At 71.6% G+C, this 57,671-nt stretch carries 41 protein-coding genes and 9 pseudogenes (2 of these 50 running past the window's edge); 21 read left to right on the forward strand and 29 right to left on the reverse strand.

What is annotated here, in order from left to right; genetic code table 11:
• The 4 genes from OG435_RS00885 to OG435_RS00900 form a co-directional block, all read left to right on the forward strand.
• Window positions 1-3,301 carry the final stretch of an amino acid adenylation domain-containing protein gene (locus OG435_RS00885; RefSeq protein ID WP_266874789.1) on the forward strand. 7,289 nt of this gene lie to the left of the window's left edge, so 3,301 of the gene's 10,590 nt are visible here — the last part of the coding sequence; its start codon lies off the left edge, out of view; the stop codon is at window positions 3,299-3,301.
• 74 nt (window positions 3,302-3,375) lie between these two features.
• Entirely contained in the window at window positions 3,376-3,576 is a 201-nt protein-coding gene (locus OG435_RS00890; RefSeq protein ID WP_266874790.1) for an MbtH family protein, read from the forward strand.
• Between the two features lie 86 nt (window positions 3,577-3,662).
• Window positions 3,663-5,006: an MFS transporter gene (locus OG435_RS00895; RefSeq protein WP_266874791.1), complete on the forward strand. Its 1,344-nt coding sequence runs from the start codon at window positions 3,663-3,665 to the stop codon at window positions 5,004-5,006.
• Window positions 5,007-5,175: 169 nt separating this feature from the next.
• Window positions 5,176-5,427 (forward strand): hypothetical protein, encoded by a 252-nt coding sequence (locus OG435_RS00900; RefSeq protein WP_266874792.1) that lies wholly within the window; start codon window positions 5,176-5,178, stop codon window positions 5,425-5,427.
• A gap of 108 nt (window positions 5,428-5,535) precedes the next feature.
• Here OG435_RS00900 and OG435_RS00905 read toward each other — a convergent pair whose 3' ends face one another.
• Complete coding sequence (locus tag OG435_RS00905) at window positions 5,536-6,048, reverse strand: hypothetical protein (RefSeq protein WP_266874793.1); 513 nt, start codon at window positions 6,046-6,048, stop codon at window positions 5,536-5,538.
• 110 nt (window positions 6,049-6,158) lie between these two features.
• Complete coding sequence (locus tag OG435_RS00910; RefSeq protein WP_266874794.1) at window positions 6,159-7,205, reverse strand: helix-turn-helix transcriptional regulator; 1,047 nt, start codon at window positions 7,203-7,205, stop codon at window positions 6,159-6,161.
• Between the two features lie 249 nt (window positions 7,206-7,454).
• On the opposite strand from OG435_RS00910, the gene OG435_RS00915 reads away from it, so the two are divergent.
• Window positions 7,455-7,682, forward strand: a complete 228-nt coding sequence (locus tag OG435_RS00915; protein WP_266874795.1) for a response regulator transcription factor — start codon at window positions 7,455-7,457, stop codon at window positions 7,680-7,682.
• Here OG435_RS00915 and OG435_RS00920 read toward each other — a convergent pair.
• From OG435_RS00920 to OG435_RS00965, 10 genes are all read right to left on the reverse strand, one after another.
• A complete protein-coding gene (locus OG435_RS00920; protein ID WP_266874796.1) occupies window positions 7,676-8,983 on the reverse strand; it encodes an MFS transporter in 1,308 nt (435 codons plus the stop codon). The two genes, OG435_RS00915 and OG435_RS00920, sit on opposite strands and share 7 nt — an antisense overlap.
• A 47-nt stretch (window positions 8,984-9,030) precedes the next feature.
• Window positions 9,031-10,602 carry an amino acid adenylation domain-containing protein gene (locus OG435_RS00925; RefSeq protein ID WP_266874797.1) on the reverse strand — a complete coding sequence of 524 codons (1,572 nt, stop codon included), beginning with the start codon at window positions 10,600-10,602 and terminating at the stop codon, window positions 9,031-9,033.
• 126 nt (window positions 10,603-10,728) lie between these two features.
• Window positions 10,729-14,082 carry a non-ribosomal peptide synthetase gene (locus OG435_RS00930; protein ID WP_266874798.1) on the reverse strand — a complete coding sequence of 1,118 codons (3,354 nt, stop codon included), beginning with the start codon at window positions 14,080-14,082 and terminating at the stop codon, window positions 10,729-10,731.
• A 19-nt stretch (window positions 14,083-14,101) separates the two neighbouring features.
• Complete coding sequence (locus tag OG435_RS00935; RefSeq protein ID WP_266874799.1) at window positions 14,102-17,302, reverse strand: non-ribosomal peptide synthetase; 3,201 nt, start codon at window positions 17,300-17,302, stop codon at window positions 14,102-14,104.
• Complete coding sequence (locus tag OG435_RS00940; protein WP_266874800.1) at window positions 17,299-19,101, reverse strand: condensation domain-containing protein; 1,803 nt, start codon at window positions 19,099-19,101, stop codon at window positions 17,299-17,301. The genes OG435_RS00935 and OG435_RS00940 overlap by 4 nt, the downstream gene beginning before the upstream one ends.
• Window positions 19,094-19,318, reverse strand: coding sequence for an MbtH family protein (locus tag OG435_RS00945; protein ID WP_266874801.1), 225 nt, complete (start codon window positions 19,316-19,318; stop codon window positions 19,094-19,096). Before OG435_RS00945 ends, OG435_RS00940 begins: the two co-directional genes overlap by 8 nt.
• Before the next feature lie 74 nt (window positions 19,319-19,392).
• Window positions 19,393-21,660, reverse strand: a complete 2,268-nt coding sequence (locus tag OG435_RS00950; RefSeq protein ID WP_266874802.1) for a pyridoxal-phosphate dependent enzyme — start codon at window positions 21,658-21,660, stop codon at window positions 19,393-19,395.
• 2 nt (window positions 21,661-21,662) lie between these two features.
• The gene (locus OG435_RS00955; protein WP_266874803.1) at window positions 21,663-22,637 is read right to left on the reverse strand and encodes a kinase; all 975 of its coding nucleotides are present in this window, start codon (window positions 22,635-22,637) and stop codon (window positions 21,663-21,665) included.
• Entirely contained in the window at window positions 22,603-24,243 is a 1,641-nt protein-coding gene (locus tag OG435_RS00960; RefSeq protein ID WP_266874804.1) for an argininosuccinate lyase, read from the reverse strand. Before OG435_RS00960 ends, OG435_RS00955 begins: the two co-directional genes overlap by 35 nt.
• Window positions 24,244-24,371: 128 nt before the next feature.
• Window positions 24,372-31,781 carry an amino acid adenylation domain-containing protein gene (locus OG435_RS00965; RefSeq protein WP_266874805.1) on the reverse strand — a complete coding sequence of 2,470 codons (7,410 nt, stop codon included), beginning with the start codon at window positions 31,779-31,781 and terminating at the stop codon, window positions 24,372-24,374.
• Between the two features lie 275 nt (window positions 31,782-32,056).
• On the opposite strand from OG435_RS00965, the pseudogene OG435_RS00970 reads away from it, so the two are divergent.
• Window positions 32,057-32,873: pseudogene (locus OG435_RS00970) on the forward strand (IS5 family transposase).
• 101 nt (window positions 32,874-32,974) lie between these two features.
• On the opposite strand, the gene OG435_RS00975 reads toward OG435_RS00970, so the two are convergent.
• The 3 genes and pseudogenes from OG435_RS00975 to OG435_RS00980 form a co-directional block, all read right to left on the reverse strand.
• Window positions 32,975-33,169 carry an RHS repeat-associated core domain-containing protein gene (locus tag OG435_RS00975; protein ID WP_266874806.1) on the reverse strand — a complete coding sequence of 65 codons (195 nt, stop codon included), beginning with the start codon at window positions 33,167-33,169 and terminating at the stop codon, window positions 32,975-32,977.
• 71 nt (window positions 33,170-33,240) lie between these two features.
• Window positions 33,241-33,486 (reverse strand): annotated as a pseudogene (locus OG435_RS50315) (YidB family protein); the annotation flags it as partial.
• 888 nt (window positions 33,487-34,374) lie between these two features.
• Complete coding sequence (locus OG435_RS00980; protein ID WP_266874807.1) at window positions 34,375-35,211, reverse strand: sensor histidine kinase; 837 nt, start codon at window positions 35,209-35,211, stop codon at window positions 34,375-34,377.
• Between the two features lie 727 nt (window positions 35,212-35,938).
• Here OG435_RS00980 and OG435_RS00985 point away from each other — a divergent pair.
• Entirely contained in the window at window positions 35,939-36,331 is a 393-nt protein-coding gene (locus OG435_RS00985; protein WP_266874808.1) for an ATP-binding protein, read from the forward strand.
• Between the two features lie 60 nt (window positions 36,332-36,391).
• On the opposite strand, the gene OG435_RS00990 is transcribed toward OG435_RS00985, so the two are convergent.
• Window positions 36,392-36,640 (reverse strand): hypothetical protein, encoded by a 249-nt coding sequence (locus OG435_RS00990; protein ID WP_266874809.1) that lies wholly within the window; start codon window positions 36,638-36,640, stop codon window positions 36,392-36,394.
• Between the two features lie 814 nt (window positions 36,641-37,454).
• Window positions 37,455-37,610 carry a hypothetical protein gene (locus OG435_RS00995; protein ID WP_266874752.1) on the reverse strand — a complete coding sequence of 52 codons (156 nt, stop codon included), beginning with the start codon at window positions 37,608-37,610 and terminating at the stop codon, window positions 37,455-37,457.
• A 560-nt stretch (window positions 37,611-38,170) separates the two neighbouring features.
• On the opposite strand from OG435_RS00995, the pseudogene OG435_RS50040 reads away from it, so the two are divergent.
• Window positions 38,171-38,491 (forward strand): annotated as a pseudogene (locus OG435_RS50040) (STAS domain-containing protein); the annotation flags it as partial.
• A 440-nt stretch (window positions 38,492-38,931) separates the two neighbouring features.
• On the opposite strand, the gene OG435_RS01000 reads toward OG435_RS50040, so the two are convergent.
• Entirely contained in the window at window positions 38,932-39,102 is a 171-nt protein-coding gene (locus tag OG435_RS01000; protein WP_266874810.1) for a hypothetical protein, read from the reverse strand.
• A 90-nt stretch (window positions 39,103-39,192) separates the two neighbouring features.
• On the opposite strand from OG435_RS01000, the pseudogene OG435_RS01005 reads away from it, so the two are divergent.
• The 5 genes and pseudogenes from OG435_RS01005 to OG435_RS01020 all read left to right on the forward strand — a co-directional run.
• Window positions 39,193-39,758: pseudogene (locus tag OG435_RS01005) on the forward strand (IS5 family transposase); the annotation flags it as partial.
• Between the two features lie 74 nt (window positions 39,759-39,832).
• Window positions 39,833-40,132: a transposase gene (locus OG435_RS50620; RefSeq protein WP_430625550.1), complete on the forward strand. Its 300-nt coding sequence runs from the start codon at window positions 39,833-39,835 to the stop codon at window positions 40,130-40,132.
• Window positions 40,133-40,173: 41 nt separating this feature from the next.
• Window positions 40,174-40,674 (forward strand): annotated as a pseudogene (locus OG435_RS50625) (IS3 family transposase); the annotation flags it as partial.
• Window positions 40,675-40,783: 109 nt separating this feature from the next.
• Complete coding sequence (locus tag OG435_RS01015; RefSeq protein ID WP_430625551.1) at window positions 40,784-42,178, forward strand: IS30 family transposase; 1,395 nt, start codon at window positions 40,784-40,786, stop codon at window positions 42,176-42,178.
• Window positions 42,179-42,185: 7 nt separating this feature from the next.
• Window positions 42,186-42,485, forward strand: a pseudogene (locus tag OG435_RS01020) (transposase); the annotation flags it as partial.
• 619 nt (window positions 42,486-43,104) lie between these two features.
• Here the strand turns inward: OG435_RS01020 and OG435_RS01025 are convergent.
• From OG435_RS01025 to OG435_RS01035, 3 genes are all read right to left on the reverse strand, one after another.
• Entirely contained in the window at window positions 43,105-43,317 is a 213-nt protein-coding gene (locus tag OG435_RS01025; protein ID WP_266874812.1) for a hypothetical protein, read from the reverse strand.
• Window positions 43,318-44,294: 977 nt separating this feature from the next.
• Window positions 44,295-44,582 (reverse strand): ATP-binding protein, encoded by a 288-nt coding sequence (locus OG435_RS01030; protein WP_323187931.1) that lies wholly within the window; start codon window positions 44,580-44,582, stop codon window positions 44,295-44,297.
• Between the two features lie 182 nt (window positions 44,583-44,764).
• Window positions 44,765-45,103 (reverse strand): STAS domain-containing protein, encoded by a 339-nt coding sequence (locus OG435_RS01035; RefSeq protein ID WP_266874813.1) that lies wholly within the window; start codon window positions 45,101-45,103, stop codon window positions 44,765-44,767.
• A gap of 36 nt (window positions 45,104-45,139) precedes the next feature.
• Between OG435_RS01035 and OG435_RS01040 the strand changes: the two genes are divergently transcribed.
• The 3 genes and pseudogenes from OG435_RS01040 to OG435_RS01050 all read left to right on the forward strand — a co-directional run.
• Window positions 45,140-45,985, forward strand: a complete 846-nt coding sequence (locus OG435_RS01040) for a hypothetical protein (protein WP_266874814.1) — start codon at window positions 45,140-45,142, stop codon at window positions 45,983-45,985.
• Window positions 45,986-46,253: 268 nt separating this feature from the next.
• Complete coding sequence (locus OG435_RS01045) at window positions 46,254-46,517, forward strand: hypothetical protein (protein WP_266874815.1); 264 nt, start codon at window positions 46,254-46,256, stop codon at window positions 46,515-46,517.
• Between the two features lie 240 nt (window positions 46,518-46,757).
• A pseudogene (locus OG435_RS01050) lies at window positions 46,758-47,084 on the forward strand (HSP18 transcriptional regulator); the annotation flags it as partial.
• 109 nt (window positions 47,085-47,193) lie between these two features.
• Here OG435_RS01050 and OG435_RS01055 read toward each other — a convergent pair.
• Entirely contained in the window at window positions 47,194-47,547 is a 354-nt protein-coding gene (locus tag OG435_RS01055; protein ID WP_266874816.1) for a PRC-barrel domain-containing protein, read from the reverse strand.
• 378 nt (window positions 47,548-47,925) lie between these two features.
• Window positions 47,926-48,087 (reverse strand): hydrophobic protein, encoded by a 162-nt coding sequence (locus OG435_RS01060; protein ID WP_266874817.1) that lies wholly within the window; start codon window positions 48,085-48,087, stop codon window positions 47,926-47,928.
• Between the two features lie 174 nt (window positions 48,088-48,261).
• On the opposite strand from OG435_RS01060, the gene OG435_RS01065 reads away from it, so the two are divergent.
• Window positions 48,262-48,399 (forward strand): hypothetical protein, encoded by a 138-nt coding sequence (locus OG435_RS01065; RefSeq protein ID WP_266874818.1) that lies wholly within the window; start codon window positions 48,262-48,264, stop codon window positions 48,397-48,399.
• 340 nt (window positions 48,400-48,739) lie between these two features.
• On the opposite strand, the gene OG435_RS01070 is transcribed toward OG435_RS01065, so the two are convergent.
• Window positions 48,740-49,942: a PP2C family protein-serine/threonine phosphatase gene (locus tag OG435_RS01070; protein ID WP_266874819.1), complete on the reverse strand. Its 1,203-nt coding sequence runs from the start codon at window positions 49,940-49,942 to the stop codon at window positions 48,740-48,742.
• Window positions 49,943-50,353: 411 nt separating this feature from the next.
• On the opposite strand from OG435_RS01070, the gene OG435_RS01075 reads away from it, so the two are divergent.
• Window positions 50,354-50,752, forward strand: a complete 399-nt coding sequence (locus OG435_RS01075; protein WP_266881488.1) for an STAS domain-containing protein — start codon at window positions 50,354-50,356, stop codon at window positions 50,750-50,752.
• Between the two features lie 415 nt (window positions 50,753-51,167).
• Here OG435_RS01075 and OG435_RS01080 read toward each other — a convergent pair whose 3' ends face one another.
• From OG435_RS01080 to OG435_RS50050, 4 genes are all read right to left on the reverse strand, one after another.
• Window positions 51,168-51,773 carry a hypothetical protein gene (locus OG435_RS01080; RefSeq protein ID WP_266874820.1) on the reverse strand — a complete coding sequence of 202 codons (606 nt, stop codon included), beginning with the start codon at window positions 51,771-51,773 and terminating at the stop codon, window positions 51,168-51,170.
• A gap of 100 nt (window positions 51,774-51,873) precedes the next feature.
• Window positions 51,874-52,206: a hypothetical protein gene (locus tag OG435_RS01085; RefSeq protein WP_430625552.1), complete on the reverse strand. Its 333-nt coding sequence runs from the start codon at window positions 52,204-52,206 to the stop codon at window positions 51,874-51,876.
• Window positions 52,203-52,385, reverse strand: coding sequence for a hypothetical protein (locus tag OG435_RS50045; RefSeq protein ID WP_323187767.1), 183 nt, complete (start codon window positions 52,383-52,385; stop codon window positions 52,203-52,205). Before OG435_RS50045 ends, OG435_RS01085 begins: the two co-directional genes overlap by 4 nt.
• A gap of 20 nt (window positions 52,386-52,405) precedes the next feature.
• Complete coding sequence (locus OG435_RS50050) at window positions 52,406-52,681, reverse strand: hypothetical protein (RefSeq protein ID WP_323187768.1); 276 nt, start codon at window positions 52,679-52,681, stop codon at window positions 52,406-52,408.
• Between the two features lie 366 nt (window positions 52,682-53,047).
• On the opposite strand from OG435_RS50050, the pseudogene OG435_RS01095 reads away from it, so the two are divergent.
• Window positions 53,048-53,859, forward strand: a pseudogene (locus OG435_RS01095) (IS5 family transposase).
• A gap of 111 nt (window positions 53,860-53,970) precedes the next feature.
• Here the strand turns inward: OG435_RS01095 and OG435_RS01100 are convergent.
• Window positions 53,971-54,210, reverse strand: coding sequence for a hypothetical protein (locus tag OG435_RS01100; RefSeq protein WP_266874821.1), 240 nt, complete (start codon window positions 54,208-54,210; stop codon window positions 53,971-53,973).
• A gap of 600 nt (window positions 54,211-54,810) precedes the next feature.
• Between OG435_RS01100 and OG435_RS01105 the strand changes: the two are divergent.
• Window positions 54,811-55,563 (forward strand): annotated as a pseudogene (locus tag OG435_RS01105) (IS256 family transposase); the annotation flags it as partial.
• Window positions 55,564-56,746: 1,183 nt separating this feature from the next.
• Window positions 56,747-57,671, forward strand: partial view of a hypothetical protein gene (locus tag OG435_RS01110; protein ID WP_266874822.1) — the 5' portion only. 2,213 nt of this gene lie beyond the right edge of the window; the window shows 925 of its 3,138 coding nt (coding positions 1-925); the start codon lies at window positions 56,747-56,749; its stop codon lies beyond the right edge, outside the window.

Consider the following 57,671-nt stretch of genomic DNA (forward strand, 5'->3'; position numbering starts at 1 on the left):
CGGCGAACAGTTCTCCTTCGAACTGCCCGAGCCGCTGCTGCGGGACCTGCGCGAGCTGGGCCGGCGGCACGACGCGACCCTGTTCATGGTGCTGCTGGCAGGCTTCCAGGCGCTCCTGGCCCGCTGGTCGGGCGGCGAGGACGTGGCCGTGGGCTCCCCCATCGCCGGGCGCGACCGTACCGAACTGGAGCCGCTCATCGGCTTCTTCGTCAACAGCCTGGTGCTGCGCACCGACCTGTCCGGCGATCCCGGCTTCGGCGAGCTGCTGGACCGGGCCCGTGAGACGGCCCTGGGTGCGTACGCCCACCAGGAGGTGCCGTTCGAGCGCCTGGTGGAGGAGGTGCGGCCGGAGCGCGATCTGAGCCGCAACCCGCTGTTCCAGGTGATGCTGGTGCTCGACGAGGAGGCCTCGAAGCCGCCCGCCCTGCCCGGCCTGGACGTGGAACCGCTCTCGCTGGCCAGCGGCGCTTCGAAGTTCGACCTGTCGCTGTACTTCGTCGAGGAGCAGGGGGCACTGCGCGGCGAGGCCGTGTTCGCCACCGACCTCTTCGACCGGGCGAGCGTCGAGCGGATGACCTCGGCGCTGGCCGAGCTGCTCACGGCCGCGGTGGCCGATCCCGCCACCCCGTTGGGCGCCCTGCCCCTGATGGACGCGGCCGGGGAGGCCCGACTCCTGGAAGCGGGCGGCGGAGCCGCCGGGCCGGCCGCCGGCCGGGCCCTCCCCTCGCTCCCCCTGCTCGTCGGCGAGCAGGCCCTGCGTACGCCGGGGGCCGTCGCCGTGGACGACGGCGAACTGACCCTCACGTACGCCGGGTTGTGGGAGACGTCGGGCCTGCTGGCCCGGGAGCTGGCCCGCCTGGGTGTGGGTCCGGAGACGGCGGTGGCCGTATGCGCGGAGCGCTCCGTGCTGCTGCCGGCGGCGCTGCTGGGCGTGCTGCGTTCCGGCGGCATGTACGTGCCCGTGGACCCCGGCTATCCGGGCGACCGGATCGCCTACATGATCACGGACAGCGGTGCCCGGGTGCTGGTGGTCTCGGGTCTGGCCGGCCCCGCCGAGGCGCCGGACGGGGTCACCGTGCTGGACCTGGACGCTCTGACCGGGGCCGCGGCCCCCGCGGGCGCCGAGCTCGAACCGGCGCGGCCCGAGCGGGCCCCGGAGCCGGAGCAACTGGCCTACACCCTGTACACCTCGGGTTCCACGGGACGCCCGAAGGGGGTCACCGTCCCGCACCGGGCGCTGGCCAACTTCACCCGGGACATGGTGCGCAGGCTGGAGCTGACGGCCGGCGACACGGTCGCGGCCGTCACCACCGCCTCCTTCGACATCGCCGTGCTGGAACTGCTGGTCCCGCTCGCGTGCGGAGCGACCGTACGGGTCGTCGACCGGGAGACCGCCCGGGACGGCGCCCTCCTCGCGAAGGAGCTGGACGCGGCACCGGTCACGGTCGTCCAGGCCACCCCGGCGACCTGGCACCAGCTGATGGAGTCCGGCTGGCAGGCGCCCCGCGTACGGGCCCTGTGCGGCGGCGAGGCGCTGCCGCCGGCCCTGGCCGAGCGGATGCGCACGGCGCTGGGCACGGTCCGCAACGTGTACGGACCGACGGAGACCACCGTCTGGTCCACGGCCCACCTGCTGTCCGGGCCGGTCGGTGACGGGCCGGTGCCCATCGGCTCGGCGCTCGCCAACACCCGCCTGCACGTACTGGACGCGCACCTGCGGCCGGTGCCGGTCGGCGTGTTCGGCGAGCTCTACATCGGCGGCGACGGGGTGGCCCGCGGCTACCACGGGCGGCCGGCACTGACCGCGGCCCGGTTCGTACCCGACCCGTACGCGGCGGGCGAGCGGCTGTACCGCACCGGTGACCTCGTACGGCGCCTCGCGGACGGCGGACTGGAGTACCGCGGCCGGGCCGACGGCCAGGTGAAGGTGCGCGGCCACCGGATGGAACTCGGCGAGATCGAGTCCGCGCTCGCCCGCCACCCGCGGGTGGCGGCGGCGGCCGTGGCCGTCCACGGCACCGGAGTGGACGCCGTGCTCGCCGGCTACGTGACCTGGCGGGACGGAGCGGGCGAGGTCCGGGAGCTCGGCGGCTTCCTGCGCCGGGACCTGCCCGAGTACATGGTGCCGGCCGTCCTCACGGCGCTGGAGCGCCTCCCGCTCACCCCGAACGGCAAGCTCGACCGCAAGGCGCTGCCCGCTCCTTCAGCGGACGCGGTGCGCGGCGGGGGCGCGGGGCGGATCGCCCCGCGCGACACCACCGAGCTGCGGATGGCGCGATTGTGGGAGCAGACCCTGGGCACGTCCCCCATCGGGGTGCGCGACGACTTCTTCGCACTCGGCGGCCACTCGCTCAAGGCCTTCGCCCTGATGGCCGCCGTGCGCCGGGAGTTCGGGGTGGATCTGCCGCTGAACATGGTCTTCCGTCGGCGCACCGTCGAGCTGCTCTGCGAGGCGCTGCCGGAGGCGGGGGCGGCCGCGGCCCGGCTGCTGGTCCCGCTCGCCGACGGGGCCCCGTCCAGGCCGCCGCTGGTCCTGGTCCACCCGCGGGGCGGCGACGTCGTCTGCTACCGGGATCTGGTGCGGGAGCTGTCCGCCCGTCCCGGGGGCGACCGGCGGGTCCTCGGCCTGGAGTCCGTGGGGTACAACACCGGCGAGACCCCGCTGGAGCGGGTGCGGGAGATGGCCGAGCGCTACCTGGCCGCCCTCCGCGAGGAGCAGCCGCAGGGCCCGTACCTCCTCGCCGGCTGGTCGTTCGGCGGGACGGTGGCCTACGAGATGGCCGCCCGGCTGGAGGCCGCAGGTGAGGAGGTGGCCTTCCTCGGGCTGATCGACGCGGCGGCGCCGGGCGCCACGGCCGGCAGCCGGTCCGCCGCCGCGGGGCCGGGCGATCCGGACCTGCTGCGGTACGGCATCGCGGCGGGCCTCGACGCCGGCTCGGCGCGCGAACTGGACGAGGAGGAACTGCTCGACGTCCTGGTGCGCCGCGGCCGCGCGGAGGGCACCCTTCCGCGTACGTCCCCGACGGAGGCCCTGCGCAGGCTCCTGCGGGTCGCCAAGGCGAACGGCACGGCCTCCGCCGCCTACCGCACCGACGCCGTCCTCGGTGTCGACCTGCACCTGTTCACGGTCGACGAGCGCCACCCCGAGCTCGCGACCCCGCTGGTGGACCCGGCGGCCTGGCGGCCCCGCACCGACGGCGCCGTCGTACGGGCCGCGGTCCCGGGCAACCACCACGACCTGGTGGACCCTCCGCACTGCGCCACCCTGGCCCAACTGCTCGCCGCGGCCCTGCCCCGCTGAGCCACCCCGGCCCGATTCCCCTTCCGCACCACCGATCCGCCCTTCCGCACCACCGATCCGTCCTGGAGAACACCGTGAACGACGCGTCCCCGCAGCAGTACCTGGTCGTGGCCAACGACGAGGAGCAGTACTCCCTCTGGGAGGCCGGCCGGTCCGTCCCCCCGGGCTGGCACGACCAGGGCGTGGCCGGCACCAAGGAGGCGTGCCTGGAGCACATCGAGCGGGTGTGGACCGACATGCGCCCGCTGAGCCTGCGCATGAACCTGGCCGGCTGACCCGACGATCCCCGGGCACCACGCCGCTCCGGCGGTCCGCGTCGCGGACCGCCGGAGCGGTACGGCGGTGCCGGAAGGAACCCCGTATGACCGGCTCGTACCCGGGCGGCTCCGCATCGTCGCGCCGCCCCACCCCGTTGGCCGCCCTGGTGGCGGCCTCCGGAATCTCCTCGCTCGGCATGGCCGCGACCCTGGTCGCCGTGCCGTGGTTCGTCCTGCACAGCACCGGCAGCGGCACCCGGACGGGGCTCGTCGCCACGGCCGAGGTGCTGGGCCTGCTGTGTTCCGCCGTGCTCGCGGGTCCGGTGGTCGACCGGCTGCCCGTACGCGCGACGAGCGTGGGGGCGGACCTGCTGACGGCCGCGGCGATCAGCCTGATCCCGCTCCTGCACTCCTGGGACGCGCTGTCCCTGCCCGTCCTGATCGTCCTGGTCTTCCTGGTGGGGGCCGCCCGCGGGCCGTCCGACACCGCCAAGCAACTGCTGCTGCCCGATGCGATGGAACGCGCCGGGGTGACGGCGGAGCGGGCCACCGGATGCGTGGAGGGAGCCCGCCGGATCGGCATGATGGCGGGGGCGCCGCTGGCCGGTCTGCTCATCTCGACGGTCGGCCCGGTACGCACCTTGTACGCGGACATGGCGGCGATGGCGCTGTGCGCCCTGCTCGTGGCGGCCCTGGTCCCGATAATCGCGCGGGCCCGGCCGGCCGGCGGCGCGCCGGACGGCTCGTACGCCGGGGAACTGCGGTTCGGGCTGGCGCAGTTGCGCCGGGACCGGCTGCTGGGGGCGATGGTGGGGGTCCTGATGCTGACCAACGCCCTGGACGGGGCGCTCAACGGGGTCCTCTACCCGGCCTACGGAACCCAGGTGCTGCGCAGCAGCGCCCTGTTCGGGGCGATGATCACCGCCATGGGCGCGGGCGCTCTGCTCGGGGCGGCCCTGTACGGCTGGGCGGGCCACCGGATGCCGCGGCGCGCGGTCTTCGTCGGGGCGTTCGTCCTGGTCGGGGCGGTGCGCTGCGCGGCTCTGGCGGCCGAGCCGCGGGTGCCGGTGCTGCTGGCGGCGCTGGCCCTGTCCGGGATCGGGTCGGGGGTGGTGGGGCCACTGATGATGTCGGTGGCCTACGAGCGGGTGCCCGAGGAGGTGCGGGGGCGGGTGTTCGGCCTGCTGGTGGCCGCCGCGCTGGCGGCGACCCCGCTGGGGATGCTGGGTGCGGGCCTGGTCCTCGACGCCTCGGGGCTGGTGGCGGCCCTGCTGGGTACGGGAGCGCTGTACCTCGCGGTCACCCTGGCGCCGCTGGTCTTCCCGGTGTGGCGGGAGCTCGACGCCCGCGGCTCCGCCCGGACTTCGGAGCTCGCGGAGGGACCGGCCGGGAGCCGGAGCAGCTCGCCGGCCGCGCTGGTAGCCGGAATCGTGACCGAACAGGCCTAATTGGTCCGCTTTTGCGGCCCCTCACCATCGGGCCAGGCAGCTTGATGAGCTGTCGGACCCACCGCCAAAGCGCCCCGGGCACGGCAAGGTTGGTCCTGCACCGACCGGCGCGGACGGCCCACGAAGCAGTCCGCGCGCACACCAGACCGCTCGCCTTCCTGGGGATCCCATGCTCAAGCGTTTTGTCATCGCCCTGTCCGTGGCCGCCTCCGCCCTGCTGCTGCCTGCGGCCGGCGTCGCGCAGGCCGCCGACGACACCCCGGCCACGACCACCGCGACGACCGCCACCGGAGGGGAGAACAGCACCACGACCCCGCCGACGCACCAGATCGTGACGCCCGACGGCCGGGTGTTCACGGTCAACACCGGCGCGCTCGGCCAACGGGGCCGCGACACGGCCGACAGCTCCTGGGGCGGCTGACCCGGACAGCCCGTCAGGGCCTGCCGGCAAAGGGTGGAGGGAGGATCGCGTCGCGATCCTCCCTCCACCCTTTGCCTTTTCGTCCCGCTCCCCCTGGCCCGCCCGCCGTCAGCCGCCCTGGGGGCCGAGACAGACGACGGCGTACTGGGCTCCCTGCGCGTCGACGTACCGGCGCGACCAGCCTGCCGGTACGTACAGCAGCTCGCCCGGCAGCAGCCGGCACTGGAAAGACTCCGGCCGGCCGCTCTCGCCGGTGCGCATCAGCTGCCAGGTCACGGCGCCGGCGATCTGGTGGACCAAGAGGTGCTCCCGGCCTCCGGGCTGCGCGGTCCAGACGGCGTCCACGCCCCCGCCCGGGCTGGATCCGGGGGTCTCTACCCGGTCCAACCGGACGGACAGTCCGGTCAGGGCGCCCAAGTCGGCGGCGAAGCGGTCCGCCTGGGCCGGCCGCACACCGCCCTCCGCCGGGAGGGCGCCCGCGCCATCGGCATCGCCGAACGCGGGATTGTCGTACTCGGGCCAGAGCACACCCGGCGCCCGGTCCAGGTGGACCGAAAGGAACAGGACGATCTCCCGCAGGTGCGGGGTCTCCCGACCGCGGCCCGCGTCCGTCACATCCATGGCACGTCCCTCTTGCTTCGGCGACTCGGCAGCTCTCATCCCAGCAGCATGCGACACACCCGCCACCTGCGACAGACACGAGAACGCGTGACATCCGGGTCAGGAGGGTGCTAGGTCGTCTCCGCGCCCTCCGCCTCGGCCGCCTGTTCGGCTTCGGGGTCCGGGTCCAGCAGGCCGCGCGCGGCAGCCGCCACGCCCGCCTGGAAGCGGCTGCCCGCGCCGAGCTCGTGCATGATGTCGGCGATGTGGCGCCGGGCCGTGCGCAGCGACATGCCCAAGCGCCTGGCGATGGCCTCGTCCTTCAGCCCGGCCGCCAGCAGCCGGATGATCGTTTCGTGGATCTCCCGGGCCACCTCCTCCAGCCCCTGGCCCGCCGCGGCCGAGAAGGGCGAGGCCAGGTCCCAGGTCTGGTCGAAGATGCTGCACAGGTAGGCGACGGTGGAGGGCTCGCGGATCACCACGGCGCCCCAACTGCCGTCGGCGACCGGGATGAAGGCCAGCTCCCGGTCGAAGGCGATGAGCCGGCCGAACAGTTCGTGCGCCGTGCGGTACTGCGCCCCCAGGGCGGACGTGGCCGCGACGTAGGCCTGGCTCGGTCCGTTGAACCGGGCCGTGTGGTGGTAGAGGGTGCGGATCGAGATGCCCCGCTGGAGCATCGTCTCGTCCCGCCGCAGTGCCTCCTGCATCGCCTCCGGCACCCTGCTGCCGCCCCCGGGCTGTGAGCTGAGCATCTCGGTGGCGCACTTGAGCGAGGCCCGGTTCAGTGCCCCGCGCACGTCCTCCAGGCTCTCCAGGACCTCCAGCGACTCCCTCGTGGAGCGGCGGCCCAGGTAGCGCGGCAGGAAGCGCCCCAAGTCCTCACGGATGCCGCTGATCTCCCGCTGCTGGTCACGGATCCGCGCCTCCAGCGGCGCGACGAGCTGCTCGGCGGCGGTATCCGGCGCCACCGCGAAGGCGACCGACGGGTCCACCGGGCTCACGTGGAGCAGCCGCGACGCGCGTAGACGCTCCACGCTGCGCGAGACCTCCACCGGATCGAGCCCCGTGCCGGCGGCCACCGCGTCCTCGTCTACGGTGCGGTGTTCGAGCACCCAGCCGTAGACATCGATGTCAGCATCGGCGTTCTCCAGATCCGGCGCCACATCAGATTTTTGCATTGCCCTACTTTGCACTTTTCACCCCGGGTCGCTTTGCTGCAAGGCACCTTGGTGAGGTGCCCGCCCCCTGGCGCCAGGATATGCAGTGGGCAAGGCTGTTCGAGACGAACAGCGGCGGGGATCCGGCCACTTCAAGACCCGGGACGACCGAAACGGTGCGATCACGCACAGCATGATCGCACCGTCGCCCGGGGGCACCCTCCCCGTCCCCTTTCACCTTCACCATCGATCCGGAATCCGGAGCCCCACATGCTGGACAGCACCCTCACCGCCCCCCCACCGGAACTGCCCGCCCTGACCCCCCGCGAGCACGAGGTGCTCGCCTACCTCGCGCAGGGACACACGTACCGGATGATCGCCTGCCAGATGGGGTTGAGCCCGCACACGGTCGACACCTACCTGCGGCGGCTGCGCAGCAAGACCGGTTCGGTCAACCGAACCCAGCTCACCCACATCGCCTTCCGGCTCGGCTACTGAGTCTCCCGCCCGGCCGGGGCGACGGTGTCCGGATCCACGGCCTCGTCCTCGAACTCGCGCATCCGGCGCAGCGGGGAGCACAGCAGGACCAGCGGGGCCAGCGACAGGGCGGCGGCGCACAGCCACAGCGCGTCGCGCACACCCAGCAGTTCACCGAGGAACCCCGCCAACAGGCCGCTCAGCGGCAGGACGCCCCACACGAGGAAGCGCATCGTGGCGGTCATCCGGCCGAGCAGGTGCGGCGGGCAGACGGTTTGCCGGTAGGTGACCTGGCAGATGTTGTAGAGGGTGACACCTGCCGACTGGACGAACGAGCCCAGGACGAAGAGTCCGATCCTCCAGTCCTTGTCCGCGAGCGGGAGCAGGAGCCCGAACGGCATGGTCACCAAGAGGGACAGCCACGTGAGCCGGGCCGCGCCGACGGCCCGGTTCACCCGGTCCGCGACGGTCGCCGCGAGCACCGAGCCGATCGTGGCCGTCGTCAGCACCCAGCCGACGGCCGCGGGCGGCAGCCCCACGGTCCGGGTCAGGAAGAGCACCTCGATGGCCATCACCGCGCTGAGGAACAGGTTCACGGCCGCGGTGTTGAGGGCGATCAGGCGCAGGACGCGGTGGCTCAGGACGTAGTCCAGCCCCTCACGGATGTCCCGCAGCAGGTGGCGGCGGGGGGCGGGCTCCGGCTTCTCCTCGCGGACGCCGATCCGCCCCAGCAGCACCACGGAGACCAGCGAGGTGACGGCCTGGCCGGCCAGCGTCCCGGCGGCGCCGAGCAGTTGCACCAAGAAGCCGGCGATGCCGGGGCCTGCGAACTCGGCGCCCGACCGCACCGTCTCCAGCTTCGAGTTGCCCGCGGTCAGGGTGTCCTTGCCGATGAGCGTCGGCAGGTAGCTCTGGTCGGCGACGTCGCCGAACAGCCGGGCGCAGCCCAGCAGCAGGGCGACCGCGTACAGCAGCGGCATCGAGTGCAGGCCGAGCAGGTAGGCCACGGGCAGCGCCGTCAGCAGGACGGCGCGCGCCAGGTCGGCGGCCATCATCACGCGGCGCCTGCGCATCCGGTCGACCCATGCCCCGGCCGGCAGGCCCAGTACCAGGAAGGCCGCGTGTTCCGCGGCCGCCAGCAGGCCCGCCTGCATCGCCGAGGCGTCCAGGGTGAGCACCGCCATCAGCGGGAGGGCGACGTAGGTGATACTGCTGCCCAGCTCGTTGCAGATGTGCGAGGACATGAAGAGACGGAAGTCCCTGCGCTGCCGGTGCTCCACGCTGTGCACGGAATCGGTGGACTCGTCGGTGGTGACGGACACGGGTGCGTTCCTTGTATGGGTGCGGACGGGGTCCGCGGGTCGCTGGTTCATCGGAGGGCGGGCGCGGGAAGCGCCCGGGGGTCGAGCTTGCCGCCGGGGGTGCGCGGAAGCCTCTCCATCAAGGTCACGGTGGTCGGTACGAGGTACCCGGGCATTCTGGCCAGAAGGTGACGGCGCAGGGCATCCGGGGTCAGGGCGCTGCCGGGGGTGAGGGCGGCCCAGGCCGCCAGCTGCGGTCCGCCGGCCGCCGCGACGGCGCGGGCGACCACGTCGACCACGTCCGGGTGAGCGGCCACGGCCGCCTCCACCTCCTTGAGTTCGACGCGGTGGCCGCGGATCTTGACCTGGTCGTCGGCGCGCCCGAGGAAGACCAGCGGGCCGCCGGGTGCCCGGGTGACCCGGTCGCCCGTGCGGTACATGCGCGCGCCCGGGGCCCCGGCGAACGGGTCGGCGACGAAGCGCTCGGAGGTCAGCGCCGGCCGGCCGTGGTAGCCGCGGGCCAGGCAGGAGCCCGCCAGGTAGAGCTCGCCCGGGGTGCCGGGGGGCGCCTCGCGCAGCTCCTCGTCGAGGACGTAGGCGCGTACGCCCGCCAGCGGTTCGCCGAGCGGGATCAGTTCGTCGCCCGCGAAGCCGGCCAGTTCCGCCGCTCCGGGCTCGTAGGAGATGGCGGTGATCGTGGACTCGGTGAGGCCGTAGCAGCTGACCACCGGGGGGTGCCCGGCGGCCGCCCAGTTCACCAGGTCCGCGGTCCGGCCCGCGTCGCTGCCGATCACCACGCGGCGCAGCGCACCCGGCAGGGCCCGCGGGGCGCGCTCCAGGTCCTTGGCCCACTGCGTCCAGTACGGGGTGGGCAGGTTGACGACGCTGATCCGCTGCTCCGCGAGGAACGGCTCCAGTTCGGCGGGTGCGAGGACGTTGTCGGTGACGAAGACGGCCGTGCCGCCCGTGCACCAGGTGGGCAGCGCCTCCTCCAGGCTGACGTCGAAGGCGGGGGCCGCGAACTGCAGCACCGCGTCCCCGGCGGTCAGCCCGTAGCGTTCGGCCAGGGTGCGGACCTGCGCGGCGAGTCCGGCGTGGCCGACCGCCACGGGCTTGGGCAGCCCGGTGGAGCCGGAGGTGAAGAGCACGTAGGCGAGCGAGCCCGGGGCGATACAGGCGGGCGGTTCGGCCGCCGTGGCTGCGGCGGTGATCGTGGGGGCGGTGGTCGTGGCGGATGCGGTGGTCGTGGCGGCCCAGAACAGCTCGCACCCGGTCCGGCGTTGCAGCATCGCGGCCGCGTACGTGTCCGGGGCGACCGCGTGCCGGGTGCCGGCGGCGTCCAGCAGGGTGCGCAGCCGCTCGTCAGGGGCGTCGAGGTCCACGAGGAGGGCGGCCGCGCCCGCGTACCAGATGCCCAGCAGCCCCACCGCCCAGTGGATGCCCCGGCGCACCCCCAGGAGCACGGTGTCCTCCGGTCCGGCGCCGGTGGCACGCAGCTCCTCGGCCACCGCCCGGGCCCGCCGGTCGAGCTGGCGGTAGGTCAGCTCCCCCTCGGCCGCGCGGACCGCGGTGGCCTCGGGTGTGATCCCGGCCCGGTGCGCGATGCGCAGGGGCACGGGGGTGGTCTCGGTCGGGCTCATGGTGGTGGTGTCTCCTGGGGGTACGGGCGGGATGCGGGCGGCTCTTCCCGGGGGGCCGCGGCACGGCCGGGGCCGGCCGAGGCCCGTCGGGTGCGGTCGGGGCCGGTCGGGTGCGGTCGGGTGCGGTCAGGCCCCGTCGCGCGAGCGGGGGCCCAGGGCGGGGCGGGCGGGGGCGGCGGGCGCTTCGGCGGCTTCGGCCAGACGGGCGGCGATGCCCGCCGGGGTGGGCGTCTCGAAGAGGTCGCGGATGCCCAGCCGTACCCCGAGCTCGGTGCCGATGCGGCCGGTCAGCCGGGTGGCGAGGAGGGAGTGGCCGCCGTGGGCGAAGAAGTCGTCGTCCATGCCCGCCTCCTGGAGGCCGAGGACGGACGCGAAGATCTCGCAGACCGCCTTCTCCTCGGGGGTCAAGGGCAGCCGGCCGGCCGGGCGGTGCACGGTGGCCGGATCGGGAAGCGCCTTGCGGTCGAGCTTGCCGTTGACCGTCAGGGGGAAATGCGGCAGGTGCAGGAAGAGCGACGGCACCATGTAGTTGGGCAGGTTGCGGCCCAGTTCCGTGCGGACCTGCTCGGCCGTGGGCGTTCCGGTGAAGTAGCAGACGAGCCGCTGCTGGCCCGCGTGGTCCCGGTCGACGGCGACGACGGCCTCGCCCACGCCGGGCACGGCGCGCAGCGCGGTCTCCACCTCGCCGAGTTCGATGCGGTTGCCCCGGATCTTGACCTGGTGGTCCTGCCGGCCGAGGAAGTCGAGCTGGCCGTCGGCCCGCATCCGGGCGAGGTCGCCGGTGCGGTACATACGGCTGCCCGGCACGGCGCTGAAGGGGTCGGGGACGTAGCGCTCGCTGCTGCGGCGGGGGTCGCGCAGGTAGCCGGGGCCGACGCCGGTGCCGCCGATGAAGAGCTCGCCGGGCACGCCGGGCGGTACGGGAGCGAGCGCGGCGTCCAGCAGGTACAGGGTGTTGTTGCGCAGCGGGCGGCCGACGGGCAGCCGGCCGTGTTCCAGCTGGGCGTGCACGTCGGGCCCGATGAAGGCGTGGGTGTTGTCGTCGGAGCACTCGGTGAGGCCGTAGGCGTTGACGATCGCGGCCCGCGGGTGGCGCGCGTACCAGCGGGTGCACAGTTCGGGAGACAGCACCTCGCCGTTGACGACGAACCAGCGCAGCTCAGGCAGGGCCGGCGGCTGCACCCCGGTGTCCCACAGGTCGACGGCGGCGCGGACGAAGGACGGCACGGTCTCCATGACGGTGATTCCCCGGCGGGCGGCGTCGCCGAAGAGCGCGGCGGGGTCGCGGGCGGTGTCCCGGGAGACGAGGTGGACCTGCCCGCCGGTGATCAGCGGCGCGAGCATCTGCCACACGGAGATGTCGAAGGTCAGCGGTGCGTTCATCACCACGCGGTCGCCCTCGCCGAGGGCGAGGTCCTCGACCTTGGCCAGGAGGTGGTTGTTCATGCCCCGGCGGTGGACCATGGCGCCCTTGGGCTTGCCGGTGGAGCCGGAGGTGAAGCAGACGTAGGCGAGGGCATCGCGACCGCCCGCCGGCGCCGGGCGCTCGCCGGACACGGCTGTGTCGTCGACGTGGTCGGCGGAGTCGACGTGGTCGGCGGAGTCGACGTGGTCGGCGGAGTCGACGTGGTCGGCGGAGTCGACGTGGTCGGCGGAGTCGATCACGAGGACCGGCAGGCCGCCCGGGACGGCGGCGGCGATCTCCTCGGCGCGGGCGCGCTGTTCGGGTGCGGCCAGCAGCCGGCTGATCCCGCCGCTCGCGAGGAGGTCGGCGGTACGGGTGACGGGGCCCTCGGGGTCCAGGGGGATGTACGCCGCTCCGGCGCCGAGGATGGCGAGCATCGCGACGGGGACGCGGGTGGTGGGCTCGCTGAGTACGGCGACCAGGTCGCCGGGGCGCACCCCGTCGGCGAGCAGGGCGAGGGTGAGGGCGTCGGCGCGGGCGACGAGGGCCGCGTAGCTCAGCTCGCGGCCGGTGTCGTCGGTGGTGGCGACGGCCTCGGGGCGGCGCTCCGCCTGCTGCCGTACCCGCTCGACGACCTCCGCGTACCGCTCGTCGCGCGCGGTGTCGTTCCATTCGACCAGGACGCGGTGGCGTTCGGCCGGGGAGAGCAGGTCCACGGTGCCCACCGGGCACGACGGGTCGTCTGCGACGGCCTGCAGGAGCCGGGCGAGGCGTTCCAGCAGGGCCCGGGCGGTGCCCCGTTCGAAGACGTCGGGTCGGTAGTCGATCTGCAGACGCAGCCGGTCGCCGGGAATGGCGGTCAGCGAGAGCGGGTAATGGGCGGCGTCGTGGGGGTCGACTCCGGTGACCTCCAGCCCGCCCGCGCCGAGGGCGGCGAGGCCGGCCGCGTCGACCGGGTAGTTCTGGAAGGCGACGCAGGAATCGAAGAGCTCCCCGGCTCCGGCGAGCCTCTGGATCTCGACCAGACCCAGGTGGTGGTGGTCGATCAGCCGTGCCTGCTCGTCCTGGAGCCGCTCGAACAGCGCGACGAGCGGCTCCGCGGGGTCGATGCGGACCCGGACCGGCACGGTGTTGATGCACAGGCCCACGATGTCGGCGACGCCGGGCAGTTCGGGGTCACGGCCACTGACGATGGCGCCGAAAACCACGTCCTCCGAGCGGATCTGGCGGCCGAGCAGCAGCGCCCAGGCGCCCTGGAGGAGGGTTCCGGAGGTGATCCGGTGGCCGCGCGCGAGGGTGCCCAGCCGTTCGGTCAGGGATGCGGGGAGGTACGTCTCGACGCGGTCGGGCAGGACCGTGCCGGGCGGCGGGGACACGGGCGCGGTGCGGGTGCCGCCCGCGAGGCCGTCGAGCGCGCGGGTCCAGGCGTCCTGGGCGGCGACGGTGTCGCGGCTGTGGAGCCGGCCGAGGAAGGCGGAGTACGGGGTGACCGGGCCCAGGGGCGCGTCGTCGGCGTGGTGCAGGGCGAGGAGCTCGCGCACGAGGACCGGCCAGGACCAGCCGTCCATCAGGATGTGGTGGTAGGTCAGCAGCAGCCGGTGGGAGCGCGGGCCGGTGCGGATGAGGGTGAAGCGGAGCAGTGGCGGCCGGGCGAGGTCGAAGCGGGTGGCCCGGTCCTCGGCGAGGAGGGTGTCGACGGCGGCTGCGCGCCCGGTCTCGTCGAGCCCGGTCAGGTCCACCTCCTGCCAGGGGGTCCGTACGCCGCGCTGGACGACCTGGGCGGGTTCGCCGGTGGCCCGGCGCAGGAAGCCGGCGCGCAGGTTGGCGTGCCGTTCCAGGACGGTGTCGGCGGCGGCGCGCAGCCGGTCCGGGTCGAGGGGGCCGTCGAGGTCGAGGAGCAACTGGGCCACGTAGACGTCGCGTTCGTCCTCGTCGAAGAGGGCGTGGAAGAGGATGCCGTCCTGGAGCGGGGACAGCGGCAGGACGTCCTCGACCAGCGAGCGGGCGGCGGGAGGAGGGGTGGGAGCCGAGGCGGGCGCGGCGGTGGGAACGGGGGTGGACGGCGGGTGGTTCATCGTGGGGTTCCTTCTGGGGTCAGGCCGTCTGGGTGCGGCGGGCCTGGCGGACGATCGGCGGGTCCTGCGCGGCGGCGCCCGCGGCGGCCGCGGCGGGCAGGGCAGCGGCGAGTTCGGCGACGGTGGGGCCGCTGAAGAACTGGCGGATGCCGATGGCGGCTCCGCACCGCGTCCGGACCTCGGCGAGCAGCTGGGTGGCGAGCAGGGAGTGCCCGCCGAGGTCGAAGAAGCTGTCGTGGACGCCGATCCGCGGCAGGCCGAGGACCTGCTCCCAGATCGCGCACAGGGTGCGCTCCTCGTCGGTGCGCGGCTCTTGGTGGGCCCCGGCGGCTCCGGCCGTCGGGTCCGGCGCGGGCAGGGCGGCCAGGTCGGTCTTGCCGTTGGCCGTCACCGGGAAGGCGTCGAGCAGGGTCAGGGTGGTGGGCACCATGTAGTCGGGCAGCCGGGCGCGCAGGTGTGCGCGCAGTTCCGCCGGGGTGGGTGCGGTGGCTCCCCCGGCCGGGACCGCGTAGCCCGCGAGCGCGGCGCCGGCGGCCGTGTCCACGACGGTGACGGCGGCCTGGCCCACCGCCGGGTGGCCGGCCAGGGCGTGCTCGATCTCCCCCGGTTCGATGCGCAGCCCCCGGATCTTGACCTGCCGGTCGGCGCGGCCCAGGTATTCGACCTGGCCGTCGGCGTTCCAGCGGGCGAGGTCGCCGGTGCGGTACATGCGGGCGCCCGGGGGGCCGTACGGGCAGGCGACGAAGCGTTCGGCGGTCAGCGCGGGCCGGCCGAGGTAGCCCTGCGCGAGTCCGGCGCCGGCGATGTAGAGCTCGCCGGTGACGCCGGGCTCGGCGAGGCCGAGCCGTTCGTCGAGGACGTGGAGCTGCGTACCGTCGAGCGGGCGGCCGATGGGCACCGACCCGTCGGGGGCGTCCTGGCCGGGGCCCACGGCGAAGGTCGCGGCGAAGGTGGTGGTCTCGGTGGGGCCGTAGGCGTTGGTGACGGTGGTGCGGGGACAGGCCTCGCGGACCCGGCGGACCATGGACGGGGAGGCCGCCTCGCCGCCGGTCATCACCTCGCGCAGGGAACCGAGCGCGGGCAGGCAGTGGTCGGCGAGGACGTTGAAGAGGGTGGCGGTGAGGAAGGTCCCGGTGACCTCCTCCTCGGTCATCAGCCGGGCCAGCGCGTCGACGTCGAGGTCGCCGGGGGGTGCCACGACGACGAGCCCGCCGTTCAGCAGCGGCACCCACAGCTCGTAGGTGGAGGCGTCGAAGGCGTGCGGGGAACGGAAGAGGACCCGCTCGTGCGCGCCACCGCGCCAGCGCCGGTCGGTGGCCAGGGCGACGACCTCGCGGTGAGAGACGGCCACGCCCTTGGGGGCGCCGGTGGAGCCGGAGGTGTACATCAGGTAGGCGAGCGCGTCGGGATGGCCGGCCGTCGCAGCGCTTTCGGCGTCGCCTTCGGCAGGAGGCTGCGCCGGGCGCAGTACGTGGCGCACCCCCGCCGGTGCGGACCCGCCCTCCGGGACGTCGGTGACGAGGACGGCGGCCCCGGACGCGGCGATCACGGCCTCGGTACGGGCGCCGGGAGCCCGGACGTCCAGCGGCAGGTAAGCGGCTCCGGCCTTGAGGATGCCCAGGCAGGCGGCCACCAGGTCGACCGAGCGGTCCATCAGAACGGCGACGGCCTCGCCGGGGCGGACGCCGAGGGTGCGCAGCCGGCCGGCGAACAGCTCGGCCGCCGCGTCGAGTTCGGCGTACGTGGTCCCGCGGCCCGCGCAGAGCACGGCGGGCCGGTCCGGATGGGCGGCGGCCCGCTCCGCGAAGGCCTCGTGGACGGTGCGGGCGTCGGCGGCGACGGGCGCGCCCTGCCAGTGCTCGAGGAGGTCGGCCCGCTCCCCCGGCAGCAGTACGTCGAGTGCGGAGACCGGGGTCCCGGGCTCGCGGACGACGGCGCCGATCAGCTGGACGAGCCGGTCCAGCAGGCGCCGGGCCGTTGCCTCGTCGAACAGGTCGCTCGCGTACTCCAGGCCGAGGGCCAGGCCCGCGGGTGCTCCGGTGGCCGGGTCGTGGAGTTCCTCGACCTCCAGGGTGAGGTCGAACTTGGCCGTGTCGGTGCGCAGCGCCTCCGCCCGCGCGGTCAGGCCCGCGAAGGCGGGGATCTGCGGCTCGGTGCGCTGGGCGGCGACGGCGACCTGGAAGAGCGGGTGCCGGGCCGCCGAGCGGGCCGGGTTGAGGCGTTCGACCAGCGATTCGAAGGGCAGTTCCTGGTGGGCGTACGTCGCCAGGGCGGCGGTGCGCACCCGGTCGAGCACCTCCCCGAAGGTGGGGTCGCCGGAGGTGTCGGCGCGCACGATCAGGGTGTTGACGAAGAGCCCCACGAGGTCCGTGAGGGCTTCGTCGTCCCGGCCGTCGACGGGGCAGCCAAGCGGCAGGTCGGTGCCGGCGCCGAGGCGGGTGAGCAGGACCGCGAAGGCCGCCTGGACGGCCATGAACGGCGTGGCGCGGCCGCTGCGGGCCAGTGCGGCCAGACCCGCGTGGGTGGCGGCGTCGGTCCGTGCCTCCACCACCGCGCCCCGGTGGCCGGCGACGGCCGGTCGCGGCCGGTCGGCGGGCAGCGCCAGTTCGTCGGGCAGGCCGTCGAGGGCCGTCGCCCAGTGGGTGAGCAGCCGCGCGTGCAGGGAGTCGGGGTCCTGGGCCGGGCCGAGGAGTTCGCGCTGCCACAACGCGTAGTCCGGGTACTGGACGGGCAGTTCGGGCCACTCGGGCGGCCGGCCGGCCGTCCGGGCGGTGTAGGCGGCGGCGAGGTCGCGGACGAGGATGTTGACGGAGTGTCCGTCGCCCGCGATGTGGTGCAGGACCAGGAGCAGGTAGTGGTCCTCGCCCCCGTCGGTGAAGAGGTCGGCGCGCAGCGGTGGTTCGGTGCGCAGGTCGAAGGGGCGGGACGACGCCTGCGCGGCCCGCCCGGCGCGGTCGGCGGCCGGGCAGTCGGTGACGGTGAGCGCCGGGGCGGCGTCCGCCGGGTCCAGGACCCGCTGGTACGGGCGGCCCGCCTCGTCGGGGAAGACGGTGCGCAGCGCTTCGTGGCGGGCGCTGACGTCCGCGAGGGCGGCGTGCAGGGCGGCGCGGTCGAGGGCGCCGCCGAGCCGGAGCCCGACGGGGATGTGGTAGAGCGCGCCGTCGGCGCCGTCGCGGGCGTGGAACCACAATCGCTGCTGGGCGTGGGACAGAGGGATCACAGCAGGGCTCCGAGCTGGGATTCGAAGGTGTCGAGGTCGGCCTGGCTGACCCGGGTGAGGGACACGTCGGAGGGGGTCAGGCCGCCGGCGTCCGGGCGTGCGGCATGGGTGACGACGGCGCGCAGCATGGTGAACCACTCCTGGGCGAGGTCGTGGACCCACGGGCCCTCAAGGGCGTCGCCCGCCCAGGTCCAGGTGGCGCTGAGGGTGAGGCCGTCGGGGCCCTCGTGGGCGGCCGCGTTCACCTCGACGGCGTGCGCCATCGGAAGTCCCTCGTCGGCGTCGTCGAGGGCGAAGGCGTGCCCGGGGGCGGCGTCCCACGGCGCGTCGCCGCCCATCGGGAACCGGCCGAGGTAGTTGAACCCGATCTGGGGAATGCCCCGCGCGGCGAGGTCCCCTCCCGTGTGGGAGTTGAGGTGGCGCAGCAGGCCGAAGCCGATGCCCTTGTCCGGTACGGCGCGCAGCTCCTCCTTGACGAGGCGCAGGGCGGCTCCGATCGCCGGTCCGCCGGCCCGGGCCTCTTCGAGGTCGGGGCTGCCGAGGGCGAGGCGGACGGGGAAGACGGTGGTGAACCAGCCGACGGTGCGGGACAGGTCCGTTCCGTCGGCGATGTCCTCCCGGCCGTGCCCCTCGACGTCGACGAGGACGACTCCTTCCTCGTCCGGTCCGTCCGGTCCGTCCGCGCCGTCGGCGCCGCGCCGGCCGAGGACGGCCAGGGCGAGGGCGGTCAGCAGGACGTCGTTGACGGTGCCGTTGACGAGGCCGGGCGCGGTGGTGAGCAGGGGACCCGTCACGTCCGGGCCGAGGGTGAGGGTGAGCGTGTGCTCCGGGCTCTCGGGGTCGAGGCCGCCGGGCGCGCGGACCCCGGCGAGGGCGTGCGGGGCCTCGCGCAGGGCCGCCGCCCAGCGGTCGGCCTCGGCTGTCCGGCGGCCGGAGGTGGCTTCCGCGCGCAGCAGGTCGGCCCAGTGCACGAAGGGGGTGTGCGCCGGTTCCAGGACCGGCTCGCGGCCCGCGGCGAGGGCCGCCGCGCAGGTCCGCAGGTCGTCCTGGAGGATGCGCCAGGAGACTCCGTCGACGACCAGGTGGTGGACGACGAGCGCGAGGCGTCCCTGCTGTCCGGCTCCCCGGTCCATCAGGACGGCGCGCAGCATCCGGCCGTCGCGGGGCGAGAGCTGCCGCCGCGCCGCCCGCATCCGCTCCCGGGTCAGGGCGGGCAGTTCCGCGTCGCCCGCTCCTCGGGCGTCCACGTGGTCGAACAGGTCCGCCGCGGTGACGGAGCCCGCGGGGGGTACGACCGGCTCGGCGCCGGTCGCGGCGATCCCGTCGGGCAGCCGCAGCCGGAGCATCTCGTGGGTGTCGAGGAGGGCCTGTACGGTGCGTTGGGCGTCGGCCGCCCCGAAGCCCGGCGGGGTGCGCACCACGAGCGATTGGTTGTACGTGGCGACGGGACCGCCGAGTTCGGCGAGCCAGCCCATGATGGGGGTGGGGGTCAGCGGGCCCAGCCGGCGCGGGGGCACGGCCGGGCCCGCGGCGGCCCGTACCAGGCCGTGGGCGCGGGCGGTGGCGGCGAGCGCGGTCACGCTCTCGGCGCGGAGCACGTCACGGGTGGTGAGGACGAGGCCGGCCGCGCGGGCGCGGCTGACGACCTGGATCGCCTGGATGCTGTCTCCGCCCAGCCCGGTGAAGCTGTGGCCCGCGTCGACCTCGCCGTGGCCGAGCACGTCGGCGAAGAGGGTGCGCAGGGTCCGTAGGGGGTCGGTCCCGGCGGGCGGCTCGGTGCGGTGGGCGGGCTCAGCCACGGGGCGTGTTTCCGGCGAGGGCGGCCACCAGGGAGGCGGGGCGCATGTCGGTCCAGACGCGCTCGACGTGGTCCAGGCAGGCCTGGCGGCCGTCGGGGCCGTGCACCACGTTCCAGCCGGCCGGGACGGGGTTGGCGGCGGGCCACAGGGAGTGCTGGAGCTCGTCGTTGCGGACGACGACGTAGGAGGCGTTGTCGTTCTCGAAGGGGTTGCTCACGGCGGTTCGCCTTTCGGTTCGGGTGCGCGCGTACGGGGCGTACGGCGCCTCGTGGGAGGAACGGTGGTGGTGGATCAGGAGCGGGGCGCGGCCTCGATGTCGAGGCGGATCAGGGCGCGTGCCGCGTCGAGGGCCGCGTGCACGCCTTCGGGCTCCCCGTGGCGGGCGATCACGTGCCCGAGCCGGTCGGAGGCGTTGCGGGGGCTGCGCACGGGCGTGCCGGGGGCGGCGGTGACCAGCACCGACTCGACCCCGTCGACGGCTTCGGCGGCCCGGGTGCCGTGGGCGGCGGTGAGGATGCCGTCGGTGTCGGCGAGGAGGAACTGGATGCCGGCGTGGCCGGCGTCCTCGGCCTTCACGTGCGGGGGCAGTCCGAGTGCGGCGCGGAGCTGCTCGCCGAGGAGGTCGACCCCGGTGGCGAGCCGGATCAGTTCGGGGATCATGCCGCCGGCCGGGCGGGGGTTGATCTCGATGAGGGCGGGTCCGTCGGCGGTCAGTTTGACCTCGGTGTGGGTGGCTCCCAGCCGGATCCCGGCCGCGTCCAGGGCCGCCGTCACCGTCTCGGTGATCCGCCGCGCGGTGGTGGCGGGCAGCGGGGCGGGGAAGAGGTGGCGGTGTTCGACGAAGTACGGGGTCGCGGTCACCGACTTGGCGGTGATGCCGACGCACTCAGCCTGCCCGTCCCGGCTGAACATCTCGACGCTGTACTCGGGGGCCTCCAGGTACTCCTCGACGAGGACGGTGCGTGCGGTGGGCATGCCCCGCACGTTGGTGTCGGTGGCGAGGATCCGCTCGATCTGGGCGCGGGCCTCGTCCTCGTCGGCGCAGAGCAGGACGTTCGTGGAGCCCGAGTCGTCGGCCGGCTTGACCACGCAGGGCAGTCCGGTGAGCGTGACGGCGGCCGCGGCTCCGTCCGGCTCGCGGACCAGGGCGTAGCGGGGCTGGCGGACGCCCGCGGCCCGCAGCCTCTCGCGCAGGGCCGACTTGTCGCGGCAGAGGGCCACCGCCTCGGGCGGGTTGCCGGGCAGGCCGAGCCACTGGGCGATCCGGGCGGCGGCCGGTACGTAGAAGTCGCTGGTGGTGGTGACGCCTGCGATCTCCTCGCGGCGGAAGCGTTCCTGTACGGCGGCGCGCAGGGCGGCGTCGGAGTTGGTGTCGCAGCGCACCACCTCGGCGCCGGTGTCCGCGAGTCCCCGGTAGCGGTCCGGGTCGCCGGTCAGCAGGACGGGTACGGTGCCCAGTTCGCGGGCCCGCTCCAGCGCCAGCATGCCAGTGCCGGTGGTGTTGGACTCCACGAACAGCAGGTGCCGGCGGAGCCCGGCGGGCGGGGCGTAGGCGCGGGTGGACCAGGTGCGGACGGTCCCGTCGGGGCCGAGGGCGGCCGGTGCGGTGGCGGTGGGCACCTCGCGCAGCCTGTTCGCGTCCCAGTGCTCGTCGTTGTAGACGGTGTCGGCGTAGCGGTCGCCGCGGTCGGGCAGGATGCCGACGATCCGGGTGCCGGGTTCGGCGCGCTCGGCGAGGCCGGTGAGGACCCGGTAGACGGAGCCCGAGGTGTTGCCGCCGAAGATCTGCTGTTCGCGGGCGAGGTCCCAGGTGGCGGCGAAGGCCTCGTGGTCGTTGAGCCAGTGCACCTCGTCGACGAGGGTGCGGTCCAGGTTCTTGGGCAGCAGGCTGTTGCCCAGGCCGCTCTGCAGGCGCTGCGGTACGTCGGGCTGGCCGAAGAGCGCGCTGCCCACGCAGTCGACGCCGACGACGTGCAGCCCGGGCAGCGTGGCGCGCAGGGCGCGGGCGGTTCCGCAGAGGGAGCCGCCGCTGCCCACGGCACCGACGAGGGTGTCGAACCGGCCGAGGTCTTCGAGGAGTTCACCGGCAAGGGTGCGGTAGGCGCCGGGGTTGTCGGGGTTGGTGTACTGCTGCGGCCAGAAGGCGCCGGGCAGTTCGTCGAGCAGCTCCGCGAGCCGCTCCAGACGGGCGCTCTGCCAGCCGTGGCTGGTCATGGCCCCGACGATGTGCACCCGGCAGCCCAGGGCGCGGAGTTTGGCGAGGGTGACGGGGTCGATGCGCGGGTCGGTGACGATGTGGACCTCGTGGCCCAGGGAGCGGCCGACGAGGGCGACGCCGAGGGCCATGGTGCCCGAGGAACTCTCGATGACGGGGTCGCCCGGCTTCAGGGTGCCCAGCCGCCGGGCCTCCAGCAGGATGTTGCGGGCGACGCGGTCCTTCATCGCGAAGAGGTTCTGCAGTTCCAGCTTGGCGTAGACCTCCACGCCGCGGGCCTCGCCCAGGCGGAGCCGGACCAGGGGGGTGGCCCCGATCGCGTCCGTCACGGTGTCGAACAGCATGCTCAGATCTCCAGCTCGGTGGGGTGGACGGGCGCGGCCGTCGGGCTCCAGCTGTCGCCGCCGCCCAGGGAGCGGTGGACGGACGTCTCTCCGCCGAGGGCGGCGCAGCCGGCCCGTATGTGCTCGGTCTTGCCGGCGAGGGCGGGGTCGCCCGCCTCCAGGAGGACGCCGAGCATGGTGCCGCTGTGGGCGAGCACCAGGCCCAGGCCGTCGACCTCGCGGCACAGGGCGTGCAGGTGCGCGAACCCGGCGCGCCGGCGGCGGTGGGCGTTCATCTCCGCGCTGCGGGTGGCGACGGCGCCGACCTCCTGGAGGTCGGAGCAGGCCACGGCCGCGGTGAGCCGGTCCAGCAGGAGCGTGTACTCCGCGCGGTCCGTGGAGTCGATGGCCCGGGCGGCCCGGTTGTGCGCGACGGTGTCCACCTGCCCGCCCTCGTCGTGGGCGACGACGGTGAGCGGGGGGAGCACGCCGAGGCGGCGGCCGAGGCGCACCTCGCGGTGGTGGAAGGCGACGATCTCGTCGTACATGACCCCGTCGGCCGGTTCGATGCCGCGCAGGAAGTCCTCCGTCTCGGCCGGGGTGAAGGCGCGGCCGTGGGCGGCGCCGACGGCACGTACGGTCGCGACGAGGTCGGCGGAAGAGCTGGCGAGGCCCTTGCCCTCGGGCAGGTCGCCGACCACCTCCAGCAGGCCGCCGTCCGTGCTGCCGAGGGCGGCCAGGACGGCTTCGGCGACCCGGCGGGACTTGGCCTTGTGCGCCGGCCGCACCTGGACGCCCGGCCGGCCGGGCACGGGGTGGAAGACGGCGGTGGCCCAGCGTGCCAGCGGGAAGGTGACCAGGAAGTCTCCCTGCGGGTGGGACAGGGCGCCCTGGAGCAGTTCGCCGAAGGTGCCGAAGGCGCTGCCGGATCCGGCGGGGGCGGTGGAGATCGCCCCGGCGGTATCAGTGCGCGCGCCGTACGCGGGTGCGGGTGCCATCGCCGTCCTCCTGCTCCTCGGTCTCGGTGGCGGTGCCCGTGCCGGTGGCGGTGGCAGTGCCCGTGCCCGTGCCCGTGGCAGTGGCGGTGGCCGTGCCGGTCGCGCCGTACAGGGCCCGGTCGCCCTCCTCGGCGCCCGCCCGCATCGCGGCCGCGCGCCGTTCCCACTCGGCGGCGAGCCCTTCGTACGTCTCCTGCTGGGTGCGCAGGACGGCGCGTACGGCCTCGGGGCGGGCCGAACCGGCGGACACCATGCGCTCCAGGCCCCGGTCGACGTCGAAGGCCTCGGCGAGGAGCCGGGCGGGGTCGCTGAGGGTGATGCCGTGTCCGGCGGCCGCCTCGGCCAGCAGGGCGGGCTCGCCCGGGGCGGGAGCGGCGCCCGCCGTCGCGGCGAGCACGACGTACTTGCCGGCGACGACCTGCGCGGTGCGCCAGGGTACCCCTTCGGTGAGGCACAGGGCGTTGGCGAGGCTGAAGCCGCCGAGGAACTCGCGTGCGCACACCTGGCGCATGCGGTCGGCGCGGAAGGTGAGCCGGCGCAGCACCTCGGTGAGGAGGCGGACGGTGCCGTGGGCCGAGTCGAAGGCGTTCAGCAGGTGGGTGCCGGCCTCCTTGGAGACCTCGACGAGGTTGCAGAAGGGGGTGTTGCGCTGGCCCAGGAGCACGTCGAAGTGGAAGGCCGTCAGGTGGGCGGTGCGTCCGCGGATCCGCTCCAGGACGGGGTAGTTCTTCTTCTGCGGCATGGCGGAGGAGATGCCGGACAGTTCGTCGGGCAGTTCGATGAAGCCGTACTCGCTGCCGCCCCAGGTGAGCAGGTCCGTGGTGAAGCGGCTCAGAGCGGTACCCAGGAGGCTGAGCTCCGCGGTCAGTTCGGCGCTCCAGCGGCGCGAGGCCACGGCGGTCAGGGCGTGGGGCTGCGGCCGGGAGAACCCGAGCAGCCGAGCCATCCGGTCGCGGTCCCAGGGCAGTTCCTGGCCGGCCATGGCACCGGCGCCCAGCGGGGAGGCGTCGATGCCGTCGTAGGCGTTCAGCAGCCGGGCGTGGGTGTGCAGCAGGTGCTCGGATAGCGCGGCGAGGTGGAAGCCGGGGGTGATGATCTGGGCGGCCTGGAAGTGGGTGTAGCCCGGCATGGGCAGGTTACAGGTCTTCTCGGCCAACCGGTTGACGACGGAGCCGAGTTCGTGGAGGGCTGCGGCGAACCGGGTGAGCTGGTCGCGTCCGTACATCACTTGGGCGCAGGCCTGGAGGTCGTTGCGGCTGCGGTCGGCGTGCCAGGCGACGACCGGGTGGGGCAGGCCCGCCTCGACGTGCCGTTCGAGGGCGAAGGCGATGTCCGACATGTTGGCGCCGGGCTGCGCACTGAGGGTGTCGGGGCCGACGGAGTCCAGCAGGGCCGCGATCCGGCGGGCCTCCTCGGCGGTGATCAGGTCCATGCGGACGTACTCGGCGGCCAGGGTCTTCTCGATGGCGACGTAGTGGCGCAGCAGGTGGCGGGACTCGAATGCGAACTGCGGGGCGAGCACTTCGTCGTGGAGGAGTTCCGCGGGGCCGCCGCGGATGCGGCCGCTCAGTTCGGGGGCGGTGGGCCCCGGAGTATCGCTCGTCACGTGGTGTTTCCGTTCCTGTTCTGGTGCGGGGCGCGAGGTGCGTCGGCGCATGCCTCGTCGGCGTGCGGCGCGCGAGGGCGCGGCACGGGCCGGGGCGAGGGCGAAGTGGGTGGGCCTACGGGCCCGGCTCAGCAGTGGTCGGCCGTGGCGAGGGCGGTGCTCAGCAGGGCGGCGGCCCGGCTGATGTGCGGCGGCCGCATCAGCCCGTAGTGGTCGGTGGGGACGTCGTGGCGGGTGAAGCCGGCCGCGGCCCGCCCGGCCCACCGGTCTGCGGCGTTTTCGCGGCCCCCGGTGCGGGTCTGGAGGAACAGGACCGGGCAGGGGGCGGCCGGCGGTTCGTACGCGGCGGCGGCGCGGATCCCCGTACGGAACACCGCGTAGTGCCGGGCGAGGTCCCGCGGGTCCAGTCCGGGAGCGAAGCCCTCGCGTTCCACCTGTTCGGTGAGGACGGCGAGGCGGGCCGTGGTGCCGGTGACGCCCCGCAGCTCGCTGTGCAGGGCCGACACGCCCTCGTCGGACGGGTCGAAGCCGGCGGAGCGGGCCAGGTCCTCGTGGAACCACTCCAGCAGGTCGCACTCGTCCGCGGGGACGTGGGCGGGCTCCGGGTAGCCGGTGTCCAGCAGGGCGAGGGTCGCCACCTCCTGCCCCGCGGCCCGCAGCCGGACGGCCATTTCGTAGGCGAGGAGCCCGCCGAAGGACCAGCCGGCCAGATGGTAGGGGCCTTCGGGCCGGATCCGGCGCAGGGCTTCCACGTGGGCCGCGGCCAGCTCCTCGACGGTGGCCCCGGACACCGGGTCGGGGGCGGTGAGCCCGGGCGCCGTCAGGCCGAACACCGGTCGGTCGGGGTCCAGTTCGGCGGCCAGGGCCCGGTAGCAGAAGACGTTTCCGCCGATCGGGTGCACGAGGAAGAGCGGGTCGAGCGTGCCCTCGGGCCGGATGCGGACCACCGGGTCGGCTGCCGCCCCGGCGTGGCGGCCGCGCAGCAGGTCGGCCTGCCGGGCGACGGTCGGGTGTTCCATGACGGCCGAGACGCCGAGCCGTTCGCCGAAGGCCTGGTTGATCCGGCCGATCAGGCGCAGGGCGTCGATGGAGTGCCCGCCGGACTCGAAGAAGTCGTCGTGGACGCCGACCGGGCCGGCGGCCAGGAGCCGCTCCCAGATCCCGGCGAGGCGGGATTCGAGTGCGTCGCGGGGCGGAGTCGGCTCCACCCCGCCGCGCAGGTCGGCGGGGTCCGGGGCGGGCAGGGCGGCGCGGTCCAGTTTGCCGTTGGCGGTCAGCGGGAGGGTCTCCAGGGACACCCAGGCGGACGGGACCATGTACTCGGGGAGCCGTTCGCGGGCGTGGACGGCCAGGTCACCGGGGGCGGGTGCGGCGCTGGTGCCCGGGCCGGCCGATTCGGGGACGAAGTAGCCGACGAGGCGTTCGCCGCGGGGCAGGACGGCGCAGTCGCGGACGCCGGGGTGTTCGGCGAGGACCGCTTCGATCTCCCCCGGCTCGACGCGGAAGCCGCGGATCTTGAGCTGGTGGTCGGTGCGGCCCGCGTACTCCAGGGCTCCGTCGGGGCGGTGCCGGGCCAGGTCGCCGGTCCGGTAGAGGCGGCAGGTGACGCCGTCGGGGCCGGTGTGCTCGATGAAGCGCTCGGCCGTCAGGTCCGGTCGGCCGTGGTAGCCGTCGGCGAGGCCGACGCCTTCGAGGAAGAGCTCTCCGGTGACGCCGAGGGGGACCTCGGCGAGGCGCCGGTCGAGGACGTGGGTGCGCATGTTGGCGATGGGCCGGCCGATGGGCACGGTGTCGCCGCCGTCGGGCCGGCACTGCCAGTACGTGACGTCCACGGCCGCCTCGGTGGGCCCGTAGAGATTGTGCAGTTCCACGCCGGGCAGCCGCTCGAAGAACCTGCGCTGCACCTCGTACGGGAGGGCCTCGCCGCTGCACACCACCCGGGTGAGGCCCGCCGCCCTGGTAACGGCCTCGGGTTCGTCGAGGAAGACGCTGAGCATCGACGGGACGAAGTGCACCGTGCTGACGCCCTCGTCGTGGATCACTGCCGCGAGGTAGCCGGGGTCGCGCTGGCCGCCCGGGCGGGCGAGGACCAGGATGGCGCCGGTGAGCAGCGGCCAGAAGAGCTCCCACACGGAGACGTCGAAGGTGTACGGCGTCTTGTGGAGCACCCGCTCCCCCGGTGTCAGGCCGTACTCGTCCTGCATCCACAGCAGCCGGTTGGCGATGGCGCGGTGGGAGACCACGACGCCCTTGGGCTTGCCGGTGGATCCCGAGGTGAAGATCATGTACGCCGGGTCGGCGGGGCCGGGGCCCGTGCCGGGACCGGAGGCGTCCACGGCGCCGCTCGGGGTGGCCGTCGGGGCGGCCGGGGCGTCCCGAGGGGTGTCCTGAGGCCGTACGACGGTGACCCCGGAGCCCTCCAGCCGGTCCGCCCACGCTCCGTCGGTGACGACCAGGCCGATGCCCGATTCGGCGAGCAGGGACCGCACGCGCGGCGCCGGGTGCTCCGGGTCGAGCGGGACGTAGGCGGCGCCGGACCTCAGGACGGCGAGCAGGACGATGGGCAGGGCGAGGGAGCGTTCCATCAGCAGGCCGACGAAGGTACCGGGGCCTGCGCCCCGTTCGCGCAGGACCGCGCACACCCGGTCGGCCCCGGCGCCGAGGGCGCGGTAGGTCAGTTCGGCACCCTCGAAGCGGACGGCTGAGGCGTCGGGCGTCCGCTCGATCTGCTCATCGATCAGCCGGGTCAGGACGTGCGGCCGCGGGTAGGGGACGGCGGTCCGGTTCCACTCGGCGTAGCGGCGGTGCTCGGTCTCCGGGAGCAGGTCGGCGGCCGTGCAGTCGCGGTCCGGGGCCTCGGACAGGTCGCGCAGGGCGGCCCGGTAGGAGGCGTGCGCGCTTTCCATCTGTTCCTCGGAGAACTGGGCGGCGTCGAAGCGCAGGCCGAGTTCGAGCAGGGAGCCGTCGGGGCTGCGGGAGAACTCGGCGCCGAAGGCGACGTCGGTGCCGGCCTCCCCGGTCTCCTCCAGCACGGTGAAGGTCCCACCGGTGGGACCGTCCTGCTCCACGTGGAAGTGGGTGTAGTTGAAGAAGGTCTCGAAGAGCGGGCCGCCCCCGGACAGGCGCTGGATCTCGGCGAGCGGGAAGCGCCGGTACGCGTGCAGTTCGGCCTCCAGCTCGGCGACGTGCGCGACGAGACCGTGCCAGGGCGTCCCGGTGACCTCGACGCTCAGCGGCAGGGTGTTCAAGAAGGCGCCGACTACCTTGTCGCCGTCGGTCTCCTCGGCCCGCCCGTTGTGGACCACTCCGGTGGTGACCGCGTCGCCGCCGCCCAGCAGGGCCATGACCCGCAGGTGGGCGGCGAGCAGGACCGTGCGCAGCGGTACGCCGCACTCGGCGGCCAGGGTGGTCAGCCGGGCGTGCAGCCCCTGCGGGAGCGGCGCGAGGTACCAGGACATGCGGGTGGGTCCGCCGGTCGCCGCCGGGCGCGCCAGCCGGGTCGCGGGGGCGTCGGCGGCCTTGCCGGTCCAGAACGCGCGCTGCCCGAGGTCCGTCAGGGCGGCCCGTTCGAGGGCGACGAAGGTGGCGAACCGGGAGCGGGGGCCCGCGTCCGGGGAGGGGCGGTCCCCGGGGGTGCGGGCGGCGAGCGCCTCGGTGTAGCAGGAGGCCAGTTCGGTCAGGAGCGAGCGTTCGCTCCAGCCGTCGAGGACGGCGTGGTGCTCGGCGACGAACAGGCGGAGCCGGGTGTCCGAGAGCCGCTGTACGTGGAAGCGGATGAGCGGGGGGCGGTCCCAGGCGAAGGGCCGGTCGCGCTCGGCGGCGTAGCGGGCGGCGACGGCGGTGTCCTGCGCCTCGGGGTCGAGGCCGTACAGGTCCTCGAAGGTGATCTCGGGGCGGGCGCCGCGGTGCACGAGCTGGAGGGGTTCGGTGAATCCGTGCGGGTCGAAGGAGGTGCGCAACATCTCGTGCCGGGCGGCGAGGACGTCGATGGTGGTCCGCCAGGCGGCTTCGGAGAAGGGCGCCTCGACCAGGTAGGAGGCCACGTTGTGGTAGACGCGCCCGCCGGCCGACGGCAGGTCGCTGTGGTAGAGCATGCCGGCCTGGAGCCGGGTCATCGGGTAGGCGTCCTCCAGCCCCCCGGGCAGGGCGGTGCGGTCCTCGGGGGTGAGCAGCGCGAACGGCTCGTACGGGGCTGCGCCGCCGGGCGCCGGCGCCGGCCGGGTCACGACGGGGGCGAGCGCACGGGCCGACTGGCGGCGCATGAGGTCGGCGACGGTGAGGTCGAGGCCGCGTTCCCGGATCCTGGCGAGCACCTGGAGGGAGCGGATGGAGTCCCCGCCGAGGGCGAACCAGTTGTCGAGGGCTCCCACCCGTTCGTGCCCGAGGACCTGCGCGAAGACCTCGGTGAGCGCGGTCTCGATCGGCCCGCGGGGTGCTTCGTAGGCTGCCGTGGGGGTCCGGGCGACCGAGCCGGGGGCGGGCAGGCGGCGTCGGTCGGTCTTGCCGTTGGCGGTCAGCGGGAAGGTGGGCAGGGTGACGAACGCGCCGGGGATCATGTAGCCGGGCAGTCGCTGCTCGAGGTGGGCGCGCAGCTCCTCCACGGTGGGACCGGCGCCGTCCTCGGCCCCGGTCACGGCGAGGTAGCCGACGAGGACGTCGGTCCCCGCGGGATCCGGTGCGACGAGTGCGACCGCGGCGTCGACGCGGGGGTGGGCGGCCAGGGCCGCCTCCACCTCGCCGAGTTCTATCCGGAAGCCGCGCAGTTTGACCTGGTGGTCGATGCGGCCCAGGTACTCGAGGTCCCCGTCGGGCAGGGCGCGCGCCAGGTCGCCGGTGCGGTACAGCCGCTCGCCGGCCGAGAGCCCGGCTGGGGCGTCGGCCACGCGGCCGGCCGTACCGTCGGCGGGCACGGTGGGGAAGCGCTCGGCGGTGAGTTCGGGCCGCCGCAGGTAGCCGCGGGCCAGGCCCGCGCCGGCGACGTACAGCTCCCCGACGGCTCCGCGCGGGACGGTCCGGCCGCGGGCGTCGAGCAGGTGCAGACGCAGGTCGGGGATGGGCACGCCGATGACGCTGCCGCGGCCCTCCTCGGCGTCGCGGGCGGTCAGCGGCCGGTAGGTGACGTGCACCGTGGTCTCGGTGATGCCGTACATGTTGACCAGGCGGGGTGCGGTGTCGCCGTGCCGGGCGAACCAGCCGGCGAGGGCCGCGACGTCGAGGGCCTCCCCGCCGAAGACGACGTGCCGCAGGCTCAGTCCGGACCCGGCCGCACCGGCCGTGCGGTGGTGTTCCTCGTCGACGCGGGCCAACTGGTAGAAGGCGGAAGGGGTCTGGTTGAGCACGGTGACGCGTTCCGCGCGCAGCAGCCGGTGGAACTCCTCGGGCGAGCGGCTCGTCCCGTACGGGACCACGACGAGGCGGCCGCCGTGGGCGAGGGCCCCCCAGAGTTCCCACACGGAGAAGTCGAAGGCGATGGAGTGGAAGAGGGACCACACGTCCTCGGGACCGAAGCCGAACCAGTGGTCGGTGGCGGAGAACAGCCGGGTGACGTTGGAGTGGGGCACGAGGGTGCCCTTGGGCAGGCCGGTGGAGCCGGAGGTGTAGATGACGTAGGCCAGATGGTCCGGGGTCACACCGGTCTGCGGGGCGGTGTCCGGTTGGGCGGCCAGGAGCGGGGCGTCGGCGAGCAGGTCGACGGTGTGCAGGGCGGGGGCCGGGGTGTGGGGGTCGGCGGCGTCCGGGTCTGCCGCGTGCGCGGGGGCATCCCACAGATCCCGGGTGGCGGTGGTGCCGACGACGTGCGCGAGGCGTGCGTCGCCGATGATGTGGCGCAGCCGCTCGGGCGGGTTGTCGGGGTCCAGCGGCAGATAGGCGCCGCCGGCCTTGAGGATGCCGAGCAGACCGACGACGAGGTCGGCGGAGCGGGGCAGGCACAGTCCGACGAGGGTGTCGGGGCCCACGCCGAGGGCGCGCAGCCGGTGGGCGAGCCGGTTGGCCCGGGTGTCGAGCTCGCGGTAGGTGAGGGATGCGCCCTCGTGGACGAGGGCGACGGCCTCGGGGGTGCGGGCGGCGTGGTCCGCGAAGAGCTCGTGGACACAGCGGAGTTCGCCCGGGGCCTGCGGGAGGATTCCGCGGGGCGGGCGCGGAGCATCGCCGGTGAGCGGGGATCCGATGCCGGCGCGCTCGTCGCCCGACAGCATCGGCAGGGAGGCGAGCGGCAGTTCGGGGTGTTCGGTGGCGGCGCCAAGTAGGCGGGCGAAGTGCCGGCCGAACTGCTCGATCGTGTCCGCCTCGAAGAGGTCGGCGCGGTACTCCAGCCGGCAGCTCGTCGCCCCGCCGCTGCGTACGACGTCGAAGGTGAGGTCGAACTTGGCCGTTCCGGCGGGCCCTTCGAGCATCCGGGCCTTCGGTCCGGGCAGACCGTCGGTCATGACGTCCTCGTCGTGCAGGCCGAACATGACGTGGAACAGCGGCGCGTCCTCCCCCGTACGCCCCGGCGCGATCCGGTCGACGACCCGCTCGAAGGGCAGGTCCTGATGGTCCTGGGCGTCGAGCACGGTGTCCCGTACGCGTTCGAGGTGGATCCGGAACGCGGGGTTGCCCGACAGGTCCGCGCGGATCACCAGCGTGTTGACGAACAGGCCGACCGTGTCCTGGAACTCCTTGCGGTTGCGGCCCGCCACCGGCGTCCCCACGAGCACGTCCTCGGTGCCCGTGTACCGGCCCAGCACGATCTGGAAGGCAGCCAGCATCAGCATGTAGGGGGTGCTGTGCGTGTCGCGGCACAGGCGCTCCATTCGGGCGAGCACCGGGTCCGGCACGTCGAAGGAGTGCAGCGCCGCCGCGCCGGGCGCCGCTCCCGACCCGGGGCGGCCGTCCCGGGGCAGGGGTGCGTCGGGCAGTTCGCCACCCAACCGCTCCTCCCAGTGGGCGAGCTGGCGCCGGGCGGTCTCGCCCCGGAGCCATTCCTCCTGCCATTCGGAGAAATCGGCGTACTGGTACTCCGGGCCCTCCTCGGCCGGCTCCGACAGCGGACCGTCGGCGCGCCGGGCGTACGCGGCGAGGAGTTCACGGGCGAGGATCCCGACGGACCAGCCGTCGGCGACGATGTGGTGCATGGCGAGGGCGAGGACGGCGCCGTCGGGGGTGTGCAGCAGGGCCGCGCGGAAGAGCGGTCCGGCCTCCAGGTCGAAGGGCCGGTGGTGTTCGGCGGCCATCCATTCCTCGACGCCCCGGTCCCCGGCCGCGGTAGCCGAGGACCAGGCGAGCACGGCCCCGGTGTCTATGTGCTGCCACAACTCGCCGTCCCGCAGGACGAAGCGGGTGCGCAGCGCCTCGTGCCGGTCGATCAGTTCCTGCGCGCAGTCGCGGAGCGCGGTCTCGTCCACGGGCCCTTCCAGGCCGTAGAAGACCGGCATGTGGTAAGTCGGCCGGCCCTCCTCCATCTGCTGGAGGAAGTACATGCGCTGCTGGGCTGCCGATGCACGGAACGCGCTGAACGACGGCTCCACAGGGCGTTCGATCGGAACGTGACTGGCCAAGACAACTCCCTCGACGCCGCACCGGTGCCTGGTACGCGGCGCATGCTCCGCTTGATTGCCCCTTCAGCCTAGGAACGGTGCGGATTGGGGTGAAGTCGCCTCTTTACGGTCCCGGATTCACGTGACTGGCATCGCCCGGACGGAGACCTCGCGGCCTTGTCGAGCTCGGGTGGCGCAGAGCCGTGCCGCAGAGCGGTGCCGCAGGCCTGTTCAAGCCTTTTACCTGCTGGTAACTTAGACCGTGTCCTATGTGGTGAGGCGTCGTTGAGCTTTGCATGGGGCGGGGTACTTGGAGTTGGATTGTTCCGGACGGGCTGTGGGAGATCGCGGAGCCGCTGATCCCATCGTCGAAAGTGCGGCCGCAGGGCGGCGGCACCCCGGATACACCTGATGAGACGCTGTTCGCGGCCATCATCTACGTGCTGGTCAGCGGGTGCGCCTGGCGGTCACTACCGCCGTGCTTCGGGATATCGAAGTCGACGGCCCACCGCAGGTTCCTAATCTGGTCGAGAGCCGGAGTCTGGGGCCGACTGCACGAAGAGATCCTGCACCGCCTCGACGACGCCGGCCTCCTCGACCTCTCCCGCGCAGTCCTGGACTCCGCCCACGTCCGCGCTAAAGAGGGGGCGAACTCACAGGTCCGAGCCCCGTGGACCGGGGCAAGCCGGGCTCCAAGATGCACGTCCTGTCGGACGCGAACGGACTGCCCCTCCTCGTCGGCGTCACCGCGGCCAACACCCACGACAGCCTCGCCCTGAAGCCCATGATCACGGGTAACCAAACGAGACACGACCCACACCGTGGCCGCCACTTCAAACCCCAACGCCTCCACGCCGACAAGGCCTACGACATCCCCCACCTGCGCACATGGTTACGCGGCAAACGCATCGGGGTCCGTATCGCACGCAAGGGCATCGAGTCACCGGAGCGACTCGGCCGGCGCCGGTGGGTGATCGAGCGGACCATGTCCTGGCTCACCGGCTACCGCCGCCTCAACCACCGCTACGAACGCCACCCCCGCAACTACCTGGCCTTCTCGGACTCGCCGCCGCCATCTGCTGCTTCAAGCGACTCGTCCGCCTCACCACATAGGACACGGTCTAAGGCTTGCCCACGCTGCCGGCGGAAGGCTTACCCAGACGCCTGTTCGGATGTGAGCCCGGTGGAACCCTCGCCGGGACGTAGGGCTGTGGTCAGTGCCCTTCAGGGTCGGAGAGGTTGACGGGGTCGCCTGCGCAGTACGCGTAGGCGTTGAGGCCGCCCGCGCCGAACGGGGAAAGGTTGTCGGGGGCGTGGAACCGGGTGAGCTGAGGATCGAAGGCCCGGTAGCCGCCTCCCAGGAGCTCGGGGCCCGCGGCCGCTGCCGTGGCGTCGCCGGCGGATCCCATGAGCCTGGCCAGGCCGGCCGTGTCGGTGGCCGTGAGTCCTGAAGGGGCAGGTCGGCGTCCTCGGGCGTGAGAGCGTCCACCGTGGCCGGCAGGTACTCGGTGATCCTGGACGCGAACTCCTCTGGGGTCACGCCCAGGGAGCCGGCCAACCTGCGGAGCTGCTCGCCGCCCGCCTCCAGCACCTCGGCCGCGGTGACCGGCTCATTGGCACCCGCTCCGATCCAGGAGTGGCCCTGGTCGAAGGCCAGAGCCAGCTCGGCGTCCTGCGGGCCGGCTTGTTCGAGGTCCTCGCGGGTGAACAGGATCGTGACGGCCATGGAGCTGTCCTTCCGTAGACGGTTCCTGCGACGTTAATGGATCACCCACGGCCACAGCGGCGGTTCCAGGCTTCTCACCACTGCCTGTGCGCGGCCGTCCGCGGAGCACAGCGGCACCCCGCCCGGTACGCGAGCGCGGGCCCGGTACTCCGTCATCGGAGCACCGGGCCCGAGGGGCGGCCCGGTCGTACTGCCCCAGAGCTCTCTGGGCACCGGTCCTGACCCGCGCACCCATGTCGGCGCGGACTGATCACGACCCTAGCCCGGCCATCACCCACCTGACGGCCGAAGGGCAGAAGGGAACTCCAGCCGCCGGCTCCGAATGACAACCGCCGTGGCGCCCGTACCGCCTGCAACACCGACCGGGTCAGCCCGTGGTGGGTGATCGTCACCGTGATCTCCCCGGTGTCGGGCTCACCCTCCGCGCACACCTTTCGGGCGAGGCCGTCCACAGCCCTGGCGGCTGCCGGCGGCCAGTACCGCCTCGCCCTCCGCCTTCCCCTCAACGATGTCGATGAGCCATCCCTCTGCGACGCGCTGCATTCCGGTCCGTCGCTGGGGTGCGGATGGCGGCGAGCGGTGCGCCCTGGTGGGGCCGCACCCCGCTACGACCGTGTGGTGCGACCGGGATGGCGTAGAACGCGTAGTCGTCGTAGCGCGGGTTCTCGAGATCACGCACACGGTCTGCCCGGCCGAATGGTCCATAGGGGCTCCTGGCGGAGGTGTTGTCGTCCGGTTCAGAGTCGCGTTGACTGGCCACCTCACCCGGTCCCTTTGTCTCCCGTGTCGCTGCCCGACAGCGCAGAGCAAGTCAGCCCAATGGAGGCTGCGACGCCGGGCCGCGTCCCGGATCCGGGGCGGCGGACCGGGGGCAGGCCCCGGGTAGTGCTACCGCCCTGTGTCCATGTGGAGGCGGATCACGGTCCCCTGGTCGCGGGTGGAGCGGATCTCTACGAGGTCGCAGAGCTGGTGGGCCAGCCAGAGCCCGCGGCCACCGATCTGTTTGGGGGTGGGCCGGATACGGCCGGCCATGATGTCCGAGATGTAGCCGGCGTCCCGGAACTCGCACAGGAACGTCGCGTCCTGTGACCATGTGCGCAGGGTTCCGTGGCCGCCGCCGTGCCGGATGCTGTTCGTCGCGATCTCCGTGACGGCAACGGAAAGCTGACCCAGCTGGTCCTCGGGCACGCCCGCGTCGGACGCGCTCCGGGAGACCTTCGAGCGGATCGTGGCAAGGTCGCCGTGCGTGTAGCTAAGCTCAAAGGACGGGTCGCGGGGGCCGGCCAGGGCCTCGAAGGTGTAGTCCTCGCCGGCGAGGTAGTCCTCGTTGGGCGCGTGCTTCCCGTCGCGGCGGATCAGCGGGTGGCAGCGGGACATGGCGGCCAGGGCGTCCGGGTCCTGGTCGGCGTCGTCGTAGGGGCACAGCATCGACCAGGTGGAGCTGCGCGCGAAAGCCCGGTTCAGGAGCCATTCGTGGTAGCGCAGCTCCGCGAGGTGCGCAGGGTTGCGTGCCTGGCGCCAGGCGGTCTCGCCGATGCCCCGTACGGGGCGGTTGCCCTCGCCGCGCTCGTTCATCCAGGCCGCCCAGGCGGCGACGAGCCGACCGGGGTTGGGTCCGGCCGTCGTCGTGTCGACGAAGGTGACGGCAGCCTCGCCCGCGAGCTCGCTCCGAATCAGGGACGGGATACGCGGGGATCGCGGTTGCTTGACCGGAGACCACCTCACTAACGATGTCCTGCGGTACCCGGACTCAGACTTCCGCCCGGGCGATCCTGATGGCCCAATCCCTTCGTTCATCCCTCGGATGATCAACTACTTACCACTGGGAACTGCTGGTACTACGAACTACGTGTACTGCTCCACTCACAACTGCTGGCTCTGCTCTGTACTGCGAACTGCTCGTGGCCTGTCCGAGCGCCACGTTCCGGCAGCCAGCCCCGTCGCCCATCCTGCAACTGCTCTGGCTTAGAACCCCACTGCCGAACCTCCCGGTGGGTGCGCCCACACTTCAGCGCGCTCACCGAGTACTACTCACTGACTGCACTGCTGGGTACTGCGAACTGCTGGCACTGCCAATGCGTTAACTGCGGTACTACTCTCGGCGGCCCCTGATCACTGCGGGCCACCCGGTCCGATGGCCAGTCCCGTCGCCGTCCTGCAACAACCCTGGCTTCGACACTCCGCCACCGCACCGTCCTGCGCACTGCAACTACGGGTACCGCTTACTGCGTGGACTGCTGCCCGGCAGTCCGTCTCTGCCAGGCCCTGCTGTCTCTCTGGGCTACGAGAGAAACCATAACCACACCACAGCCCAATGTCTATTCCAGTCAACATAGATTTTTGGATGCCCGCCACTGAGGTAATCGGGTGTCGTTAGGTTCGACAACTGCGGTCCCGGGCACAACGACCGGGCAGGCACGGCCCGACGCAAACGACGGACCCGGAGCGCGCGATGACCACGACGAGCCCCGACCGCACCCCCCTTAGCTCCCTGAACGCCGTCGCTGGAGCACGCCAGACCGCGCAGGCCTTCCTGGAGGCCCTGGAGCACCCGGCGATCGCTCCGGACTGCGCCGACAGCGTGGTCCTGGTCGTCTCCGAGCTGGTGACCAACGCCCTGCGTCACGGCGGTGGCACCTACACCCTGCGTCGGACCGCCCACCCCGGCAGCATCGAGGTCGCCGTCGACGATCCCAGCGCCGAACCGCCGCGAATGCGAATCCCCGACCTAAGGGGCGGGATCGGTGGATTCGGCTGGCACATGGTCAACGACCTCGCCCTCGCCACCGTGATCACACCCAGACCCGAAGGCGGCAAGACCGTACTCGCGCCCCTCCCCCGCTAGGCCAGCGGGGCGCCGGCGCTCGAAGGGTCACGTCTCGCCAACGACAGGGTGCCCCGGTGGCTAGCGGGGATCGCTGTGCCCGCCGAGCCACTTGGCACGCCGGTGACCCGCGGCCGGAGCGGCCGTGGTGGCGGGACGGTCGTCGGCGAGTGCTTGGGCGGTTTGCGCGCGGGCGGCGTCGCGCTGCTCGATGAGGCCCTCGCGTTCGCGGTCCACGATCACGCTCTCCCGCTTCGAGGTGAGGGAAGCCTCGTGGCGTGCCAGGCGGTTGCGGCGGGAGGCTCTGCGTGCGGCCGCGGGCACTGTCACATTTAAACAATGACGTGCACATGGCGGGACATCCAGCTGTCTGAGTCCGCTCTGCGGCGGAAAATTTTGCGCAGGACCGGCGATCGGGACCCTCTCGCCGGAAGATCCACCGGCATGCACACGCCATGCGTCGTTAACGTGACAGTGCCCGTCAACCAGATGTAGCAGCCAGACCCAACCGGGAGCATGACCAACGACAGCCGCGCCTCAACGCCCCGCAGAGCGGCAGCAACCGGGGAAGAGGCAAGCACCTGCCACCGGTGGTTGAGCTGAGCTGGTGCGGCCGGGCCCCGGTTGCTCCAACTGCGGGCAGTGCGCCGTTGAAGTCAGACCGACCTCGCCGAGGCCTTTCACGCTGAAGACGGGCGCGACTCGTTCTGGGGCGCGGTCTACGCGTGCGCCGAGGTGAAGCGGGAAGCGCGGGCTTCAACGTCCCGCAGGCTCTGCTGGTGGGACCGCCGCTCACCGGCCGGGCGCGGGCACACCCGGAGGGGCTGGAAGTGGGGCAGCTGAAAGGCCGCACTTCCTGTGCTGGTGCCCGGCCAGCCCGCCAGGGGCATCCGGGGATGCCGGGGTGGCGGGGCTGGTCGAGCCCGGTCGCGGTCCCCAGAGGGGAGGATCTCGGCGTTGGTCGCGCCGAGCGTGTTCTGGAGACCGCGTTCGAGATCGCTGTCGCGTTCAGACGCACGATGAGACGGGGACGTCTGGTGGCACACCGCGCGCAGCGCGGGGGGTGCCGCTCTCGTCCGCGGCCGGACCTGGCCTTGGTGGGGATGCCGGGATCATGCGCTGCGGCGGGGTCTGCGACGGGGTGTCAGCGGCTCTGCTGCTCGACCGTCGACTTGAGCTCGCGCAGGAGTTCGGTGGTCTCCCGCTTCTTGCTCCAGTCCTCGGGGGCAGACTTGATGTTGGACTCGATCTTCCTGACCTGCTCCGCGGCATCCTGCATACCCTGCGACTTCTCCGGCATGAGTGTCACCTTTCAGGACGGCGGACTGCCTGAGTGCAGCCCGCCACATAAAACGTATATATCAGACAAATGATGCAGGTGTCGGCGCCGCTTAGCGGCAAGGCCACGGCAGGGGCGACGGTGACCGCTGCGGTCGCCGGCGGTCCCAACGTTCCCGCCTTGACCATGACCGCCGAGTCGGCTGGAACCTGGTCTCGCTCGCCCTGATAGGGCTGGAAGGCGGGCATGGGTGGTGCCGGATCGGGTCTGGTGTCTCCCAGGGAGTGTCTCCAGCGACGGAAAAGCCTGCGTGAGGCGCTGCCTATGGGGGTGTCTGATCGTTGAAGGGGATGCGGGGGATGACCCCGGCTTCCTGGGCTCCGAGCATTCGGGGGCCGGCCCCTCTTGTCCTGGCGTCTGTGGTGCCCCGCCGCACACGGGGCCCGGCCGCGCCATGAGCGGCGGTGCCGCAACAGACGCCAGGACCCCAAGCTCTGGAGCGGGTTGACCCGCCCACACCGTCCGCCTCCTCTCGGTGCCCCGGACACGGACCCGGGCCGCTACGCGCTTCAGCGCGCCGCATGCCAGCCCTACGCCGACCGAGCAAGGATGGGGGGCCCGCGGGTACGGGGCCTTCGGGTGACGGGAGCAGCACCTTGATCAACGTGGACATCCAGCACTGCCGCAGCGCGGTGGTGATCAGCGCCACCGGGGAACTCGACGAGGGCGCGGGAGAAGTCTTCCAGCGCGCTCTGGACCGCGTGACCATGGACGAACGCGATCTCCTGGTGGACCTGCACGCCATCACGGCCATGAACGTCGACGGCCTGCTCCACCTCCTGGAACTGCACCGGCGCGCGGAGCGCATGCGGCTACGGGTCCAGGTCACCGGCTGGCAGACCCAGCCCCAGCAGTGCATGGCCACCGTGGCCGGCATCCCCGGGCAGCTCCCGCCCCGAGGCCCAACCGGACACGATCCGCAGGACGCCAACGTGCAGGCCCCGCACCGCGCAGCACAAATCGCCACAGGGCCCGCCCACCAAAACCCGGCCCCGCGCCTCGTTCAAGGAACCGCAGCCCCACCAGTGAAGCCGTGGCCCCGCCCAAGAACCCGCCCGCGCCAGCAGCCCCGACTGCCTTCAACCCCCACCCACCCATGCGCCGAGAGCCACCTACAGCAAGCTCGCCGACCAGGCCTGCACCCCCGCAGACCACCCACCCACTCCCGAACCAACCCCCTACACCCACACAAGAAAGTCCGGGCAGTCACCAGCCAGAAAACAGGCCCTCACCAGGCAAAATGCACACCCGTCGCCTGCGCACCTTCCCCCCATATTTCCGGTCAAAGGACGGGGCCGTGCAGGGCGCAGCAGACTCCGGTGAGTGCGTATCGGCGGGTAGCCAGGCCAGTGTCGAGGTCCTCACCGATCGCGTCGCACAGCGGCCCCAGGACGTCGGCGGCGGTGGTGTCGGAGAGGTAAGCCGGGGCAACCTCGAGGAACGGCACTGTCACGTTGTCGAAAATAGCGTGAATTTCCCGTCCGGCTGCGCAGCCTAGGCCGTTTCCTTCGGATCATCGGATCATCCGATCGTTGGTTGATGTGTGTCGTTGACTGACGCCCAGTGGGCACGCATCGAGCCGTTGCTGCCGGACCGGACGCCTCGGCGGGGTGGGCGGTGGCGGGATCACCGGCAGGTGATCGACGCGATCGCGTTCAAGTACCGCACCGGCACGCCGTGGAAGGACCTGCCCGAGCACTTCGGTCCGTGGAAGGGCGCCCACAACCGCCTGCGCATGTGGGCCGCGGACGGGACCTGGGCGAAGGTCTTCACCGCCCTCCTCGCCCAGGCCGACGCCGAGGGCGACCTCGACTGGGTCGTCGCCGTCGACTCCACGATCGTCCGCGCCCACCAGCACGCCGCCGGTGCCCGCCAAAAGGGGCCCCGGCCGGCGAGCCGCACGACCACGCCCTCGGACGCTCCCGCGGCGGACTGACCACCAAAATCCACCTCGCCGCCGACAGCCGCCGCAGGCCGCTGGCGTTCGTGCTCACACCGGGCCAGGCCGGGGATGCACCCGCATGCGTGCAGGTCATGAACCGCTTACGGGTGCCTCGGCAGACCGGCCGTCCCAGAATCACCCCGGACATGGTGCTGGCGGACAAGGCCTAGGGCCTTGACCCCTGATTTTGCACACACGAGACACTGGATCCTGAGGATCTGAGAACGGACATCTCGTGGTCATGAAGAACTACCCGCCGGAGTTCAAGGCGGACGCGGTCGCGCTGTACGAGTCGCGGCCGGAGGCGACGATAACGTCGGTCGCCGCCGATCTGGGGATCAACCCGGAGACGCTGCGGAACTGGGTCCGGGCGGCCGGAGCGAGTCGGCCCCGCGGACGCCGGACGCAGGAACCGGCCCAGCCGCCGGCCCCGCTGGAGGCAGAGAACGCAGCTCTGCGGAAGAAGGTCCGTGAGCTGGAAGAGGAACGCGAGATCCTGCGGAAAGCGGCGAAGTATTTCGCCGGGGAGACGCGCTGGTGAACCGCTTCCAGTGCGTCGCCGACCATCAGCGCCGCTACGGCGTGAAGCGGCTCTGCAGCATCCTTGGTGTCAGCCGCTCGAGCTTCTACTACTGGCGCCGGACAGCCACGGGCCGGGCCGCCCGGCAGGCAGCCGACGCGAGGCTCACCGTCCGGATACGGGCCGTGCACAAGGAATCGGACGGCACTTACGGAGCCCCGAGGATCACCGCCGAGCTCCGCGAGACGAGCGGAGAAGCGGTGAACCACAAGCGGGTCGCCAGACTCATGCGGGCGTCCGGGATCGAAGGAGTCCGGTTGCGCCGCCGGCACCGCACCACCGTCCCCGACCCGACCGCGGCCAAGGCGCCGGACCTGATCGGCCGCGACTTCACCGCCGAAATCCCGAACACGAAGTACGTCGGCGACATCACCTACCTGCCCATCGACGGCGGGAAGTTCTGCTACCTGGCGACCGTCATCGACCCCGCCTCGAGCCGGTTGGCCGGCTGGGCGATCGCCGGCCACATGCGCGCGGACCTCGTCACCGACGCCCTGGCCGCAGCGATCCGCACGCGCGGCAGCCTTGCCGGATCGATCATGCACACCGACCACGGAGCCCAGGGCGGATTCAACTGGTCGTCGCAACACCTCGTGATCGTGGAGGTGTGGGGTGGTTCGTCGTCAGCAGGCAGCGGACAGGGCGGTGCGTCCGAAGTTGAGGTCTCCGGGGCATCCGAAGTACCAGCGTCATGTCGAGGCGGCGTTCTGGACGGAGATCGCCAAGGGCCTTCTTGCCGAGGAGGCCGCGGCCGTCGTCGGCGTGGCGCCGGCGGTCGCGACGCGCTGGTACCGCCAGTGTGGCGGCATGCGACCGTTCGATCCGAAGCCGCCTTCGGGCAGATACCTGTCGTTTCGCGAGCGGGAAGAAATCGCGCTTCTCAAAGCCCAGGGCAAAGGAGTGCGCGAGATCGCTCGAGATGTCGGTCGTGATCCTGGAACGAGTTCCCGGGAACTGAGGCGCAACGCGGCCACGAGAGCCGGCAGGCGTGACTATCGGGCGTCCGTTGCCCAGTGGAAAGCCGACATGGCTGCACGCCGCCCGAAAGCGGCAAAGCTCGTTGCCAACCCGCGGTTGCACGCCTACGTCCAGGAGCGACTGTCCGGTCAGATCAGCACGCCATGCGGCAGGGCTATCGCAGGTCCTGCAACAGGCAACTGGACGGGACGGAACAAGCCGCATCGCGCGGATCGGGCATGGGTCCAGGCTTGGAGTCCGGAGCAGATCGCGAACCGGATCAAGCTGGAATTCCCGGATGATGAGTCCATGCGCATCAGCCACGAGGCGATCTACCAGGCCCTCTACATTCAGGGCCGCGGAGCGCTGAAACGCGAGCTCATTCTGTGTCTTCGAACCGGTCGCGCTCTGCGTGCGCCGCGGGCGCGTTCACGCCGGAAGACCTGGGCGCACGTGACGCCGGAAGCGTTAATCAGCGAGAGGCCCGCCGAGGTCGAGGACCGTGCTGTTCCCGGCCACTGGGAAGGGGACCTGATCATCGGGCTGGAGCGTTCCGCGATCGGCACCGTAGTCGAGCGGTCGACCCGGTTCACGATGCTGGTCCACCTGCCCCGCGAGGAAGGGTTCGGGACAATCCCCCGAACGAAGAACGGCCCCGCCCTGGCCGGTTACGGAGCGATCTCCATGAAGAACGCACTCGCCAACACGATGTCGACGCTGCCCGAGCAGCTGAGGCGCTCTGTGACATGGGACCGCGGCAAGGAGATGTCGGCACACACGCAGTTCCGCATCGAGACCGGTATCCCTGTGTTCTTCGCCGATCCACACAGCCCATGGCAGCGAGGCACAAACGAGAACACGAACGGGCTCCTGCGTCAGTACTTCCCGAAAGGCACCGACCTTTCACGCTGGTCCGCCGAGGACATCGAAGCTGTCGCCCACGCACTGAACACCAGACCACGCAAGACACTCGGCTGGAAGACCCCAGCCGAGGCACTCAACGAGCAAGTACTGTTGCTCCAACAGGCCTGTGTTGCAACGACCGGTTGAGTCCAAGCAGTACACGAGCAGGGCATTCGCCGAAGCCTGCAGGTCAGCAGGGGTCCGGCGAAGCATGAGCGCGGTCGGGTCCAGCGCGGACAACGCACTCGCCGAGTCCTTCAACGCGACCTTCAAACGCGAAACCCTGCAGGGACGAAAGAGCTGGCCAGACGAGTGCGAAGCCCGACTCGACGCCTTCCGATGGCTGACCCGATACAACACCCGACGCCGACACTCCCGCCTCGGACAACGATCACCGATCGCCTTCGAAAACGCCCTCCACCTCACACCAACTACGCTGACACCAGCCGCATAACCCGTGTTCAGGATTCGGGGTCAAGGCCCGACCACGACCTCGCCCACACCACCGCCATCACCCCCACGCCCCAAGGCGGCAAGACGATCCGCGCACTACTCCCCCGATAGGACGGGTTGAGGCGGAGCCGGCCAGCCGACAGGACGACCGTGTACTGCGATGCACCCACAGGTCTCCGTGTAGATGGCGGACGCAGCCACGTCACGTTCCGGAGGGTGTGACCGCACGCTGTCGGGCACGAGGTCGCCGAGGTCCAACGAGCAGGGTCCGGTCAGCCGCGGTGGAAAAGGTCGGGATCGCGTGAGCGGTGCCGGCCTGTCGCCGGACCGCCGGATCCTCCCAGAGCGGGAACCTCCCGGCCCTCCTGGAGCCATTGCCGTTCCACGGCGTCGTAGATCGGCGAATCCGACACCAAGCTGCCACCCAGCCGCAGCCCGGGCCCCGTGGAACACCGTGGTGCGGGAACGGTTCTCTGGTCCATGACCAGCCCAACGACGCGCCACGGGACACCGTGGCGGGCCGTGATCCACCCGTCACCTCACAGGCGTCGCGCGGGTGACGTGCGCGCAGCACTCCCACGCCGTCGGGCAAGCTCTGCGGGCAAGCTCGGTGAGACCGGTCAGGAGCCGAAGAGGCGCAGGACGCGTGAGGCGTCGCGGAGGTTCTCGGGGGCTGGTGCTGTGCCGGTCAGGGGCATCAGGTGCTGGTTGCCGCAGGTGCCGGGCTGCTGGTGATCGACCTCCCAGTCCCAGTCAGCCTCGGCGGTCGACGAGCCGGTGGCGTAGAGGGGCTGGTGGCAGGAACGGCACCAGTAGAAGGGGCGTTCGCTCACACGGTCTCCCGGCGAATGGTCACCACGGGGTGGTGGACGGGTGTGGGCGGCCCGGGGCGGGAAGGGCTGTCAGGGGCCGAGCCTGGAGCAGCACCAGGGATCCAGAATCTGTCATTCACATCTGCTGAAACGATCCCGCACCGCGCAGGTCACCCCGCCGCACCGAAGGCCGGGGCTCACTCGCGGTGGGCCAGGACCCGGTCCGCCGCGAGGTGAGGGCAGTCATCAGTGTGCCAGGTCACCGACGCCTTGCCCTGCACGATCCACACCGAACGGACCTCACCCTCCCGACCGGTAGCACCACACACAACACAGCGGACAGGCAGTACGAACACATCCAACATGGGCCATCCCTCCCCGACAGCGCCGACCACCCAATCCAGACCTGCCCAGAATTCAATCCCACGGACCCAGTCCACGAACCGTGAATCCGCGAACCCGGCAGCCTCTCGATTCCACCACCGCGTACACGAGGCCCCTGCCCCTCCCGAAGGGCAGGAAAGGCCACAAGCGGCCCGTACTGCACGCTCAGCCGCGGCGACGTCCCTCCACACGGAGCAGCAGTGCCAGGGGCGCGTCCGGGCCGCACCTCGGCGGCCAGGACAGGCCCGGGGCGGGGCCCAGGCCCTGCCGAGGAACGTGGCGGTTTACGCAGTGGTGAGCGGCCGTTGCGTGCCGGCCCTGTCGATGAGCAGCTTCGCTGCGGCGTGGTTTCTCGTCGGCCCTCATCATGTCGACCACGGCCCGGGTTGGATCGGGTATCGGGAGGTGCTGGTGAGTGCGCCGGCCAGGGAGTCGGAGGTCGCCGCCCGGGGTAGCGAGGTCCGCGAGCCCGCAAGGTGAGGCCACGGGGCAGGTCGCGTGCTCGTTCGACGCCGCAGCACGAGGGCCGGAGCAGGCCTGCGGCATCCCGGGGCCGACCGGCTCAGGCCCGGGGGCGGTGGGGGTGGGGGTGGATCAGGTGAGGCGCAGGACGCTCATGATCGTCTTACCGCGGGGGTGGCTGCGGATGTCGACGTGTGCCGCGAGTCGCTGGATGAGCGGCCAGCCGAACCCACCGGGCTGCTCCGGGGCAGCCGCCCGGGCCGTGGGAGCGTGCGGGCTCCATCGCTGACACACACGCGCAGGGCCTCGCCCGTGATCTCGGCGCAGAAGGCGATGAGTCCGCCGCCGTGGCGGATCGCGTTGGTGACCAGTTCCGAGGTCACCAGCAGCGCGTCCGCGGTGGTGACGCTGTCCAGGGCGATGCCCGCATGCTGCAGCAGAGCAGCAACCTCGTCGCGGGCCTCGGCGGCGGAGCGCGGCCGGGCGTCCGCCGCAGCGCTGCTGTCGCTGCGGCGGGTGGCTCCTTCGGGGGGCTGCTGTGGGCGGGTTCATCGCCTCATCGCCTGCCCGGGCCTAGGCACGGCATGCGGACACACGTCAGTTCGGAGAATGAGCGTGGTGGTCAGCATGTCATCGCGCTCTCCAGGCTGTCAGTGATCCGGAACGCGGCCGCGGTGCCGGTGACTTCGAAGAGGCGGCGGACGCCTATCTGCAGCGGGCCGGCCAGTACCAGGGATACCCCTGCCGCCTGGTGCAGGTTCTGGGCGTCGAGCAGGGCGTGCAGGGCGTGCAGGGCGTGGGAGTCCGCGAAGTCGGCGTCCGAGAGATCGACGACCGTACGCGATCTCCCGCTTGCCGCGGCCTCGGCGAGAGCCTGGGCGAGGCCGGGGGCACTGTCCTCGTCGATGGCTCCGCGCAGACGGATCAGCGCTATGTCCTCATGCGTGGCCGTGGTGACCACCGCTGCGGTGACGCGCGAGCCGTTGTGGCCGCCGGTGTGGAGTCCCAGTCCCGTCTCGCGTACGGGAGCTCCGACACCTGGCCCGGCACCCGCAACCCCGCCTTCGCCGACGCCGAAGCCCGCACCGCCCACCGCTCCGCCACCGCCGGCGAGACGTGGTACGAGCCCCGCACCGGCGGCGCCCTGCCCGACCCCTACCTCCCCGTCGCACTCGCCGCCGAACACGCCGCCGACGTCTACGGCATCACCCGCACCGAGATGGACTCATACGCCGTCCGCTCCCACCGCCTCGCCGGCCGTGCCTGGGAGAGCGGATTCTTCACCCCCGAAATCGTCCCCGTCCTCACCCCGGCGGGGGAAAGGGTCACCCGCGACGACTGCCCCCGCCAAGGGGTCACCCTCGACACCTTGGCCGCCCTCGCCCCCGCCGCACGCCCCGACGGCCGGGTCACCGCCGGGAACGCGGCCCCCCTCAGCGACGGCGCCGCGGCCGTCCTCGTCATGGACGAAGCCTTCGCCCGCGCCTGCGGCATCACCCCGCTGGCCCGGATCCTCGCCACCGCGGTCAGCGCCCACACCCCCGAAACCGAGGGCCCGGCCCCCGTCGAAGCCACCCGCAGCGTCCTGGCCCGTACCGGCATGACCCTCGATGACATCGACGTCTGCGTCGGCAACGAACCCTTCGCCGCCCAAATGCTCGCCTACTGCCGCGAACTCGACTGCAACCCGGACCGCTTCAACACCCGAGGCGGCTCCATCGCCCTGGGCGAGCCGTACGGAGCCGCAGGCGCCCGCCTGACCACCACCGCCCTCAACACCCTGCGCCAGGACGACGCCTCCACCGCCCTGATCCCGTCGTCGCCGCGGGCGGCATCGGCATGACCGCCGTCCTCGAACGCCTCGCCTGACGAACGCGTGGAAGGCCGTTCAGTCCGGCGAGCCGAATCGCCGGTGCAGCCCACAAAGCCAGATGCCGTCACCGCCTGGTGGACCGTCAGCCACCCGAGGGAGAGGAACATTCACAGGTCACGCCCGTCCTCGGTCGATCACCACCGCGACTGGCCGCGAGCGGAGCCCAGGGCGGTGGTCCGGCGCGGGCTGGAAGGTGTCGGGCGCCCGGAGGCCGGGAGTGCTGGAAACAATGGTCCGCATGCGGACGTGCTGGGTGTACCAGTTCCGGGAGGGCCCGGAGCGTCAGGTCGTCGAGGTACTGGCGGACGGGGACGGAATGCCCCGGCAGATCCAAGTACGACAGTCCCGCCCGCGTGGGCTGGGGGACGGGTACGTTCTGCGGCATGCCGACGCCTCCGCGCGGCTTGCCGTCTACACCTGGGTACGGCGGGGCGAGCCTGAGCTCGTGACCGCCCACCTGCTGGAGCTCTTGGCCGAGATCTGCCCCCAGGAGACTGCCTGATAGGTCGTAGGAGCGACCCAGAGGGATTCCGAACAGGAGTAGCACGAGGTCCGGACCGGCGGAACAACGGTTTGGTCGACGCCTCGGTCGGGGCACTGGTCGCGGATGCCGGTCGTCTGCCCCGTCTGCGACGCCCGTACCAGCCTGTTCTGCGTCCGCGACTCGACATCACCCGCAGAGATTCCGTCAGCCTGAAACGTCCTCATAGAGACGCTGCCGCAAGGGCAGAAGGACGGCTACATCAGCCACGGCGGCCAGCCGAGCCAACAGACGCCGAATAGCTCGGCTCTGGAAGCCGTCTGCCAGGCGCTCAAGGCCGCGCACCAGCCGCCCTCAAATACACCGGTGCCAACGGAGCCCATGTCAGCGGTGGGCTCTGATCCACTGGCCGCACTGCTGGTGCTGCGCGAGATCCGTGAGGAGCTCGCCGACTGGGAGAGCGGACTGATCGAGACCGCCCGCGGGCGTGGTGCAAGCTGGGCCGATCTCGCCGGGCCCCTCGGGGTCGCCAGCCGTCAGGCCGCCGAGCGCCGCCATCTGCGTCTGCGCCCTGGCGGCTCCGTCGGGCCGGCGACGAGTGGGCGCACGCTGGGCAGCGGCTCCATGGCATGGCACGAGGCGGGGCGGCAACCAACTGGTTGCCGCCCCGCCTCGTTCGATCCGCGTCCCGCGTCGGTTACAGCCGGTGCGGGCCGTCGTAGTAGCCGCTGACCTGGCGGTGATAGTCCGCGTCACCGAGATGCTTGTCCTTGTCGAACTCGGGAGCGTTCTTGATCTGCTCCTTCGTCCGGTCGACATAGATCTTCTCGTCGTTCGCGTCGATCCGGCTGATCGTGCCCGCCGGCAGGAGAACTTCCTTGCCGAAGATCCACGGACCGGTGTCGACCACGATGTACGAGGAGCCGACCTCGTCCGAGTGCTTGTCGACCTTGCCGATGGAACCGTCGCTCGCCTCGACCTTGTACCCCGTCAGATCCGCACCAGCCGAACGGCCGGCGGTCTCGCGGTAACCCCAAAAGTTCTCAGTCATGCGAAAACAACTCCTTCGGTCAAATAGGAGACGGAAGGGAAAAGGATTCCCGACCGGTCTTCCCTTTTTCCGTACTACGTTCACGGTTCACGGCGGAACTCCCGTTCCGGCCTGACCACCGCCTGCCCCGCATTTCGCCCCCTACACAAACGGGGAAGGCGGGACCGAGACGGCCGTCGATCATTGGAGGTGAGCAGGTCCCCTGCTGCGTCGCGGCGACCGTCCCGGCATCCTCCCCATTACCCCCGATATCCGGCTTCACCCGGTACGGCAAAACCAGTACCCCCAGCATGGCGACATGGCGGTGGCCTGTCACCCCCGGTCGGGGGGTGACAGGCCACCGCCACACCACATCTGAACTGCGCTTCTACAGATCAGCTACCAGCGATACCACCGGCCGCTGCTGCCCTTGGGACGTGCGACGAAGCCGATCAGCCACAGGATGAGGACCGCGATAGCGACCCACCAGAGAATTTTGATCGCGAAACCCGCACCAGCGAGAACCAGAACCAGCAGAAGAACAAGAAGCAGGGGAACCATAGTTATCAACCTCCACAGAACCGAATGCCCCTGCGATTCGAGACCATGCACGACTTCTTACCCGTTTCTTATCGGCTCAGGCGGGAAGCCGTATACGCCAGCCAGATCGCCTAGCTTTCCGGCCCCCAGTCAGGAGGAACCAGCCGCTCCACGTCGGGCCGTCTCGAGGCGCGCATGCAGCGCCCCGGCCAGGACCCGGTCCACCCCGAGACCGCCCAGCCCTCCCGCGGCAAGCACCCCGACGGCAAGGAACGCCGCCGCGAGGAAGACCTGCCCGGCAACGAGCGCGACCTGCGCGAGGACGACGTCTGAGCAGCCCCACCCCACACACGCAGAGCCCGGCCGGGCCCCACCATCAGACGGCCGGGCTCTGTCACGCACCCCACCAGGCTGGACGGCGACACGGCCCTCGCCTGACGGGGTCGTGCGTGGCACGACGCGTCGCGTGCTCAGCAAGGGATGTTGACCTCGTGGACCACCGAACTGGCCGGGCGGGTGGAGGAACGAGGCCTCGCCGAACGTGCCGCGGGCCCTTCGGGGGGTGCGGACAGCACAACGGCTCCCCCTCCGGCGAGGGGGAGCCGTTCTTGACTGGCGGGACCGGACCACTCGGGCGTGGCTGTGGTGTGTGGCACCCGTGAGGAGTCGGCCCTCAGAAACCGGTTCGGGCTTCCGCGAGACGGTCCTCGCCATCAGGGCCGTGCCAGTCCAGGCAAAGGACGGTGGCGTCATCCCTCACGCGACCATCGCTGGCGTCGGCGACCGCTGCGACCAGAGTGCGCACGACCTCGCGCGGATGCTCCGCCAGCGTCTTGCGGAGCAGAGCGGCGAGATCAACAGCCTGCGCCTGACGCTCCTGCATGCCGTCGGTGTAGAGCACGAGCCGGTCACCGGGACGCAGGTCGAGATCCTGCACCCGGTACGGACCCTGTTCGGCGATTCCGAAGGGCAGGTCCACGGCCAGCCGCAGTTCGTCGACCACCCCCGCCCGCAGCCGCAGGGGCCAGGGGTGGCCGGCGTTGACGAGCTGGGCGCCGCTCCCGTCCAGGGCGATGCGCAGCAGTTGCCCGGTGGCGAAGGTCCGGTTGCCGTGGTCCAGGAGCGCTTGGTGGGTCTGGCGGGCCTGTTCGGCGAGGTTGCATCCGGCGCGGCGGGCGCCGCGGGAGGCGTTGACGAGCAGGGTGGCCATGAGGGAGGCGTTGACGTCGTGGCCCATGGCGTCGGTGACGGACAGATGCAGGGTGTCGTTGTCGAGGCTGTAGTCGTAGGTGTCACCGGCGATGGTCGCTGCCGGGACCAGGGCGCCGGCGAGCGTGAACTGGGGCGCTTCGCAGGAGGCTGCCGAGGGGAGGAGCTGGTGCTGGATCTCGGCGGCCAGACTCACCACGGTGCTGCGGTTGCCCCAGTGGTAGAGGTCGGTGAAGCGCCGGTCGGTGACGATGATGTAGGCCAGCGCCTGCGCGGCTTCCTCGATCTGTGCCAGTACGTCCGCGGTGGCCTCGGGAAGGAACAGCTCCAGGACACCAATGGTGTCACCGCGGTTGGAAACAGGGGCGAGCACCCGCTGCCCCTGTCCGCCGTTCGCTGCCAGGACCAGCCTCTGGGAACGCAGGACCTCGTCGTAGACGGTGCTGCCGGCCAGGGGAACCTGCTCAGCGCGATCCTCGTGTGCTGTGGCCGCGGTGTCGTGGACCCGCAGGAGGCGCCGGCCGGCGACGTCGACGAAGAGGAACGACACGGAACGTGCACCGAACCGGTCGCGCAGCGTACGTGCCACGAGCTCGAGGGAATTCACCGGCGCGGCCGCCTTCGCCGCCGCCAGCGCCTCGGCCAGCCCGATCCGGTCAACCGCCACGCCAGCCTCCTGAAGAAACTCCCCCTCGCTCTGACACGACAGTACGTGCCGTGGCAGGCGATGGAACGGACGTCGACGGCCTCTGGTTCAGCGCGCCTCGTATCGCCGCCGGTAGGCGCCGCGCCAGGACGGAAACCCCGCGGGGCCTGGGCCGGGCCGGCGTACGCCGCGGCTGCCCGAATCCGTTCGTTGAAGCGGCCGGACGGATTCAGGGGTGACAGCAAGAAGCCTGTCCCATCTCCACCGAACGCGCGGGCCACACGCTTCCTCCAGAGACAACTGGCGTGTCCCGGCACACGGCCCTCTCCGCGCGCTCCAGCGCGCCGCATGTCGGCCCTGCGCCGTAGCGCGCCAGGATGGGGCCCCGGGGGTCCGAAGCCTTCGGGTGACGGGAGCAGCACCTTGATCAACGTGGACATCCAGCACTGCCGCAACTCGATGCAGATCAGCGCCACAGGGGAACTCGACGAGGGCGCGGGAGAAATCCTCCAGCGCGCGCTCGACTACGTGACCATCGACGAGCACGCTCTCCTAGTGGACCTGCACGCCGTCGCGGCCATGGACATCGACGGCCTGCTCCATCTCCTCAACCTGCACCGGAGCGCCGAGCGCATGCACCTACGGGTCCAGGTCACCGGCTGGCAGCCCCAGCCCCAGCAGTGCATGGCCACCGTTGCCGGCATCCCCGGCCCCAGAGCGGGCACCGGAGAGCGCTACGCCCTGGCAGGCTTCCGCCGGCTCCTCGAAGAGAAGGCACAGCGCGCACGCGAGCACTCCGACGTCACCGACGGCTGGCTGCCCCACATCTAGCTACGCCCCGACGTGGCTACGGGTCGGCTGGGATGTCAGCTGGGCGGTACGCGACCCCGATGCCAACGCCGTTGAGCACACCCGGCGCCAGCCCAGCCCAGCGCGTAGGGCGGGTAGACGATCCGCTGCGCAGGCGTGCGGCCTCTCCCCCGCCCTCCCCACGAGCACCTTGCCGCGTCCGACGGGTGCCTCATGACCGAGGAGCAGCGCGCGGCCTTTCACGGACAGTGCTGCCAGCTCGCCCGGAGGCGGGAGCCGGCCAGGGGGCTGGGGCCGGGCGCGCCCGGTCATGGGCGGGAGCGGGCGAGGAGCTCCCGGGACGTCGTACGGCGACGTCCCCAAGCTGCACCGCCGACCGGCCACACCGTCACACGTCGGCCCGGGCGGGCCACCCCCTTCGCCCGGACCAGCACGGTCAGCGGTACGGGCTCCAGCGTCCGAGGCGTGCCAGCAGCTTGCGGGCGGCGTCCTCGTCGAGGCCGAATTGGGCGGCGGCCTGTTCAGTGTCGAGGTCGTTGGCGGTACCGCGGGCGGCCCAGTAGCCGACTCGCTCGGCGGTGACTTCAAGGCGGCGGGCCGCACGTACCGCGGCGACCGGGGAGGTCTTGGTCAGCTTGTCGATCTCCTCCTCCAAGCGGGCCAGCAGCGTGGTGATGGTCTCGGGCAGGGGGACGGTGGTCGCCTCGACGTCGTCGGTGTGCCCGTACCAGTCCCGGTCGCAGGCGTCCGCCTGGTCCTCCCCGGCCACGGCCAGATCCCGGCCTGCGATCGTCTCCCGGTCCAGGCGGTGGTCGGGGCCGGCCCAGCCACAGGAGCACACCGCGCGCACCGCAGCGGCTTTCGGTACGTGGGGCCAGCCGCCGTCGTAGACGCTCCACTGGGAGACCGTGTCCCCTCCCCCGCCGGAGCCGCTGTCGAAATACACCGGGGCCGGCACGCTGCCGTCACCCAAGACGGCCTCGACCGCGCCGGTGTGGGAGGTGCCGAACTCCTCGGTCGTCCAGGTCTCGCGCCTACTCACCACAAGCCCGCTCTCTCCCTACCCCGTGTTCACGCAGCCCACGATGCGGGGCCACCTGACCACGACGATGCCGCAGCCCGACTGCGCCGCAGGCGAGTTTTCACGAAGTGGCTGCGGGGACCTCCGCGGCACCTCCGGCCTTCACGGCCTCGACCACGTGCTTGTGGAACACGGCGAGGCCGCCGGGTGGAAGGGGCGCGGGGCTGCCGGTGAGGGTGTACCACTCCTCGGCCCCGGTGTACTGAATCTGCGCCTGGGCCGTGCCGTCCGGGCCGGCCTCGGTCGTCAGGGTGACGTCGCCGGTGACGACGCCGACCTCATCGGTCATCGCTCCCCCGGGGCCCGCCTTGACGTGGTCGGTCAACGGGACCGCCCCGTCCGGGACGGTACCGTGCTCGGGCTGCGGGGTGCCTGCGGGCTGGTGGTCGGTCATGAGCACGTCTCCAGCATCTCGGTCAGCTTCTTCTTCTTCTCGCCCTCGGTCACCGTGAGCTGGTAGCTGGACTTCACGTTCGTCCACGCCGTGGCATACGTACACCAATAAGCATTCGCCGGGGGCTGCCACTCGTCGGGTCCCTGGTCACCCTTGGACCGGTTCGTCGCCGCCGACACCGCCAGAAGCTGGGGGCGGGTCAGGTCGTTCGCGAACTGCTTACGCCGGTCCGCCGTCCACGCACCGGCCCCGAACGCCAGGCATTAGCTAGGGGGACCATGTGGTCGATGTCCAGCTTCCCGGCATCAGTCACGGTGATCCCGTCGTAGACCGAGACCCAGGTCCCGGAGACGGCCTTGCAAGCGGCGTCGCGCTTCACGTTCTTGCCCGCCCGCTCCAGGACGACCTCGCGGGTGTCACAGCTATCGCCCTGCCCGGCCCAGTGCGTGAACTTCTCCCTGCTATACCCCGTCATCGCCTCAGACCCGCAACCTTCAACCCTGCAAGCTGGCTGCGGGCGACCGCGGTCGTCGACAGACCCGGAAGCGCCGGCGCCCCCTGAGCACCCTGCGCACCGCCCTTGCCCTGCCCAGGCAGCGACGGCTTGGCATCACCGCCCGCCGACACCCCCGGATTGCAGCCCGCGAGACCCGCCGCCAGCAGAACAGCCGTCACCATACGGACACCCACACGCATCTGACGATGCATAACCACCCCAAAACCTCTCGAAAAGCACCACCGCGACCCTACCCACCGCGCATACCCCGCGAAGACGTGCTCGGTCTCCACCGACCGAAGCGCTAGGGAGTGTCTTTCCGATCATCGGATCGTTGGTCCGGGCGTGAGGGAAGTCGAGTTGTCTGATGCCGCGTGGGCGGTGATCGCGCCGTTGCTGCCGCCGGCAGGCCGGGCCCGCGGGCGGTGGCGTGATCACCGTCAGGTGCTCGAAGGCATCGTGTTCAAGTTCCGTACCGGTGTGCCCTGGCGGGACCTGCCCGAGCGGTTCGGCCCGTGGCAGACCGTCCACGGACGCTTCGCCCGCTGGGCCACCGACGGCACCTTCGACCGTCTTCTGGCCGCCGCCCAGACCGAGGGCGAGGTGGACTGGCTGGTCTCGATCGACTCCACGATCGTGCGGGCCCATCAGCACACCGCCGCCAAAGGGGGCTCGACGAACGGGCCCTGGGACGCTCCCGCGGCGGGCTGACCAGCAAAATTCACCTTGCCTGCGACGGCCGCGGCCGGCCACTGGCGTTCGTGCTGACCGCGGGCACCCGCAACGACTGCACCCAGGCCGAGACCGTCATCAGCCTCATACGGGTGGCGGGCAGCGGGCCGGGACGGCCTCGCGTGCGGCCCGAGCGGGTCATCGCGGACAAGGGCTACTCGTCCCGGCCCTTCCGCGCCTACCTCCGCCGGCGCGGTATCAAAGCCACGATCCCGGAACGTGTCGACCAACTCGCGGGCCGGGCCCGGCGCCGGGAACGACCCTGCCGCTTCGACAAGGCCGTCTACCGGCGACGCAACGTCGTCGAACGCTGCTTCCACCGCCTCAAACAATGGCGAGCCATCGCCACCCGCTACGACAAGCACCCCGCCCGCTACCAAGCAGCGATCACCCTCGCCAGCACCCTCATCTGGCTCGACAAGTGATCGACAAGACGCTCCCTAGTACACCCGCTGCTCTCCCGACCCCCAGAGGCCGGAGGGGCAGCGGCCCGGGGCAGGGTGGACTGTGAAGATGGCGATACCGCCCAGGTCGTGTCAGGCGTCGGGATCGAGGCCGGCCTGGCGGGCCGCGTGACGGCGGACTTCCTCCGACGCGGGAATCCGCGGCGGTGTGAGCCGCACGAAAGTCAGGCCGTGGAACACGGTGCGGCAGGCCGTGACCAGCACGAGGACCAGGCTCAGGGTGAAGGCCAGGTGCGCGATCCGGTCGAAGCCGTAATGCGCCGCACCCCAGCCAACCGCGATAACCCCCGCGGCGAGGAGGAAGCCGTCCAAGGCAATCCGTTCCCGACGGCTCAACCTCATACCCTGTCCCTCCGACGTGCCACGCTGGACCCGTCAGAGCCTCCCACCGGCCACCGGCATCCATACCGAGCGCGAGAGTGAAGCCCTGGAAGCGTGTGCGGGCCGGACCATGGGCTTCGCCCTCCGCTCTACGACGACGCGCGCAGCGACGCCCACTTCGCCGGCCGGCCCCGCCCCACCCCCAAGAGCGGCACGGGCAAGACCTGTCCGAGGTCGCCGCGCCACCGGCGGCGACGAGACAGCTGGTGCGACGCGCCTGCGGGTACCTGGTGAGGCGTTTGAGTCAGAGACCTGCCGTTTCACTGAACCGGACAGGGCCATCGCCGAATGGGACATGCAGTTCCAGGAGCCTGCGGCCCAGGCCCCATCGGTGGAAGCCTCCCTGACCTGTGGCTGGGCACTCGCGCCCGCTGGCGCCTGCCCCGGTCTGGCGGGCAGCGGCAGCCCCTTTCAGGCCACCTCTACGCAGTTCGAAGTACCTCTTCGGCACAGACAGCGGCAAACGGTTCGGCGGATGCCTCTGCATAGGACCGGCTCCTTTCAGGAGTCGCGACCACCGATGGAAACCGCCGCGTCTATCCGGTCGTGTTCATCGACTGCGTCAACGTGAAGATCCGTGACGGTCAGGTGGCCAACCGCCCGATCTATATGGCGTTGGCGGTCACGGCGGAGGGCCACCGCGACATCCTCGGGCTGTGGGCCGGCGGCGAAGGCGGGGAAGGGGCCAAGCACTGGCTGCGGGTCCTGACCGAGCTGAAGAACCGCGGCGTCGAGGACGTCCTCATGATGGTCTGCGACGGGCTGAAGGGTCTGCCCGACGCGGTCGGTGAGGTCTGGCCCCAGACCGTCGTCCAGACCTGCGTCGTCCACCTGCTGCGGGCCTCGTTCCGCTATGCAGGCCGCCAGGGCTGGGACAAGATCGCCAAAGCCTTGAAGCCGGTCTATACCGCGCCGACCGAGGACGCGGCCACCAGCCGGTTCCTCGAGTTCTGTGAGGAATGGGGACAGAAGTACCCGGCGATCGTCAGGTTGTGGGAGAACGCCTGGCCGGAGTTCGTACCGTCCCTGCAGTTCGACGCCGAGATCCGCCGGATCGTCTGCACGACCAACGCGATCGAGTCCGTCAACGCCCGCATCCGCCGGGCGGTCCCGGCCCGCGGCCACTTCCCCTCGGAGAACGCCGCCCTGAAATGCATCTACCTCGCGGTGATGTCCCTCGACCCGACCGGCGCCGGCCGCAAACGCTGGACCACCCGCTGGAAGCGAGCCCTTCAAGCCTTCGACATCGCCTTCGACGAACGCCTCACCAACAACCGAATCTGATCCTACAAACCAACCCAGTTACACCGAAAACTTTACAGACCCGCACCGGAAGCAACCCATCACCGAAAGCCTCAATGGTCTGCAGCACCACAGGTCAAAGAAATGCCTAGAGACGGCCATACCGCAGCATGAATGAGAACGCACACAGTGGCAGCCAAAATCACCATCAATGCACGGTGAGACCAGCAACGACCGCGCGGAACCGGCTGACGCCCAACCAATTCCACCAGCCGCCCCATTCACAGAACCGCCTCGCTGCGCTCGGCGGGCCTCGGCTTCGCGGAGCCAGGGCCGGCCCTTCGGGGAATTACCGGAGAATAACCAGACCAAATGAATCATAGTAGAGACGATACCAGGCCGAAGTTCTGACCGAACCGGAACTTTTTCGACTCCGCCACCCGAATCTATACTTAAGGCAGGACAGGTCCAAACATCCACAATGCTCACGTCGGCTTGCTCCACATGGAAATTCTCTGGCTGCGGCTCCAAGCGGGAACCGATGCACATATGGTGCTGCACATACCGCTCGACAATGAGACACGAAATCGTCTCGCGCGACTCGAAGAGCTGGGCGGGGCTGATTCGTAGAAAGGCCTCGGCGGCCGGCCACACCTGCCCCTGCGGCAGGCCGGTAGGGCCAGGGAGACCCTCACCCCGCTCCACTCCTTGGGCGGGTACCGCCTTCGGCGGATCAAGGCTCGCCCGGCTCCGGTGGCCCAGGCGGCCGTCACCTGATCTGGCGAGAGCACCCCGTCCAGGGCGCCAGCGCAGCAGGTCTCGTCGACCACCGGCACCCGCATGCGCCGGGGCCGGCTCCTTCGACGCCGTCGGCCGGGCACCGATCGCCCATCCTGGTGCTCGCAATACCAGGAGAAACAAGGTCTGGCTACTTTTCCTTGGCGTCTGTAGACAAGCCTTGCGATGCGCATCGCACGCACGACAGGCAAAGAGGGCACGCATGGGTAACGGAAAGTTCTGGACTTCGAGGTGCCAGGGGTGGACCCAGGGCGCGCGCGTAAGAAAGCGCACACCTTGGGGTCATTTCTCGAGCCACCTGAATGGAGTGCCGGTCCTAAATAATCCACAGACTGAGGAAAAGATCCCGCACATGGCCAATAGAAAACACCGATATTCACGGAGGACGACATGGCTGGGGGCGGTCATTGTCGCATTTATCATGTCTATGACAGCGTTCCAGTATGCGAGCGCGGCAACCAAAGATGCTACACCACTTCCGGCCACTCCTCCGAATTTCAAGAACGGCAGCTTGGCGACACCGAAGGTCGCCCAGAACACTCGGGTCAAACCAGATTTCTGGGATGAATCTGAGATGCCGACTTTGTCTCCTGGCGGCCCGGCGCCCGGACAGCAGGCAGCCATCCTCACTCACGGTGACCTTAAACAATCTTTCAACACGGTAAAAGGGGCCTTGGTTCGATATAGTTTCGACGCAAGACGGGTGAATGTGGGGACCCAGTGGCTGGACTATCAAATCGGAACTTACCAGACGAAACCGAAGACCATCATGCTAAAGAGTCCGAGCCAGTGGGAGACCGTCACGGGGGAAGTGCACTTGGAATCGGAGGCGGGGTTGATTTTGTTTAAGCTGAGACCCGGCAATCAGATCGCGATCGCCAATGTGACATACGAATACATTCCTGTGGTCACGTCGCAAGTGTCGAAGATTACTCCTCTGGAGAGAGGAAATCCTGAAGACGTTGTGATCGATGTAAACCACGAAGGCGGTGCGATAGCGAGAGGAACATCTCTCGGCGTCACTCTTCCGCAAGGAATTGGTTACGACGGACAGGTGTGGATTCGTCGTGTTGCGCAGAGCGGTGATGAAGGGTGGAAAAAAGTCGATGACGCGATGATCGATGGGCAGGCGCTCACTGTTCCGATTGGTGGGGCAGCCGGAGGGGGAAAGATAGAGCCGGGTGATCACTATCAGGTCAAGTATGGGGTCAAGATCGCCAATGTGGACCAGGTGCGAGATGTTGATAAATTGACACAGAAGACCAGCCTGACTCTTGATGGCAAGACGACTCCTCAGAGTTCGACTGATATTCCCGTCGTTCGTGCCGATGTCGCTTTCGCTGACGGTGGCG

The sequence above is a fragment of the Streptomyces sp. NBC_01264 genome, assembly GCF_026340675.1.
In the GTDB taxonomy this organism is placed as follows: Bacteria; Actinomycetota; Actinomycetes; order Streptomycetales; family Streptomycetaceae; genus Streptomyces.

What these genes read in the sequence shown, in the direction of transcription:
- OG435_RS00895 (WP_266874791.1), top strand. Translation starts at nt 3,663, where the DNA reads ATGACCGGCTCGTACCCGGGCGGCTCCGCATCGTCGCGCCGCCCCACC.
- OG435_RS00900 (WP_266874792.1), top strand. Translation starts at nt 5,176, where the DNA reads ATGCTCAAGCGTTTTGTCATCGCCCTGTCCGTGGCCGCCTCCGCCCTG.
- OG435_RS00905 (WP_266874793.1), bottom strand. Translation starts at nt 6,048, where the DNA reads ATGGATGTGACGGACGCGGGCCGCGGTCGGGAGACCCCGCACCTGCGG.
- OG435_RS00910 (WP_266874794.1), bottom strand. Translation starts at nt 7,205, where the DNA reads ATGCAAAAATCTGATGTGGCGCCGGATCTGGAGAACGCCGATGCTGAC.
- OG435_RS00915 (WP_266874795.1), top strand. Translation starts at nt 7,455, where the DNA reads ATGCTGGACAGCACCCTCACCGCCCCCCCACCGGAACTGCCCGCCCTG.
- OG435_RS00925 (WP_266874797.1), bottom strand. Translation starts at nt 10,602, where the DNA reads ATGAGCCCGACCGAGACCACCCCCGTGCCCCTGCGCATCGCGCACCGG.
- OG435_RS00930 (WP_266874798.1), bottom strand. Translation starts at nt 14,082, where the DNA reads ATGAACCACCCGCCGTCCACCCCCGTTCCCACCGCCGCGCCCGCCTCG.
- OG435_RS00950 (WP_266874802.1), bottom strand. Translation starts at nt 21,660, where the DNA reads ATGCTGTTCGACACCGTGACGGACGCGATCGGGGCCACCCCCCTGGTC.
- OG435_RS00955 (WP_266874803.1), bottom strand. Translation starts at nt 22,637, where the DNA reads ATGGCACCCGCACCCGCGTACGGCGCGCGCACTGATACCGCCGGGGCG.
- OG435_RS00975 (WP_266874806.1), bottom strand. Translation starts at nt 33,169, where the DNA reads ATGGGATCCGCCGGCGACGCCACGGCAGCGGCCGCGGGCCCCGAGCTC.
- OG435_RS00985 (WP_266874808.1), top strand. Translation starts at nt 35,939, where the DNA reads ATGACCACGACGAGCCCCGACCGCACCCCCCTTAGCTCCCTGAACGCC.
- OG435_RS00995 (WP_266874752.1), bottom strand. Translation starts at nt 37,610, where the DNA reads ATGCCGGAGAAGTCGCAGGGTATGCAGGATGCCGCGGAGCAGGTCAGG.
- OG435_RS50620 (WP_430625550.1), top strand. Translation starts at nt 39,833, where the DNA reads ATGAAGAACTACCCGCCGGAGTTCAAGGCGGACGCGGTCGCGCTGTAC.
- OG435_RS01045 (WP_266874815.1), top strand. Translation starts at nt 46,254, where the DNA reads ATGCGGACGTGCTGGGTGTACCAGTTCCGGGAGGGCCCGGAGCGTCAG.
- OG435_RS01055 (WP_266874816.1), bottom strand. Translation starts at nt 47,547, where the DNA reads ATGACTGAGAACTTTTGGGGTTACCGCGAGACCGCCGGCCGTTCGGCT.
- OG435_RS01060 (WP_266874817.1), bottom strand. Translation starts at nt 48,087, where the DNA reads ATGGTTCCCCTGCTTCTTGTTCTTCTGCTGGTTCTGGTTCTCGCTGGT.
- OG435_RS01065 (WP_266874818.1), top strand. Translation starts at nt 48,262, where the DNA reads ATGCAGCGCCCCGGCCAGGACCCGGTCCACCCCGAGACCGCCCAGCCC.
- OG435_RS01085 (WP_430625552.1), bottom strand. Translation starts at nt 52,206, where the DNA reads ATGACCGACCACCAGCCCGCAGGCACCCCGCAGCCCGAGCACGGTACC.
- OG435_RS50050 (WP_323187768.1), bottom strand. Translation starts at nt 52,681, where the DNA reads ATGACGGGGTATAGCAGGGAGAAGTTCACGCACTGGGCCGGGCAGGGC.